Source organism: Dactylosporangium sp. NPDC051484 (assembly GCF_040689395.1).
Classification (GTDB): Bacteria; Actinomycetota; Actinomycetes; order Mycobacteriales; family Micromonosporaceae; genus Dactylosporangium.
The window spans coordinates 312,389-368,473 of record NZ_JBFAZX010000001.1; the positions used below are offsets into that span (position 1 = coordinate 312,389).

55 protein-coding genes (1 of these 55 running past the window's edge) are annotated in these 56,085 nt (G+C 71.0%); 31 read left to right on the plus strand and 24 right to left on the minus strand.

The genetic code is table 11. The features are described from left to right. Positions 1-419 precede the first annotated feature (419 nt). Positions 420-896, minus strand: coding sequence for an HNH endonuclease family protein (locus AB0367_RS01545; RefSeq protein ID WP_366224204.1), 477 nt, complete (start codon positions 894-896; stop codon positions 420-422). Between the two features lie 10 nt (positions 897-906). On the opposite strand from AB0367_RS01545, the gene AB0367_RS01550 reads away from it, so the two are divergent. Beyond that, positions 907-1,053 (plus strand): hypothetical protein, encoded by a 147-nt coding sequence (locus AB0367_RS01550; RefSeq protein WP_366224205.1) that lies wholly within the window; start codon positions 907-909, stop codon positions 1,051-1,053. Between the two features lie 169 nt (positions 1,054-1,222). Here the strand turns inward: AB0367_RS01550 and leuA are convergent, their stop codons facing one another. Together leuA and AB0367_RS01560 are read right to left on the minus strand one after the other, a co-directional pair. Next, positions 1,223-2,929, minus strand: a complete 1,707-nt coding sequence (leuA, locus tag AB0367_RS01555; protein ID WP_366224206.1) for a 2-isopropylmalate synthase — start codon at positions 2,927-2,929, stop codon at positions 1,223-1,225. Between the two features lie 197 nt (positions 2,930-3,126). Next, on the minus strand, positions 3,127-3,954 hold the full coding sequence (locus tag AB0367_RS01560; RefSeq protein WP_366224207.1) for a hypothetical protein: 828 nt from the start codon (positions 3,952-3,954) through the stop codon (positions 3,127-3,129). A gap of 166 nt (positions 3,955-4,120) precedes the next feature. On the opposite strand from AB0367_RS01560, the gene AB0367_RS01565 reads away from it, so the two are divergent. From AB0367_RS01565 to AB0367_RS01580, 4 genes are all read left to right on the plus strand, one after another. Next, a complete protein-coding gene (locus AB0367_RS01565; RefSeq protein ID WP_366224639.1) occupies positions 4,121-5,386 on the plus strand; it encodes an aspartate kinase in 1,266 nt (421 codons plus the stop codon). A gap of 11 nt (positions 5,387-5,397) precedes the next feature. Then, positions 5,398-6,459, plus strand: coding sequence for an aspartate-semialdehyde dehydrogenase (locus AB0367_RS01570; protein ID WP_366224208.1), 1,062 nt, complete (start codon positions 5,398-5,400; stop codon positions 6,457-6,459). Positions 6,460-6,610: 151 nt separating this feature from the next. Further along, complete coding sequence (locus AB0367_RS01575) at positions 6,611-8,125, plus strand: MFS transporter (protein ID WP_366224209.1); 1,515 nt, start codon at positions 6,611-6,613, stop codon at positions 8,123-8,125. Beyond that, positions 8,103-8,687, plus strand: a complete 585-nt coding sequence (locus tag AB0367_RS01580) for a TetR family transcriptional regulator (protein ID WP_366224210.1) — start codon at positions 8,103-8,105, stop codon at positions 8,685-8,687. Before AB0367_RS01575 ends, AB0367_RS01580 begins: the two co-directional genes overlap by 23 nt. Before the next feature lie 9 nt (positions 8,688-8,696). Here AB0367_RS01580 and AB0367_RS01585 read toward each other — a convergent pair whose 3' ends face one another. From AB0367_RS01585 to AB0367_RS01595, 3 genes are all read right to left on the minus strand, one after another. Further along, positions 8,697-10,337, minus strand: a complete 1,641-nt coding sequence (locus AB0367_RS01585; protein ID WP_366224211.1) for a DNA repair helicase XPB — start codon at positions 10,335-10,337, stop codon at positions 8,697-8,699. Between the two features lie 333 nt (positions 10,338-10,670). Then, positions 10,671-13,040, minus strand: a complete 2,370-nt coding sequence (locus AB0367_RS01590; RefSeq protein ID WP_366224212.1) for a helicase-associated domain-containing protein — start codon at positions 13,038-13,040, stop codon at positions 10,671-10,673. Between the two features lie 79 nt (positions 13,041-13,119). Next, complete coding sequence (locus AB0367_RS01595; RefSeq protein ID WP_366224213.1) at positions 13,120-14,769, minus strand: glycosyl hydrolase family 18 protein; 1,650 nt, start codon at positions 14,767-14,769, stop codon at positions 13,120-13,122. 135 nt (positions 14,770-14,904) lie between these two features. Between AB0367_RS01595 and AB0367_RS01600 the strand changes: the two genes are divergently transcribed. Further along, positions 14,905-15,543, plus strand: a complete 639-nt coding sequence (locus AB0367_RS01600) for an HAD family hydrolase (protein WP_366224640.1) — start codon at positions 14,905-14,907, stop codon at positions 15,541-15,543. 69 nt (positions 15,544-15,612) lie between these two features. Continuing rightward, positions 15,613-16,011, plus strand: a complete 399-nt coding sequence (locus tag AB0367_RS01605) for a cold-shock protein (protein WP_366224214.1) — start codon at positions 15,613-15,615, stop codon at positions 16,009-16,011. Between the two features lie 106 nt (positions 16,012-16,117). Here the strand turns inward: AB0367_RS01605 and AB0367_RS01610 are convergent, their stop codons facing one another. From AB0367_RS01610 to AB0367_RS01620, 3 genes are all read right to left on the minus strand, one after another. Next, entirely contained in the window at positions 16,118-16,936 is an 819-nt protein-coding gene (locus AB0367_RS01610; protein WP_366224215.1) for a 1,4-dihydroxy-6-naphthoate synthase, read from the minus strand. A 270-nt stretch (positions 16,937-17,206) separates the two neighbouring features. Next, complete coding sequence (locus AB0367_RS01615) at positions 17,207-17,899, minus strand: futalosine hydrolase (protein WP_366224216.1); 693 nt, start codon at positions 17,897-17,899, stop codon at positions 17,207-17,209. Further along, positions 17,896-19,623 carry an MFS transporter gene (locus AB0367_RS01620; RefSeq protein ID WP_366224641.1) on the minus strand — a complete coding sequence of 576 codons (1,728 nt, stop codon included), beginning with the start codon at positions 19,621-19,623 and terminating at the stop codon, positions 17,896-17,898. The genes AB0367_RS01615 and AB0367_RS01620 overlap by 4 nt, the downstream gene beginning before the upstream one ends. Positions 19,624-19,724: 101 nt before the next feature. On the opposite strand from AB0367_RS01620, the gene AB0367_RS01625 reads away from it, so the two are divergent. Both AB0367_RS01625 and AB0367_RS01630 read left to right on the plus strand, forming a co-directional pair. After that, positions 19,725-20,576 (plus strand): DUF3027 domain-containing protein, encoded by an 852-nt coding sequence (locus tag AB0367_RS01625; RefSeq protein WP_366224217.1) that lies wholly within the window; start codon positions 19,725-19,727, stop codon positions 20,574-20,576. Further along, positions 20,563-21,258 (plus strand): DUF6597 domain-containing transcriptional factor, encoded by a 696-nt coding sequence (locus AB0367_RS01630; RefSeq protein WP_366224218.1) that lies wholly within the window; start codon positions 20,563-20,565, stop codon positions 21,256-21,258. Before AB0367_RS01625 ends, AB0367_RS01630 begins: the two co-directional genes overlap by 14 nt. A gap of 49 nt (positions 21,259-21,307) precedes the next feature. Here the strand turns inward: AB0367_RS01630 and AB0367_RS01635 are convergent, their stop codons facing one another. Together AB0367_RS01635 and AB0367_RS01640 are read right to left on the minus strand one after the other, a co-directional pair. Further along, positions 21,308-21,700 carry a VOC family protein gene (locus AB0367_RS01635; RefSeq protein ID WP_366224219.1) on the minus strand — a complete coding sequence of 131 codons (393 nt, stop codon included), beginning with the start codon at positions 21,698-21,700 and terminating at the stop codon, positions 21,308-21,310. A gap of 10 nt (positions 21,701-21,710) precedes the next feature. After that, on the minus strand, positions 21,711-21,992 hold the full coding sequence (locus tag AB0367_RS01640) for a DUF2530 domain-containing protein (protein ID WP_366224220.1): 282 nt from the start codon (positions 21,990-21,992) through the stop codon (positions 21,711-21,713). Positions 21,993-22,082: 90 nt separating this feature from the next. On the opposite strand from AB0367_RS01640, the gene AB0367_RS01645 reads away from it, so the two are divergent. The 4 genes from AB0367_RS01645 to thpR all read left to right on the plus strand — a co-directional run bounded on the left by AB0367_RS01645 (position 22,083) and on the right by thpR (position 25,561). Beyond that, positions 22,083-22,523 carry a MarR family transcriptional regulator gene (locus tag AB0367_RS01645; RefSeq protein ID WP_366224642.1) on the plus strand — a complete coding sequence of 147 codons (441 nt, stop codon included), beginning with the start codon at positions 22,083-22,085 and terminating at the stop codon, positions 22,521-22,523. Beyond that, positions 22,520-23,827: an MFS transporter gene (locus AB0367_RS01650; protein ID WP_366224221.1), complete on the plus strand. Its 1,308-nt coding sequence runs from the start codon at positions 22,520-22,522 to the stop codon at positions 23,825-23,827. The genes AB0367_RS01645 and AB0367_RS01650 overlap by 4 nt, the downstream gene beginning before the upstream one ends. A 33-nt stretch (positions 23,828-23,860) precedes the next feature. Then, entirely contained in the window at positions 23,861-24,658 is a 798-nt protein-coding gene (locus tag AB0367_RS01655; protein ID WP_366224222.1) for a maleylpyruvate isomerase family mycothiol-dependent enzyme, read from the plus strand. 369 nt (positions 24,659-25,027) lie between these two features. Beyond that, positions 25,028-25,561, plus strand: coding sequence for an RNA 2',3'-cyclic phosphodiesterase (gene thpR / locus AB0367_RS01660; RefSeq protein ID WP_366224223.1), 534 nt, complete (start codon positions 25,028-25,030; stop codon positions 25,559-25,561). Between the two features lie 75 nt (positions 25,562-25,636). On the opposite strand, the gene AB0367_RS01665 is transcribed toward thpR, so the two are convergent. The 4 genes from AB0367_RS01665 to AB0367_RS01680 all read right to left on the minus strand — a co-directional run bounded on the left by AB0367_RS01665 (position 25,637) and on the right by AB0367_RS01680 (position 30,189). Beyond that, complete coding sequence (locus tag AB0367_RS01665) at positions 25,637-26,623, minus strand: aldo/keto reductase (protein WP_366224224.1); 987 nt, start codon at positions 26,621-26,623, stop codon at positions 25,637-25,639. 35 nt (positions 26,624-26,658) lie between these two features. Further along, the gene (gene sepH / locus AB0367_RS01670) at positions 26,659-27,738 is read right to left on the minus strand and encodes a septation protein SepH (protein WP_366224225.1); all 1,080 of its coding nucleotides are present in this window, start codon (positions 27,736-27,738) and stop codon (positions 26,659-26,661) included. Positions 27,739-27,855: 117 nt separating this feature from the next. Continuing rightward, positions 27,856-28,974, minus strand: coding sequence for a phosphoserine transaminase (serC, locus tag AB0367_RS01675; RefSeq protein WP_366224226.1), 1,119 nt, complete (start codon positions 28,972-28,974; stop codon positions 27,856-27,858). A gap of 108 nt (positions 28,975-29,082) precedes the next feature. Continuing rightward, positions 29,083-30,189 (minus strand): citrate synthase 2, encoded by a 1,107-nt coding sequence (locus AB0367_RS01680; RefSeq protein ID WP_366224227.1) that lies wholly within the window; start codon positions 30,187-30,189, stop codon positions 29,083-29,085. A gap of 181 nt (positions 30,190-30,370) precedes the next feature. Between AB0367_RS01680 and pdxH the strand changes: the two genes are divergently transcribed. The 13 genes from pdxH (at position 30,371) to AB0367_RS01745 (ending at position 43,552) form a co-directional block, all read left to right on the plus strand. Further along, positions 30,371-30,976, plus strand: a complete 606-nt coding sequence (gene pdxH, locus AB0367_RS01685; protein ID WP_366224643.1) for a pyridoxamine 5'-phosphate oxidase — start codon at positions 30,371-30,373, stop codon at positions 30,974-30,976. Then, complete coding sequence (locus AB0367_RS01690) at positions 30,973-32,229, plus strand: MFS transporter (protein ID WP_366224228.1); 1,257 nt, start codon at positions 30,973-30,975, stop codon at positions 32,227-32,229. The genes pdxH and AB0367_RS01690 overlap by 4 nt, the downstream gene beginning before the upstream one ends. Before the next feature lie 16 nt (positions 32,230-32,245). Then, entirely contained in the window at positions 32,246-33,175 is a 930-nt protein-coding gene (locus AB0367_RS01695; RefSeq protein WP_366224229.1) for an aldose 1-epimerase family protein, read from the plus strand. 9 nt (positions 33,176-33,184) lie between these two features. Beyond that, positions 33,185-33,802, plus strand: coding sequence for a nitroreductase family protein (locus AB0367_RS01700; RefSeq protein WP_366224230.1), 618 nt, complete (start codon positions 33,185-33,187; stop codon positions 33,800-33,802). Positions 33,803-33,858: 56 nt separating this feature from the next. Next, entirely contained in the window at positions 33,859-34,149 is a 291-nt protein-coding gene (locus AB0367_RS01705; RefSeq protein ID WP_190249067.1) for a type II toxin-antitoxin system VapB family antitoxin, read from the plus strand. A 16-nt stretch (positions 34,150-34,165) separates the two neighbouring features. Next, positions 34,166-35,335: an acyl-CoA dehydrogenase family protein gene (locus AB0367_RS01710; protein WP_366224231.1), complete on the plus strand. Its 1,170-nt coding sequence runs from the start codon at positions 34,166-34,168 to the stop codon at positions 35,333-35,335. Positions 35,336-35,418: 83 nt separating this feature from the next. After that, positions 35,419-36,219 (plus strand): DUF4230 domain-containing protein, encoded by an 801-nt coding sequence (locus AB0367_RS01715; RefSeq protein ID WP_366224232.1) that lies wholly within the window; start codon positions 35,419-35,421, stop codon positions 36,217-36,219. A 162-nt stretch (positions 36,220-36,381) separates the two neighbouring features. Next, positions 36,382-37,710 carry an ABC transporter ATP-binding protein gene (locus AB0367_RS01720; protein WP_366224233.1) on the plus strand — a complete coding sequence of 443 codons (1,329 nt, stop codon included), beginning with the start codon at positions 36,382-36,384 and terminating at the stop codon, positions 37,708-37,710. Between the two features lie 27 nt (positions 37,711-37,737). Beyond that, positions 37,738-38,928, plus strand: a complete 1,191-nt coding sequence (locus tag AB0367_RS01725) for a hypothetical protein (protein ID WP_366224234.1) — start codon at positions 37,738-37,740, stop codon at positions 38,926-38,928. Between the two features lie 63 nt (positions 38,929-38,991). Continuing rightward, positions 38,992-39,456, plus strand: coding sequence for a DUF4442 domain-containing protein (locus AB0367_RS01730; RefSeq protein ID WP_366224235.1), 465 nt, complete (start codon positions 38,992-38,994; stop codon positions 39,454-39,456). Positions 39,457-39,601: 145 nt separating this feature from the next. Beyond that, positions 39,602-41,077 carry a glycoside hydrolase family 3 N-terminal domain-containing protein gene (locus AB0367_RS01735; RefSeq protein WP_366224236.1) on the plus strand — a complete coding sequence of 492 codons (1,476 nt, stop codon included), beginning with the start codon at positions 39,602-39,604 and terminating at the stop codon, positions 41,075-41,077. A gap of 89 nt (positions 41,078-41,166) precedes the next feature. Continuing rightward, the gene (locus AB0367_RS01740) at positions 41,167-41,901 is read left to right on the plus strand and encodes an LppX_LprAFG lipoprotein (protein ID WP_366224237.1); all 735 of its coding nucleotides are present in this window, start codon (positions 41,167-41,169) and stop codon (positions 41,899-41,901) included. Positions 41,902-41,911: 10 nt separating this feature from the next. After that, entirely contained in the window at positions 41,912-43,552 is a 1,641-nt protein-coding gene (locus AB0367_RS01745) for an MFS transporter (RefSeq protein ID WP_366224238.1), read from the plus strand. Positions 43,553-43,755: 203 nt separating this feature from the next. Here AB0367_RS01745 and AB0367_RS01750 read toward each other — a convergent pair whose 3' ends face one another. Next, positions 43,756-43,956 carry a PspC domain-containing protein gene (locus tag AB0367_RS01750; RefSeq protein ID WP_366224239.1) on the minus strand — a complete coding sequence of 67 codons (201 nt, stop codon included), beginning with the start codon at positions 43,954-43,956 and terminating at the stop codon, positions 43,756-43,758. 226 nt (positions 43,957-44,182) lie between these two features. Between AB0367_RS01750 and AB0367_RS01755 the strand changes: the two genes are divergently transcribed. Continuing rightward, complete coding sequence (locus AB0367_RS01755; RefSeq protein ID WP_366224240.1) at positions 44,183-44,698, plus strand: hypothetical protein; 516 nt, start codon at positions 44,183-44,185, stop codon at positions 44,696-44,698. 46 nt (positions 44,699-44,744) lie between these two features. Further along, complete coding sequence (locus tag AB0367_RS01760) at positions 44,745-45,944, plus strand: esterase-like activity of phytase family protein (protein ID WP_366224241.1); 1,200 nt, start codon at positions 44,745-44,747, stop codon at positions 45,942-45,944. Positions 45,945-45,972: 28 nt separating this feature from the next. On the opposite strand, the gene AB0367_RS01765 is transcribed toward AB0367_RS01760, so the two are convergent. Then, a complete protein-coding gene (locus AB0367_RS01765; RefSeq protein WP_366224242.1) occupies positions 45,973-46,293 on the minus strand; it encodes a DUF6401 family natural product biosynthesis protein in 321 nt (106 codons plus the stop codon). 138 nt (positions 46,294-46,431) lie between these two features. Between AB0367_RS01765 and AB0367_RS01770 the strand changes: the two genes are divergently transcribed. Further along, positions 46,432-46,911: a DUF6328 family protein gene (locus AB0367_RS01770; RefSeq protein ID WP_366224243.1), complete on the plus strand. Its 480-nt coding sequence runs from the start codon at positions 46,432-46,434 to the stop codon at positions 46,909-46,911. Between the two features lie 85 nt (positions 46,912-46,996). Here AB0367_RS01770 and AB0367_RS01775 read toward each other — a convergent pair whose 3' ends face one another. From AB0367_RS01775 to AB0367_RS01805, 7 genes are read right to left on the minus strand one after another with little or no spacing between them, the layout of a single operon-like run. After that, positions 46,997-47,689, minus strand: coding sequence for an SRPBCC family protein (locus tag AB0367_RS01775; RefSeq protein ID WP_366224244.1), 693 nt, complete (start codon positions 47,687-47,689; stop codon positions 46,997-46,999). Beyond that, a complete protein-coding gene (locus AB0367_RS01780) occupies positions 47,646-48,866 on the minus strand; it encodes a VWA domain-containing protein (protein WP_366224245.1) in 1,221 nt (406 codons plus the stop codon). The genes AB0367_RS01775 and AB0367_RS01780 overlap by 44 nt, the downstream gene beginning before the upstream one ends. Then, positions 48,835-49,698: a MoxR family ATPase gene (locus AB0367_RS01785; protein WP_366224644.1), complete on the minus strand. Its 864-nt coding sequence runs from the start codon at positions 49,696-49,698 to the stop codon at positions 48,835-48,837. The genes AB0367_RS01780 and AB0367_RS01785 overlap by 32 nt, the downstream gene beginning before the upstream one ends. Beyond that, positions 49,698-50,645, minus strand: coding sequence for an XdhC family protein (locus AB0367_RS01790; protein WP_366224246.1), 948 nt, complete (start codon positions 50,643-50,645; stop codon positions 49,698-49,700). The genes AB0367_RS01785 and AB0367_RS01790 overlap by 1 nt, the downstream gene beginning before the upstream one ends. A gap of 21 nt (positions 50,646-50,666) precedes the next feature. After that, complete coding sequence (locus tag AB0367_RS01795) at positions 50,667-53,042, minus strand: aerobic carbon-monoxide dehydrogenase large subunit (RefSeq protein ID WP_366224247.1); 2,376 nt, start codon at positions 53,040-53,042, stop codon at positions 50,667-50,669. Beyond that, complete coding sequence (locus AB0367_RS01800; protein WP_366224248.1) at positions 53,039-53,518, minus strand: (2Fe-2S)-binding protein; 480 nt, start codon at positions 53,516-53,518, stop codon at positions 53,039-53,041. Before AB0367_RS01800 ends, AB0367_RS01795 begins: the two co-directional genes overlap by 4 nt. Positions 53,519-53,521: 3 nt before the next feature. After that, the gene (locus AB0367_RS01805; RefSeq protein WP_366224249.1) at positions 53,522-54,397 is read right to left on the minus strand and encodes a xanthine dehydrogenase family protein subunit M; all 876 of its coding nucleotides are present in this window, start codon (positions 54,395-54,397) and stop codon (positions 53,522-53,524) included. A gap of 189 nt (positions 54,398-54,586) precedes the next feature. Between AB0367_RS01805 and AB0367_RS01810 the strand changes: the two genes are divergently transcribed. Together AB0367_RS01810 and AB0367_RS01815 are read left to right on the plus strand one after the other, a co-directional pair. Beyond that, entirely contained in the window at positions 54,587-55,417 is an 831-nt protein-coding gene (locus AB0367_RS01810; protein WP_366224250.1) for a fused MFS/spermidine synthase, read from the plus strand. Between the two features lie 83 nt (positions 55,418-55,500). Beyond that, positions 55,501-56,085, plus strand: the 5' portion of a protein-coding gene (locus AB0367_RS01815) for a branched-chain amino acid aminotransferase (protein ID WP_366224251.1). Its footprint extends 501 nt past the window's final position; 585 of the gene's 1,086 nt are visible here — the first part of the coding sequence; it begins with the start codon at positions 55,501-55,503; the stop codon falls past the right edge of the window.

Sequence of the window (56,085 nt, forward strand, 5' to 3'; positions counted from 1 at the left end):
ACGCCTCAGGCTCCGGAACGGCGGGGGTCTCCGCGAGTTCCGGAACAGCGGAAGTCGCCTCAGGCTCCGGAACGGCGGGGGTCTCCGCGAGTTCCGGAACAGCGGAAGTCGCCTCAGGCTCCGGAACGGCGGGGGTCTCCGCGAGTTCCGGAGCAGCGGAAGTCGCCTCAGGCTCCGAAACGGCGGGAGTCTCCGCGAGTTCCGGAGCAGCGGGAGCGGCTGCGGGTTCCGGAACAGCGGGAGTCGCCGGGGGTTCCGGAACGGCGGGAGTCTCCGCAGGTTTCGAACCGGTGGGGGTCTCCGTCAGTTCCGGAACGGCGGGGGTCTCCGCGGGTTCCGGAACGGCGGGAGTGTCCGCAGGTTCCGTCGTCTCTGCCATTCCGGTCTCTCCGATGCGTAGAAGATGCGTAGAAGTTGGCTTATTTGCAGGTCGCGAGCATGTCGGTAAGTGCGGTCTTCTCGGCCTGCGTGACGCTCAGCTTGTAGTAGGCCTTCACGGTGACCCAGCTCTGCGCGTACGTGCACCAGTAGTCGTGGTTCGGCGGCTTCCACGTCGACGGGTCCTGGTCACCCTTTGCCCGGTTGGACCCCGCGCTAACGGCGAACAGTTGCGGCCGGGTCAGATCGTTCGCGAATTCCTTGCGCTGCTGGTCGGTCCACTGCGCCGCGCCCGTGCGCCAGGCCGCCGCGAGCGGCACCATGTGGTCGATGTCGAGGGCCTTCGGGTCGGTGAAGTCCTTGTCGTCGTACGCGCTGTGCCAGGAGCCCGCGGTGATCTTGCAGTCGGCGGTGGCCTGGACGTCCTTGCCGTCGCGCTTGAGGACGACGTCGCGCGTGTCGCAGCCGCTGCCCTGGCCGGTCCAGTGCGTGAACTTCTGGCGGCTGTAGCCGGTCATCGGTCCGGCCGTGGCGACGGTCAGCGCGTCCAGCGCAGCGGTGCTGTTGCCAGCGCTGTTGCCGGTACCGCTGCTGGCGCTGGGTGTGCTGCTGCTGCTGCTGCTACTGCTGCTGGCGGTCGGGCTCGACGTGGCCTCGGCACCGCTAGAGGTGTAGGAGACGTCGCAGCTGCTGGCACCGGTGAGAACCGTGGCGACCGTGAGGGCGATGAGGACGGCTTTGCCGTTGGAGAGGGGGCGCACGCCCCCTACTCTGCGGCATCAATGCCCAAGACGCTGGGAAGACGCGCCCGTGTTGATCGTCACGGGCGGGTCTCAATGTCCGGCTATCCGCGGTTCACGGCGCTCAGCACGGCGCGCAGGGACGCGGTGACGATGTTCGCGTCGACGCCGACGCCCCAGTGCGTGGTGCCGTTGACGGAGCACTCGACGTATGCCGCAGCCTGGGCACCCTCGCCGGAGGTCAGCGCGTGCTCGGCGTAGTCCAGCACCCGCACGTCGACGCCGACGTCGCCCAGGGCGCGCACGAACGCGTCGATGGGGCCGTTGCCGGTGGCGGCCACGGTCCGGGTGGCACCGTCGGCCGTGATGTCCGCGGTCAGTGTGACCTTGCCGTCAACGGTCGCGGCCTCGTATCCGACGAGCGTGAATCGCCGGTCGCTGAAGAACTCGCCGGAGAAGATGTCCCACATCTGCTGCGGGCTGACCTCGCCGCCCTCGTCGTCGGTGTGCCGCTGCACGACGCCGGAGAACTCGATCTGCAGCCGGCGGGGCAGGTCGAGGTGGTGCTCGGACTTCATGATGTACGCGACGCCGCCCTTGCCGGACTGCGAGTTGACCCGGATGACGGCCTCGTAGGAACGGCCCAGGTCCTTCGGGTCGATCGGCAGGTATGGCACGCCCCACGTGAACTGGTCGACGTCCACGCCGGCCGCCGCCGCGTCGCGGTTGAGGGCCTCGAAACCCTTCTTGATCGCGTCCTGGTGCGAGCCGGAGAAGGCGGTGTACACCAGGTCGCCCGCGTAGGGGTGGCGCTCGTGGACGGGCAGCTGGTTGCAGTACTCGACGGTGCGCTTGATCTCGTCGATGTCGGAGAAGTCGATCTGCGGGTCGATGCCCTGCGAGAACAGGTTCAGTCCCAGGGTGACCAGGTCGACGTTGCCGGTGCGCTCACCGTTGCCGAACAGGCAGCCCTCGACGCGGTCGGCGCCGGCCATCAGGCCCAGTTCGGCCGCGGCGACCGCGGTGCCGCGGTCGTTGTGCGGGTGCAGCGACAGTACGACCGACTCGCGGCGCGGCAGGTTGCGCGACATCCACTCGATCGAGTCCGCGTAGACGTTGGGGGTGGCCATCTCCACCGTCGCGGGCAGGTTGACGATCAGCGGGCGGTCCGGCGTGGGCTGCAGCACCTCGATGACCGCGGTGCACACCTCCAGCGCGTAGTCCAGCTCGGTGCCGGTGTAGGACTCGGGGGAGTACTCGTAGAAGATCTCGGTGTCGGGCGTGATCGCCTCGGCGTACTTCTGGCACAGCCGCGCGCCGGTCGTGGCGATGTCGGTGATCCCGGCCCGGTCCAGTCCGAACACCACGCGGCGCTGCAGCGTCGAGGTCGAGTTGTAGAAGTGCACGATGGCCCTGCGGGCGCCGATCAGCGACTGGAACGTGCGCTCGATCAGGTTGTCCCGGCACTGCGTCAGCACCTGGATCGTGACGTCCTCGGGGATCAGGTCCTGCTCGATCAGCGTGCGCACGAAGTCGAAGTCGGTTTGCGAAGCGGCCGGGAAGCCGACCTCGATCTCCTTGTAGCCCATGCGTACCAGCAGGTTGAACATCCGCCGCTTGCGCTCGACCGACATCGGGTCGATGAGCGCCTGGTTGCCGTCGCGCAGGTCCACCGCGCACCACCGGGGTGCGACCGTGATCTCCTTACCGGGCCATTGCCGGTCGGTCAGCGGGACTGCGAACTGTTCAGAGAAGGGCCGGTACCGGTGAATGGGCATGCGACTGGCGGACTGGTGGGCGATCTCGGACATGCTCTTCCTGCTCCTGGGTTGTCGCGCTGTGCGCGGAAGGTCTGGTCTGGGACAGACCGGCAGGAGCGCAGACGCGCATCATCCCCGCGACGAGGTGCCGGCCTGAGGGGCCCCGTCGCGGCGACGAAGAAGAAGCGTCTGCCACATGTCAAGAAAGACCATACGCCCCCCATCCGGTACCGCGAAACCAGTCTCGTTCAGTGAGAGGTCTTCACCGACGGCCCGGTCGAGGGCGAACGCGACCCTGACGGGCTCGCCGACCCCGACGGGCTCGACGACACTGGCGGGCTCGACGGGCTCGACTGCGCGGGTGACGGCGGGGCCGCCGTGCCCATCGGTGCGCCGTCCACGACCGGGCCGGGCAGCGAGATCGTCGGCGGTGCCGCGACCACCTCGCCGGTGAGCATGAGCTGCCCGAACGGCAGCTTGGCCGCGGCGAGGATGCCGCTGTCGTTGTAGCAGAACGTGCCCGGATCGATCGGCGGCTGGATCGCGGTCACGCCCGGCTCCACCGAGAAGCAGGGCGCGGACGCGTCGGCCAGCGGGTCGGCGGGCGCGACCGACAGCGGGATCTGCCGGTCCAGCAGCACGTCGAGCCAGCTCACGAAGACGTATTGGACCCGTGGGTCGATCGCGGCCGGCGGCTTCTTGCCGCTCGCGGCCACCTTGACGCAGTTGCCGGACGGGTTGATCCGGCACTGGTACTGCCCGTCGGGCAGGTTCGCGATCGCCACGTCGGCGGTGCCGCCCAGCGCGCCGCCCTGGATGTCGACCCGCCAGGTGCGGTCGGTGGCGATGGTGACCAGGATCGAGCGGGGCGCCTTGCCCTGCACGGTCAGCGTGTACGCGGCGATGTAGCGCTGGTCCTTCGCGACCGCCACCCGCGCGGCGAGCGTCCCGCGCGGGTCGGGCTGAGCCGGTGCTGGCGTGCCGGCCAGGCTGACCCCCGGATCCGGGGCGACGGACGAGCCGCAGGCGGTGACCAGCACACCGGTGAGCACGGCCAGCGCCGTGCCGGTGGTCACAGTGATCGCACGATTCCCGACCCGACGCTCCCGCACCCGCGTATTCTCGCCCGGCGGGGCGGCCGGATCGTGGAACGCCACTCCCGAGGGACACCTCACACCGGTACGCTCGGCTGCGTTGACCTCGCCCAAACGGGCGGATGAGGGCTGGAAGGAGCTCGACGGCGTGGCGCTGATCGTGCAGAAGTATGGCGGTTCGTCCGTCGCCAACGCCGAGCGCATCAAGCGCGTCGCCGAGCGGATCGTCGACACGCGAAAGGCCGGCCATGAGGTCGTCGTGGTGGTGTCCGCCATGGGCGACACGACCGACGAGCTGCTCGACCTCGCCTCACAGGTGAGCCCGGTCCCGGCCGGTCGCGAGCTGGACATGTTGCTCACCGCCGGCGAGCGGATCTCCATGGCGCTGCTCGCGATGGCGATCAACAACCTGGGATTCGAGGCCCGCTCCTACACCGGCAGCCAGGCCGGAGTGATCACCACGTCGACGCACGGCCGCGCCCGGATCATCGACGTGACCCCGGGCCGCCTGCGCAGCGCGCTCGACGAGGGTGCGATCGCGATCGTCGCCGGCTTCCAGGGCGTCTCCCAGGACACCAAGGACATCACCACCCTCGGCCGCGGCGGCTCCGACACCACCGCCGTCGCGCTCGCCGCGGCGCTGAACTCCGACGTCTGCGAGATTTACACCGACGTCGACGGCATCTTCACCGCCGACCCCCGGGTGGCCAAGAACGCCCGGCACATCAAGCAGATCACGTACGAGGAGATGCTCGAGCTGGCCGCCTGCGGCGCGAAGGTGCTGCACCTGCGCAGCGTCGAATACGCGCGGCGGTTCTCGCTGCCGATCCACGTCCGTTCCTCGTACTCAACCGAAAACGGCACCATGGTCACCGGATCGATGGAGGACCTTCCCGTGGAGCAAGCGCTCATCACCGGCGTCGCACACGACCGCAGTGAGGCGAAGATCACAATCGTCGGCGTGCCCGACCAGCCCGGCGTCGCCGCGCGGATCTTCCAGACGGTCGCGGCCGCGGAGACCAACATCGACATGATCGTGCAGAACGTGTCGACGGAGAGCACGGGACGCACGGACATCTCCTTCACGCTGCCGAAGACCGACGGCGCGACCGCCAAGGCGGCCCTGGAGCGGATCAAGTCCTCGATCGACTTCAAGTCGATCCTGTTTGACGACCACATCGGCAAGGTCTCGCTCATCGGCGCCGGCATGCGCTCCAACCCGGGCGTCGCGGCCAAGCTCTTCGCCGCTCTCGCCGAGGCCGGCGTCAACATCGAGATGATCTCCACGTCGGAGATCCGGGTCTCGGTCGTGTGCCGCGACACCGACCTCGACGTCGCCGTCCGGGCCATCCACGACGCGTTCGAGCTGGGCGGCGACGAGGAAGCCGTGGTCTACGCGGGGACCGGAAGGTAGGTTCGTCCTCCATGGGCGGTCTGCCGAGCCTGGCCGTGGTCGGTGCGACCGGCGCCGTCGGCTCCGTGATGTGTGAGCTGCTCTCGTCCCGCAAGAACGTGTGGGGCGAGATCCGGCTCGTCGCCTCCAAGCGCTCGGCGGGCCGCAAACTCACCGTGCGCGGGGAGGAGACGCTCGTCCACGAGCTCACCCCCGAGGTCTTTGACGGCATCGACGTGGCCATGTTCGACGTGCCCGACGAGGTCTCCGTGGAGTGGGCGCCGATCGCCGTCTCGCACGGCGCGATCGCCGTGGACAACTCGGGTGCCTTCCGCATGGACCCCGACGTGCCCCTCGTCGTGCCGGAGATCAACCCGGAGCAGGTGCGCAACCGCCCCAAGGGCATCATCGCCAACGCCAACTGCACCACCCTCACGATGATCGTGGCGCTGGCGCCGCTGCACCGTGAGTATGGCCTGAAGGAGCTCGTCCTGGCCTCCTACCAGGCGGTCTCCGGCGCCGGCAAGGACGGCGTCGACACGCTGCTCGACCAGCTCAGCCGGGTCAGCGGCGACCGCACGCTGGGCTCGCGCTCCGGCAACGTGCGCCAGGCCGTCGGCGACGACCTCGGCCCGTTCCCGGCGCCGCTGGCGCTCAACGTGGTGCCGTGGGCCGGCTCCCTGCGCGACGCCGGATGGTCCTCGGAGGAGCTCAAGCTCCGCAACGAGTCGCGCAAGATCCTCGGCCTGCCCGACCTCAAGGTCTCCGCCACCTGCGTGCGGGTCCCCGTGGTCACCGGTCACTCCGTCGCCGTGCACGCGGTCTTCGGCGCCGAGGTCGATGCCGAAGGCGCCCGCGAGGTCCTGCGGCACGCGCCGGGCGTGATCCTGGTCGACGACCCAGCGGCGGGCGAGTTCCCGATGCCGATCGACGCCGTGGGCACCGACCCGTCGTGGGTCGGCCGCATCAGGCGCGCGGTCGACGACCCTCGGGCACTGGACTTCTTCGTGACCGGCGACAACCTGCGCAAGGGGGCGGCGTTGAACACCGCCCAGATCGCCGAACTGCTGTCCAGGGAGCTGCGCGCGGCCTAGCCGCCTTGCTTCGTGCGGCCCGCGCTGAGCGAAGTCCCCTGCTGCCATCCAGGATGGCCCTCCACACGGCTTCACGCGCCGTGGCATGCCGCTGGACTGTGAAGCCCATCTCGATTGACAGTAACCAGCAAGTGGGAGTTACTGTCAAAATATGTCTGCTGTCACTTTCAGCCCGCGCCGGTGGTGGGCGCTGATCGCGATCGTGCTCAGCGTGCTCACGGTCGGATTCGACACCACGATTCTCAACGTCGCGCTGCCCACGCTCGCGACCGCGCTCAACGCCGGGAACGACGACCTGCAGTGGATCGTCAACGCGTACGTGCTGGTGTTCGCCGGGCTGCTCCTGCCGATGGGCGCGCTCGGCGACCGCTACGGCCGCAAGCGCCTGCTCATGACCGGCCTCCTGCTGTTCGCCGGCGCTTCGCTGATCGCCGTGTTCGCGAGCGGCGCCGGCCAGGTCATCGCCGCCCGCGCGCTCATGGGCGTTGGCGGCGCGATCCTCACCCCGATCACGATGGCCGTGCTGCCCGTGATGTTCGAGCCGCACGAGCGCGGAAAGGCGATCTCCCTGGTCACCATGGGCATGGGCATCGGGCTGCCGCTCGGGCCGATCATCGGCGGGTATCTGTTGGAGCACTTCTGGTGGGGCTCGATCTTCGTGATCAACGTCCCGGTCGCATTGGTCGCGCTCGTGGCCGTCGCGCTGCTCGTGCCGGAGTCGAGGTCCTCCACGCCGAAGCGCGTCGACCTGATCGGCGCCGGGCTGTCCACGCTGGGCCTGGTTTCCCTGGTGTACGGCGTGATCGAGGCACCCGCCCGCGGCTGGACTGACGCCCGCGTGCTCGTCGGCCTCGCCCTCGGCGCGGCCCTGCTCGCGATCTTCGCGCTCGTCGAGCGGCGCGCCGAGTCCCCGATGATCGACCTCCGGCTCTTCCGGAAGGCGCGCTTCGCCTGGGGTACCGCCGCGGGAACCCTGGCGTCCTTCGCGCTCTTCGGCGTGCTGTTCATCCTGCCGCAGTACCTGCAGGCGGTCCGCGGCAACGACGCGCTCGGCGTCGGCCTGCGGCTGCTCCCGCTGATCGGCGGCCTCTTCGTCGGCGCGCCACTCGGCGAGCGCATCGCGCACCTGACGGCGACCCGGGTGCCGGTGGCGGCCGGGCTGCTGATCGGCGCGGTCGGCCTGGGCCTGGGCGCCCGCACCGGCGTCGAGTCCGGCTATGGCTTCGTGGCCACCTGGCTGGCGGTCGGCGGCTTCGGCATCGGCCTGGCGCTGACCCCGGCGATGGACGCGGTGCTCGGCTCGCTGCCGCGTGACGAGGCCGGCTCGGGCACCGCGATCACGATGACCCTGCGCCAGGTCGGCGGCGCCCTGGGGGTGGCGCTGCTGGGCAGCCTGACCGCCGCTGTGTACCGCGACCGCCTGGACGCCGCCCCCGAGACCGCGAAGCAGTCGATCTCGGCCGCGGTCGCGATCGCCGCGCGCACCGGCGACCAGGCGCTCGCGCTGTCGGCGCGCTCGGCGTTCCTAACCGCGATGAGCGCGGTACTGCTGGCCTGCGCGGCCATCGCCGTGGTGGGTGCGGTGCTGGTGGCGCTGTTCCTGCCGAGTGCACGACCCGCCGCCGGTGCGGAAGAATCGGTGGATGAGCTCACCAGGGTTGCGTGAACGAAAGAAGCAGAAGACCCGCTGGGCGATTCAGGAGCACGCCGTGCGCCTGTTCGTCCAGCAGGGCTACGACGCGACCACGGTGGAGCAGATCGCGGAGGCCGCCGAGATCTCGCCGAGCACGTTCTTCCGATACTTCAAGACCAAGGAAGACGTGATCATCCAGGACCGCTACGACGAGCTCATGGCGGAGGCGATCCGCACCGCGCCGCCGGACCTGCCCCCGCTCGAGGTGATGCGCCGCTGCTTCATCGACGGGTTCGCCTCGATCGGCCCGGAGGAGGTCGAGCAGGTCATGCAGCGCGCGAGGCTGCAGTTCGCCGTGCCGGCCCTGCGGATGCGGGCTCTGGACAGCATGCAGGAATCGATCCGCTACCTGGCGGCCCCGCTGGCCGAGCGCCTGGGCCGCCCGAAGGACGACTTCCGCTGTCAGGCGTTCGTAGGTGCCTGCGTGGGCGCAATGATCAACGCCCTGATCGCCTGGGTTCAGGACGGCCAGAACACGGACGACGTGCTGGCCATGATCGACCAGGCGCTGTCGGTGATCGCCGAGGGCCCATGAATCCTTCCGTCAGGCCAACACGTCGTCAGCATCGGTGATCGTGTAGGCATACCCCTGCTCAGCGAGGAACCGCTGCCGATGCGCCGCATACTCCGTGTCGATCGTGTCCCGGGCGACCACCGTGTAGAAGTGCGCCTGCCGGCCGTCCGCCTTCGGCCGCAGCACCCGCCCCAGCCGCTGCGCCTCCTCCTGCCGTGACCCGAACGTCCCGGACACCTGGATCGCCACGGCGGCCTCGGGCAGGTCGATCGAGAAGTTGCCGACCTTGGAGATCACCAGCGTCTTGAGCTCCCCGTTTCGGAACGCGTCGAACAGCCGCTCCCGTTCCCTGTTCGTGGTCGCACCCTGCACGATCGGCGCATCGAGGAACTCCCCGAGCTGGTGCAGCTGGTCGATATAGCCCCCGATGACCAGGATCTGGTCGTCCTTGTGCCGGTCGATCAGCGCCCGCACGACCGGCAGCTTGGTCCGCGCGGTGGCGGCCACCCGGTAGCGCTCCTCCGGCTCCGCGACGGCATACGCCATCCGCTCGGCGTCGGTGAGGGTCACCCGCACCTCGACGCACTCGGCCGGCGCGATCCAGCCCTGTGCCTCGATGTCCTTCCATGGGGCGTCATACCGCTTCGGGCCGATGAGCGAGAACACGTCGCCCTCGCGGCCGTCCTCGCGCACGAGCGTCGCTGTCAGCCCGAGCCGGCGGCGGGCCTGCAGGTCGGCGGTGAACCGGAAGATCGGGGCCGGCAGCAGGTGGACCTCGTCGTAGACGACCAGGCCCCAGTCGCGGGCGTTGAACAGGTCCAGGTGCGCGAACGTGCCGCCGCGGCGGGTCGTCAGCACCTGGTAGGTGGCGATCGTGACCGGCCGGATCTCCTTGCGCTCCCCGGAATACTCGCCGATCTCCGCGTCTGTGAGGCTGGTGCGCGCCATCAGCTCGCGCTTCCACTGCCGCCCGGCGACCGTGTTGGTGACCAGGATCAGCGTCGTCGCCTTTGCCTCAGCCATTGCCGCCGCGCCGACCAGCGTCTTGCCGGCGCCGCAGGGGAGCACGACCACGCCCGATCCGCCGGCCCAGAACGACTCGACCGCCTCGCGCTGATAGGAGCGCAGAACCCAGCCGTCCTCCGCCAGGCTGATCGGGTGCGCCTCGCCGTCGACGTAGCCGGCGAGGTCTTCCGCCGGCCAGCCCAGCTTCAACAGCGCCTGCTTGAGCCGGCCCCGCTCGGAGGAGTGCACGATGACCGTGTCGGCGTCGAGCTGAGAGCCGAGCATCCCGGCGAGCTTCTTGCTCTTCGACACCTCGATCAGCACCGCCCGGTCGGAGGCGTGCAGGACCAGGCCGTGGACCGGGTCGTTGAGCAGCCGAAGCCGCCCATACCGATCCATGGTCTCGGCGATGTCGACGAGCAACGCGTGGGGGACCGGGTAGCGCGAGAAGCGCAGCAGCGAGTCGACCACGCCCTCGGCGTCGTGCCCCGCGGCGCGCGCGTTCCACAGCCCGAGCGGGGTCAGCCGGTAGGTGTGCACATGCTCGGGCGAGCGCTCGAGCTCGGCGAACGGCGCGATGGCCATGCGGCAGGCCTGGGCGTCGGGGTGGTCGACTTCGAGCAGGAGGGTCTTGTCGGACTGGACGATCAGCGGACCTTCAGGCACCGGACCAGTGTCGCATGCGGGTATGACACTTCCCGGATAATGAGAAGGATGCACGCCGATGCAACCACGGTAGGGCCGCGCGCGTTTGAGCATTGACGGTCTGGCGGCCGTCGCCGCGGAGCCGGGCGTGCGCGTTCGGCGATCGTCAGTAGCCGGCACGCCCGCGGGCGCGCCGGGAACGGACGGTCGAATCAGTTCGGGGGCGGGCGCGTCGTCCGATCCGGGCTCCGCGCTGGGCCGGGGATCTCCCCTGATCCGCGGTCCGGCACAGCCCGCTCACCGACGTGATCGCAGAGACCGCCGCAAGCCTCGGCCCGCGCCCACGACTGACCCTCAGGCGTCGGCCTCCGCGATGGCCCCCGTGATTCGGTGCAGCGCGAACGTGTGCAGCATCTCTGTGCGCTCGTCCTCGGCGCGCAGGTAGCCCGAGCCCATCGAGACCGGTCTGACCAGCCGCGACGCCGTGGCCCCGTGCGCGTCGACGTAGCCGACCCAGACCCGCGTCTTGTCCCGCAGCGCCTGCTGCAGCACCTCGAGGGCCTCGGTGTGCGACGCGCTCGACGCCTCGTTGGAGCGCACGGTCACCGGCGCTCGCCGGGCGACCCGGGCCGCGGCGTCGCCCCGGCGGATCTGCTCGACCACCCCGGCCAGCCGCGGCGCCGACAGCCGCACGCTCGTGGCCGGGTCCTCCACCCCGCGGGCTGCCCACGTCGGCCGCGGCGCCCCCCGCCGGACCTTCGGCCTGGTCAGTACCGCGGCGCCGGTGGCATCCTCCTGTACGGGCGGATAGCCCGCCTCGCGCAGCGCCTCCAGCAGGCGGGCTGGGGTGTGGCGGCAGGCCAGCACCGTGGGCGCCAGGCGGCGCAGGCCCAGCGCCTGCAGGCGCCGGTCGGCGAGCACCTCGGCGATGACCGACTCGTCGTCGCCGCGCACGTAGGAGTTGGCCGAGCCGATCCGAATGCCGCCGTGTCGGCGCGCGACGTCGTCGATGAGATACGTCAGCGTCTGCGGCATCGGAGTGCGGGACCGCCGCGCGAGCAGCGCATGCAGGTCGGCGGCCGAGTAGCCGGCGTCCAGGCTGCGGCGCACCGTGTCCGTGGTGATCCGGTAGACGCTGGCCGACTCCTGCCGGCCCAGCAGCTCAAGCTCGCCGGCGAGGGTCGGCTCCGGCGGGCCCGGGACGATCACGGAGAGGTCGGCCTGCAGTAGCACGTGGTCGACCGGCGAGGGCAGCAGCGTGTCGAGCAGCGCCGCCGAGCCGGCCATCGCGTATCCCTCCGGCGCCGCGATCCCGAGCGGATCGTCCGGGTCGAGGCCGTCGGACAGCAGCTCCTCCAGCAGCAGCCGGCCGTAGCTGGTCAGCCCGTTGAAGCCGGTCAGGCCCAGGAACGCGGCCTCGGCCAGGCTCGCCTCGATGGCAGCCGAGGCACCCCGGCTGATGCGCCGCGGCGCGCGCCACGCCAGCGTCTCCACCACGGCGGACGGCGCCGCGCTCCGGCCCGGCGCCAGGCCGGCGAGCACCTGCAGCGCGGCCCGGCGCTGCGCCGGCGCGCCCGGCCGGGCCAGCTCGGGTGCGAGGGCGTTGATCGGCCGGTCGCGATCGTCGCGCTGCCCCACCAGCGCCGGGGCGCGAGTCATGGTCAGCCAGGAGACCGCGAGCCGGTGCCAGCGGGCCGCGATGCCACCCGCCCGCCAGGCGTCATACGCCACCGTGGGCAGGAACACGCTCTCGATCCGCTTGTTGTCGATGATCTCCTCGCCGACGAGGCCGGCCGCGGTGACGACCTCCGCCAGCAGCGCCGCCTGCGGCTCGTCCACGCCGACGGACTTCGCGTAGCGACGCAGCTCCCGGACGCCGAGGCCGCCGGAGCGCAGTACGGACGGCGGCTCCTGACCGATGGTCTCGATCAGCGCCTCGGCGTTGCGCACCAGCTCCAGGACCTGCCCCGCCCCCGCGCGGTCGAGCTGGGCGGGATCGCGCTGCGGGGTGTCCATCGGGGGCGGGTCGGGGTGCAGGTGGCCCAGCGGCCCCGCGTCGCGGCGCAGCACGAGCGACACCTCGACCGGCAGCTCCACGGCGTCACGCCCGACCGGGACCAGCAGGTGGCGATCGAGGAGCCAGCGGATCGGCGAGTCGGAGCCGGGCTGCAGGCTGGCGGCGGCGACCGTGCCGACCGGTGGCCCGGCGGCGAGCCGGTCGAGCACCGCCCGGGCGCCCGGCGGGGCGGCCAGCAGCGTGCGGCGCAGCCCGGCGGCGTCAGCGGCCAGCGCGCCCGCCATTGGGTCGAGCTCCTCGGCGGGGCGGCCGAGCCCGGCCGGATACGGCGAGCAGACCTCCTCCACGGCGCCGACGATGCGCAGGGCCGGGTCCGGCCCGAACACCACGGCGTAGGCGCGCAGCTGGTCGACCGCCGCGCGCACCCGTGCCGCCTCCACCCCGGACTGCGCGGTCAGCGCCAGCACCGCCTCGGTCGAGGAGGTGTGCCCCACCCGCGTGTACCGCAGGGCGTCGAGGATCTCCAGCGTGAACTGGTCGAGCGCGTCCAGCGCCCGGGCGACGGCCACCCGGGACTGCGCCCGGTGCGCCAGCGCCGAGAAGTCGGACGGCGGCGGTATGACCAGGTCAGGGCGTAACCGGATGAGCGCCAGCAGCTCCTCGTCGGGCAGGGCGCGTAAATGGTCGGCCAGCGAAGTCGTCGTCATCTCGCCTCATACGCTAACCGCATTGTCTGACAAAAGAGGGCGGGCCCGCCGGGCCCGCCCTCGATGTGCTTACAGCGTGTTACTTGAGACCGTTGCTGACCGCGGTGAGCAGCTCGCCGTTGGCGGTGTCGCCGTTGAGCTCCCAGGCGAACGCGCCGCCGAGGCCCTGGGCCTTCGCGTAGGCCATCTTGCCGCTGAGGGTGGCCGGGGTGTCGTAGCTCCACCAGTTGTTGCCGCACTTCGCGTACGCCGTGCCGGCGATCGTGCCGGTGCTCGGGCACGTGTTCTTGAGGACCCTGTAGTCCTCGTTGCCCGCCTCGTACGTGCCGGTCGCCGCGCCGGTCGCCGCGCCGCCGGGCGCGTCCTGGGTGACGCCGGTCCAGCCGCGGCCGTAGAAGCCGACGCCCAGCAGGATCTTGTTGGACGGGATGCCCTTGCCCTTGAGCTTCTGGATGGCCGCGTCGGCGCAGAAGCCGGCGGTCGGGATGCCCGGGTAGCAGGTCAGCGGCGAGTGCGGGGCGGTCGGGCCCTGCGCGTTGAAGGAACCGAAGTAGTCGTACGTCATCGGCTGGATCCAGTCGAGGTACGAGATCGCACCCGCGTAGTCGGTGGCGTCGATCTTGCCACCGTTGGAGCCGTCGGCCGTGATGGCCGCGGTCACCAGCGCGTTGGAGCCGAACCTGGAGCGCAGCGCCGAGACGACGTTCTTGAACGCGTTCGGGCCGCTGGTGTCACACGACAGGCCACAGGCGTTCGGGTACTCCCAGTCGATGTCGATGCCGTCGAACACTCCGGCCCAGCGCGGGTCGTTGACCAGGTTGTAGCAGGAGTTCGCGAACGCGGTCGGGTTCTGCGCGGCCTGCGTGAAGCCGCTCGACCAGGTCCAGCCACCGAACGACCAGATGACCTTCAGGCCCGGGTGCCGCGCCTTGAGCTTCTTCAGCTGGTTGAAGTTGCCCCGCAGCGGCTGGTCCCAGGTGTCGGCGACGCCGTCGACCGAATCGGCCGTGGTGTACGCCTTGTCGTAGTCCGCGTAGCTGTCACCGATCGCGCACTGCCCGTTGGTGATGTTGCCGAACGCGTACTGGATGTGGGTCAGCTTCGACGCAGCGCCGCTCGTCTCGATGTTCTTCACGTGGTAGTTGCGGGCGTAGACGCCCCACTCGGTGAAGTACGCGACGACCTTCTTGTTCCCCGTGGGCGGGTTCGAGGTCGGGGGGTTGGAGGTCGGCGGCTTCGACGAAGGCGGGTTGGAGCTCGGCGGGTTGGAGCTCGGCGGGTTGGACGTCGGCGGCTTGCTGGTGCTCGGCGACGTCGTCGGCGTGCCGCCGCTACAGCTCACGCCGTTGATCTTGCAGTTGATCGGCGGCTTGGCGCCGGCGCCGTTCATGCCCCAGCTGAACGTGGCACCCGCGGCGAGCGTCGGGGACCAGGACTTGTTCGTGGCGACGTAGTGCTGACCCGTGCGGGTCACCTCAGCGTCCCAGAAGCTGGTGATCGAGCCGCCTGCGGGCAGGTCGAACTCGAGCGTCCACCCGTTGATCGTGCTCGCGGTGCCGTTGGTGATCTTGTAGCTGGCGCCCCAGCCCGAGCCCCAGTCCTGGTCGACCGTGAAGGTGGCGCTGAGGTTGCCGGCGGCGTTGGCGTTGGTGGTGACGACAGGGACGACGGCCGTGGCCGCCGCCAGCGCGGCGGCGACGATGAGGCCGTTGCGGACGGATCGTTTCATCGCGTCTCCTGGATGATCCCTTAGGAAACTTTCCTAAAAGTATCCGTGACGGTAGTGGTCGAGGTCTCACTTCGTCAATAGGTGATCAGCGCATCTCTCGATGGCGTACCCACTGTGACCTGGGCATCCTTAAAGGTGTCTCAACAACCGGTTGTCATTGGCTTTGATCTTGACATGACGCTCCTCGACACCAGGCGGGGAATCGCCGCGACCTGGCGGGCGCTTACGGAGCGTACCGGCGTCCACGTCGACGCCGACCTCGCGGCCAGTCGCCTGGGCCCGCCGCTGCGCCAGGAGATGTCCGAATGGTTCCCCTCCGAGCGGATCGAGGAGGCGGTCGGCATCTACCGCTCGCTCTATCCCGACCACGCGATCGCGCCCTCGAACGCTCTGCCAGGAGCGGAACAAGCTCTGGATGCGGTACGCCGGGTGCCCGCGCGAATCGCCGTCATCACCTCGAAGCTCGGGCGACTCGCCGAGCTGCATCTCGCCCATCTGGGCATTTCGGTCGACAAGGTGTACGGCGACGTATTCCACGCCGGAAAGGCCCAGGTCCTGCAGGACATTGGCGCTGCCCTCTACGTCGGCGATCACGTGGCCGACATGCAGGCCGCGGCCCTGGCCGGCATCCCGGCCTTCGGCGTCACCTCGGGCCCGTGCTCCGCGGAGGACCTCCGTGCCGCGGGCGCGACCGTCGTTTTCGAGGACCTGCGCCCGTTTCCGGCGTTTCTCAATGGCGTGATCTCGGTTGGCCGGGCCGTTTCCGGTGACTAGCCTTGGTGTGCAATCCCGGCGTGCCATTTACGGCCCCGGGACGGGTCCGACACTGGGGAGCAGGGCAGCGTGCCGACGGGTCGAGTGAAGTGGTACGACCAGGAGAAGGGTTTCGGGTTCCTCACCAGCGATGACGGGGGCGACGTCTTCGTGCACAAGGCGGCCCTGCCGTCCGGCGTGGGTGAGCTGAAGACCGGTCAGCGGGTCGAGTTCGGGGTGGTCGAGAGCCGCAAGGGCAGCCAGGCGCTGCAGGTGAAGCTGCTCGACGCGCCGCCGTCGGTGACCGAGGCCCGGGCGGTGGCGAGCCGGCGCGCGCCGGAGGAACTGCACGGCCTGATCGAGGACATGATCAAGGTGCTGGAGGCGAAGATCCAGCCCGACCTGCAACGCGGCCGCTTCCCGGACCGCAAGACGTCCCGCACGGTCGCCGAGGCCGTGCACCTGGTGGCCCGGGAGCTCGAGGTCTGACCTCGGCCCTGGTCGCCGCTCGCCTCATGCAGAAGGGCCCGCGCCGCCGGGCCCTTCTGTCGCGTGCGTGAAGACGCCGGCAGGTAACGGATCTCACACCCCCGATTTATGCCCCGACGAGCGGCGTAGCGGGAACCAGCCCTTCCGCCGCAGCCCGGTTCAGCAGCGCGTCGACCGCCGCGTGGCCGTCGGGCCCGAGCGAGGCCGTGAACTCGTTGACGTACAGCGCGATGTGCTGATCGACGACCGCCTGCTCCATCTCCTGCGCGTGCTCGAGCACGAACTCCCGGCTTGCGCGCGGGTTTTCCCAGGCCAGCCGCACCGACTCCTTGATCCAGGCGGTCGCCTGCTCGGGGTTGACCCGGTCCCGGTGCGCGAGGATCGCCCCCAGCGGGATCGGCAGCCCGGTGTCGTTCTCCCACCACTCCCCGAGATCGGCGAGCGCGTGCAGCCCATACCGCTGGTATGTGAACCGCGCCTCGTGAATCACCAGCCCGGCATCGTAGCGCCCGGCCGCGACCGCGGGCATGATCTCGGCGAAGGGCAGGATCTCGACGCTCGCCGGCGGGTCCCCGGCCGACCAGAGCCGCATCAGCAGATATGCGGTGGTCCGATCTCCCGGCACCGCCACGCTCTTGCCCCCGAGCGACTTGATCGACTGATCCTTGACCAGCACCAGCGGCCCGCACCCACGCCCGAGGGCTCCGCCGCACGGCAGCAGCGTGTATTTGTCCAGCAGCCATGGCAACGCCGCATAACTGACCTTGACGAGGTCGAATTCCCCGTTCAACGCCGCGGTGTTGGTGACGTCGACATCGGCGAAGGTCACGTCGAAGTCGGGCGCCCCGGACACCAGCCCGTGTGTGAGCGCGTGGAAGACGAAGGTGTCGTTCGGACACGGCGAGAAAGCGAGGGAAAGCGTCACAATCCGAATCTAGACCTTGCGGCCTGGCCCGCACTGCGAGTATGGAATCCCCCGGTGTGACCCTCGCGACTCTCCTGCCCATCGCCGCACGGACGCACGAACGCGGATCCAGCCGATAGTGAATCATCGTTGTCGCGCAGCTCACGAAACCCCGTTGGCGACCACGGAGCGCGACAAACCGGCCGTCACCACCGATGTCGGCCACGCTCGTTCCGGCTCGACCCGGACCCGCGTCGGCCTGCCCCAGCCCGTGGGGCCGACGCGCGGAGTTCAGTGGGCGCCGAGGGTGGCGAAGGCGTCCCGGAGCGTCGACAGGGCCTGCGGGATGCGCCACGCGGCGCGATCCCGGGGCCCCACGGCGTTGGAGATGGTGCGGATCTCGCCGAACGCGGTGGTCGGCCACAGGCGGGCCGCGGTGGCGACGCCGAAGCCCTCCATGGCCTCGGCCACCGCGTCCGGGTGGCGCGTCTCGACGAGCTCCTTCGCGCGGCCGGTCCCGGTCACCGTCGAGACCGTCAGCACCGGGCCGCCGACGGCCTCGGGGAGCGCCTGGCGCAGCATCCGCAGCAGCGCCGGGTCGGCATCGTGCCGCGACGCCCCGAAGCCGAGCTCGTCGACGCTCTGGAACCCGTCCGGGCCGTCGGCCCCCAGGTCGGCCGCGACCGACTCGGTGCCGACGACCAGGCCACCGATCTCCACCCGGCCCGCGAACCCGCCCGCGATCCCGGCGGACAGGACGACGTCGAACGGCGCTCCCCGCTGCACCGCGACGGTCAGCAACTGTGACGTCACCGCCGCCGCGGACGCCGGCCCGACGCCGCACGCGGCCACCACCACCGGCGCGCCGGCCTCAAGCGCGTCGGGCGCCTGCCCGTCGATGCCGAGCCCCGCGAGGACCGTGTTCTGTTCGATCTCGACCGCCGTCACGATCAACACCCGCCCGTATCCCAGCAACCGGCTCATCCCTCGTCCTCCAGCCGGGCCGTCGGGTCGGTGCCCGACGGCCGATACAGCGTGTATCCGGGCGGTGCCAGTGGCGACGTGCCGTCCTCCACGTCGACCGCGGGCATCTTGCGGGTCGCCGTCGGGGCGGCCGCCGGCGGCTCGTCCGTGTCCCGCCGGCGCCGCCACCCGAAGCGCTGCCGCCCGCTGTCCTCGCCCGGCGCGCCCTGGCCGGTCGCCGTCGTGGCCTCGGCGGGCCGGGGAACGGTGGTGGCCTCCGCGGCGGGCATCCGCGCGGTCGGCACCGCCCGTTCGCCGGAGCCGGCCCCGGGGCTCACGGTGGCCCCGGAGGTCGAGGCGTCCGCCGCGCCGGACCCGGCGGCGGGCATCGCGGCCGTCGTCGCGTCGGAAGCGGCCATGTTCGGCGGCGCCCCGCTCAGGCGCTCCTTGCGCAGGACCACGGCCGAATACAGCGCCCGGACCGCGCCCAGCGTCACGAACCCGGCGGCCACCAGCAGCCCCCACGATCCGCCGAACGGTATGAGCCCGACCGAGCCGCCCAACACCCACGCGATCATGAGCAGCGTCTCGGAGTGGGCGAACGCGCTCGCCCGCACCTGCTCGTCGATCCGCTCCTGGATCGAGGCGTCCACGGCGAGCTTGGCCAGACCGCTGGCGATGGCGGTGAGCAGGCAGAGCAGCGCCACGGCCCCGAGTGAGCCACGGTTGGCGGCGATGATGGCGACGAACGCGGCGAGCGCGATGCCGATCGCCTGGAGCAGCGCCGGGCGACGGATGCGCAGCCGGGTGCCGATCGCGGTGGCCAGGAACGAGCCGACCCCGAGCGCGGACGCCACCACCACGACCGCCGCCTGCTGGGAGAGCTGCCAGGCGGCGAGGCGGACCGGGAGCGTGCCCTCCTTGATGGCGAACGCGAGATACAACATCAGGAATCCATAGAGGCCCCGCAGCGTGGCGCTGCCGATCAGGGCGGCCACGACCACGCGCCCGCTGAGGACCTTCACGCCACGCCCGCCCAGCGGTCGCAGGATGCGCGGCATCGTCTCGGGCGGGTCGGAGTCGGCGCGCGGGGGCAGCCGCAGCGCGGTGACCATGCCGTAGAGGAAGACGAGGATCGACACGCGCAGCGGCCACTGCGGTCCGAACTGCCCGGTGAGCAGGCCGATGGGCAGCACGATGGCGCCCGCGAACGTGCCGAACACCGAGGCCCGGGCCCCGGCCTCGGACAGGCCCAGGCCGGGCGGCAGCACACGAGGCACGGCGGCGCTGCGGGCCACACCATAGGCGCGGGACAGCACGAGCATGCCGAACGCGGACGGATACAGCGCCCAGCCGGTGAGGTGCTCGGAGAGCATGAAGGCCAGGAACGCGCGCCCCAGCATCGTGACCGCCAGCGCGTATCGCCGGCCGTGACGGAATCGGTCGAGGACCGGCCCGACCACCGGCGCGAGCAGCACGAACGGCAGCATCGTCACGATCAGGTAGAGCGCCACGCGCCCGCGGGCCTCTCCGGCGGGCACCGAGAAGAAAATGGTCCCGGCGAGACCCAGCGCGACCAGGGTGTCTCCCGCGCAGGACGCGGCGTGCAGGTCGAGCAGGCGCAGCATGCCCGTCTCGCCGCCGGCTCCGCGCTCGCGCACACGCAGCAGGTTGCGCCCGAGGAACCGGCCCGCCCTGGTCGTGCCGGCGGCGGCGACCCGGGCCGCGCGCGCGGTGGTGACCATGGTCTGTGCCACTCCTCGAATCACCGACATGCCACCATCCTGAACCATCGGTACGACAGTTTTGAGGCACGCCGGGGCCACCGTGCTCGACGGGCGTGGCGATGAGGAAGAATGGTGGTGTGACTGCCTCGACTGCACCCGCGCGCGGAAGCGGCCGCGCCGCCAAGCTCGACCAGGTCCTGGCGGACGCCGTCGAGACGGCGCTGCGGGGGCTCGACGTGGTCGATCCCGATCACATCGGCGCGCATCTGGGCGTTGTTGCCGAGGGTGACCGGCTCGTCACGCACTTCTTCGAGTGCGGCCTGCCCGGCTATCGCGGCTGGCGTTGGGCCGTCACCGTCACGCGCATCCCGCGCAGCAGGCAGGTCACGATCTGCGAGTCGACGCTGCTGCCCGGCCCCGAAGCGCTGCGCGCACCCGAGTGGGTGCCCTGGCAGGAGCGTCTCCAGCCCGGCGACCTCGGCGTCGGCGACCTGCTGCCGACCCCGCCCGACGACCCGCGGCTCACGCCTGGGTATGTCCAGTCCGACGACCCCGCGGTCGAAGAGGCCAACTGGGAGCTCGGCCTCGGCCGCGCCCGCGTGATGTCGCGCGAGGGGCGCTCGGACGCGGCCCAGCGGTGGTATGACGGCGAACGTGGCCCCAACGCCGCGATCTCCGTCGCCGCCCCGTCGTCGGCGCGCTGCGGCTCGTGCGGGTTCTACCTGCAGCTCGCCGGATCGCTGCGGCAGTCGTTCGGCGTGTGCGGCAACGAGTATGCGCCCGACGACGCCCAGGTCGTCTCGGTCGACCACGGCTGCGGCGCGCACTCCGAGGTCCTGGTCGAGCAGGTTCAGGCGGTCGACGAGCTACCGACGGTCTTCGACGACAGTGAGGTCGAGAAGGTCGCCGTGAGCCACGCGCCGGGCTCGGTCGACGGCGATGAGCCGGCCGAACCCTATGGGCACGGCTGAGCCCGACTACACGGAGCGACCGTCCCGCATACCGGGCGCGGTCGTCTGGCGGAGGGGCGTGCGGGAGGCCGGCACGAGCCGTATCCTTCCCGATGGCTGCATGGACGTCATCCACTGCGATGGCGAGCTGTTCGTCGCGGGCCCGGACACGACCGCGCACCTCTCGTGGAGCCCTGCCGGCACGCGCTTCACAGCGGTCCGCTTTTCGCCAGGAACGGGCCCGGCCGTCCTCGGTGTGGCCGCCAGCGAGTTACGGGATCAGCGGGTCGCGCTTCAAGACCTCTGGCCCCGGCGGCGAGTCCGCCGGCTGACCGAGGCTCTCGACGACGCGCCCGACCGTGCGGCTTTGCTTGAGTCGGCCATGCTCTCGACGGACTTCGCCCCAGACCCGCTGGCGCCACACGTGCTCGCCCGCCTGCGCGCCGGAGAGTCTGTGGCGGGCATCGCCTCCGAGGTCGGCCTCAGCGAGCGTCAGCTGCACAGGAGGGGTCTGTTCCTGTATGGGTACGGCCTGAAGACCCTCTCCCGCATCCTGCGGCTGAACGGTGCGCTGGACCTGGCACGCCGCGGGATGGCGTTCGCGACGGTGGCCGCGACGGCGGGCTACGCCGACCAGGCCCACCTCGCCCGCGAGGTGAAGGCTCTGGCCGGCGTCCCGATGGGCGAGTTGTTGATCGCCTGATGCGACCGTCCGGCCCCGCGCCGTGATCGCGAAGGGGTGAGCGGCCGGGCTACGACAGCACCGCGTACAGGTCGACGCCGTTGCCGTCCGGGTCGTGCACGACGGCGTACCGCATCCCCCAGAACGCGTCCCACGGGGCCTTGTGGCTGGCATAGCCGGCCGCGACCAGCTCGGCATGCACGCGGTCCACATCGGCCGGCGAGTCGCACTCGAAGGACAGCGCCACCCGCGCACCCCCGCTCGGCGGCGCCCAGCCGGGATCGAACGAGTGGATCGTCTCGACGGTGTCCCAGGCGATCTTCATGCCGCCGGGCAGCGCGTGCTCGACGTGGGGGTTCTTGTCCTCGGCCTCGGGCACGTCCAGGCCGAGCCGGCGGTAGAAGGCGAGCGAGCGCGGCATGTCGGCGACGACGATGCCGATGACGTTGAGTCGAAGTGCCATGTGCCCCACGTTAGGGGGCGGCGGGGCTGTCCGTCTTGAACGAATCGGACGCCGCCCCGGCCCGGCGCCGCCGCCGGTTTCGGTCGTGCACGACCATCGTGAGCAGGCCGGGGATGCCCCACAGGGCGCCCGCGATCGCGATGTCGAGCCAGTTGCCGTGGCCGGCCTTCGCGAGCTCGTCGCGGAACGGCAGCATGATCAGCGCGGCGACGATCCACAGCGCGATGCCCACGACGGCGAACGGCACCATTGGCGGGTCGAGCGGCTTGGGCGGCGTGGGCACGCCGATCACGGTACCTGGCCCGCGCCGCCCGCCGCAGGCCCCCGGGTGATCGACAGCACAGGTCGTTAGCCATGCTCATTAGGTAGGCTAACTAATGTGATGGTTCGCGTACCGAAAATCGCGGCCGCCCAGCTCGCGGCGGCGCTGCGGGACAGCATCACCCGCCTGAACCGGCGCCTGCGCCAGGCTAGGCCCGTGGGTGATCTCACAATCACCCAGCTGTCCGCGCTGACGAGCCTCGAGCTCGGCGGCGCGCTGACGCCGCGCGAGCTCGCCGAGATCGAACGCGTGCAACCGCCGACCCTCACCAAGATCGTCGCGAAGCTGGAGGACCGCGGTCTCGTCCAGCGCTCGCCGCATCCGACCGACGGCCGGCAGGTCCTCCTCGCCGCCAGCGAGTCGGGTCGCGCGGTCCTCGCGGAGCACCGCCGCACCCGCGACGAGTGGCTCGCCAAGCAGCTCATGGCCCTCACACCGGAGGAGCGTGAGGTGCTCACCAAGGCCGCCGAGATTCTGGGGAGGATCGGACGCAGCGCATGAGCGGTACCACGTTCGGCTCATTGAAGGTTTACAACTATCGACTGTTCACCATCGGCCAGCTCGTCAAGCTCCTCGGCACGTGGATGCTGTTCACCGGGCAGGACTGGCTGGTCCTGCAATTGTCGGGCAACTCGGCGTCCGCACTGGGCATCGTGACAGCCCTGCAGTTCACACCGGTGCTGTTCCTTTCGCTGTACGGCGGGCAGCTGGCCGACCGATTCGACAAGCGGCACCTCCTGTTGCTGGCGAACGTGGCCTCGGCGCTGGTGGCGATCCTGCTGGGCGCCCTGGTGCTCACCGGAGTGGTCACCCTCTGGTGGGTCTTCGTCACCGCCGCCCTCTTCGGCATGATCAGTGCCATCGAGACCCCGGTGCGCCAGTCGTTCGTCTCCGAACTGGTCGCCAAGGAGCTGCTGCCCAACGCGCTGTCGCTCTCGTCCGCGACGTTCAACGCCGCCCGCATCGTCGGCCCCGCGGTCGCCGGCCTCGTGATCGCCGCCCTGCACGACAAGACGGGTCCCATCTTCCTGCTCACCGCGCTGCTGTGCGTCGCGCCGCTGATCTGCCTGGCCCGCATGCGCACCGCTGAGCTGTTCCGCGCCGAGCGCGTCGCGGTCGCGGCGAGCGAGGCCCGCACGATCGACGGCCTGCGGTATGTCTGGCGCCGTCCCGACCTGAGCCTGACCATCCTGCTGGTGCTGATCGTCGGCCTGTTCGGGTTCAACTTCCAGCTGACCCTGGCCGTGCTGGCCAAGGTCGAGTTCCGGGTCGACGCGAAGTACTTCGGCATGCTCTCCACCGCCATCGCGCTCGGCGCCCTGGCCGGCGCGCTGGCCAGCTCGCGCCGCCGCAGCCGCCCGTCGGTGTACCTGGTGCTCGCCACGGCCATCCTGTTCGCCGGCTTCGAGACGCTGGTCGGCTTCGCCCCGTCGTTCGCGATCGCGCTGATCCTGCTCGTGCCGACCGGCTTCTTCATGATCTACTTCGCCCAGGCGGCGAACCAGCGCGTCCAGCTCGGCGTCGACGCAGCGTTCCGGGGCCGCGTGATGGCTCTGTACATCCTGGTGTTCCTCGGCAGCACCCCAATCGGTGCGCTGATCATCGGCTGGTGCGCCGAGCGATACGGACCCCGTTCGGGCCTTTGGGCCGGCGGACTGGTGTCGCTGATCGCCACCGTCGCCCTGGGCGTGCTCCAGCTGCGCCGGGCCGGCGGCCGCATTCACGTCGGCCTCCGCCCCCGCCCACACGTGCGGGTGCACGAGCGCACCGGGGGTGTTCCGGCGGTACGTCCGGCGGTGCGCTGATTTTTGTCGTACCCGTGTGATTGAGTCACGGGCATGGAGCGATCGCGTCTGCTGCAGTGCCTGGCCGCCGACTACATGCGCCTGCGTGATGTCGCCGGCACGGGCCTCACCACCCCGGTGCCCAGCTGCCCTGGCTGGACCGTGACCGACCTCGTCAGGCACGTCGGTCAGGTCTATCTGCACAAGGCCATGGTCATGCGAACGGGCTCGTGGCCCGCTGCCTGGCCCCCGCCGGAAACGGAGACGGAGCACCCGATCGCCCTGCTCGACCGGGCCTACGGCGCGCTCACCCACGAGTTCTCCCGTCGCGGCGACACGGACCCGGCCCTCACCTGGCATGCCCCGGACCAGACGGTCAAGTTCTGGATCCGCCGCATGGCCCAGGAGTCGGTCATCCACCGCCTCGACGCCGAGCTGGCCCTGCACACCGAGTCCGACCCCATCCCCGACGACCTGGCGGTGGATGGCATTGACGAGGTGCTGCGCCTCTTCGTGGGCTACGGCTCCCACGCCTGGCACGAGGGTTTCACCGAGGCTCTGGCGTCGGCGAAGGGCCGCATGGTCCGAGTGCAGATCTCCCCGGGCGGCCCCGCCTGGCTGATCCGCACCGACCCCGACGGCGCCACGATCACCTCCGGAGCCACCCCGGCCGCCGCCGACCAGCCCGCCACTCCCGACGCATCGGTAACGGGCGATCCAGCCTCCCTGCTGCGGTGGCTATGGGCACGCGAATCTACCCCATTGACCGATGCGCACACATCGATCAATGTGGAGGGTGACGGGGAAGCCATCAAGGAACTTCGGGCCATGCTGGTCGCCTCGACGCAATAGCCGCCGCGACCCGGCCGGCCCCAGGACGGGTCGCGGCGACGATCGAGCCGCGTTCCGGCCCTGCCCCGGCCGCCGCGGTCACGGACGGCGGTGAGGCCGGGCAGGCGGCGGCGAGGGGGCGAAGCCTGCCCGGCCTCATCGCACCGCACTCGGCGCGATAGCCGCCGCACTCGTGTGAGCTTAGTCTCAGATGGTGGGCGTGCTGCACGGCCTGCTGGTGGTCGGCGTCATCGGGCTCATTGCCGTGGCGCCGTGCTTGATCTGTGCGTTGCTCCGTCCGCCGACGAGATGATCTCGCGGTCGGGGGAGGGACGCGGCGACAGGAACCGCCACACGAGGTATGGGGGCACGACGAGGTTGAGGGTGTTCATGGCGGCGTATCCGCCGCAGGACGTGCGGGAGCACTTCAAGAGCATGGTCGACGGGCTCGCCGTGGCGCGGCCGCGGGAGCGGTCCGTCCGGCTCGCGCCGCCCGAGCGGTGGCACCTCACCGTCGCGTTCATCGGAGACGTCGAGGACGAGACCGCGGCGGTCGAGGCGTTGGGTGAACTGGCCGGGACGGCAGCGCCGACCGTGCGGATCGCGGGCGGCAAGACGCTCGGGCGTGGGCAGTTCAGGCACCTCGTGGCGGAGCTGGAGAGCGACGACCTGACGCCGCTGGGCCTGGCCGTGCGGCAGGCGCTCAAACGGTGCCGGCTGCCGTTCGACCGGCGGCCTTGGCAGCCTCACCTGACGATCGCCCGGCCGGGGGTGATGCTGAGCAGGGAGGAGCTGGCCGGCGATCTGGCGATGCTGGCCGCATACCGTGGGCCGCGATGGCGCGTCGACGAGGTGCGGCTGATGCGCAGCCACCTCGGCCCCAAGCCCGAATACGACACGCTGGCGACGGTGACCCTGGCCTGACCGCCGAGGCATCGAGACCATCACGCGCTGGTGGGCGGCGCTGGCCGGGGCACGGCCAGCGCCGAACCCAACCGCCTACCAGGCCCAGGCCTCCGGGCCGGGGCCGCCCTTGCCGACCGGCGGGAAAAGCTCGTCGAGCCGGTCGAGGGTCTCCTTGTCGAGGGTGAGGCCGAGCGTGTCCAACGTGCTGTCCAGCTGCTCGATCGTGCGCGGGCCGATGATCGGGGCGGTCACGCCTTCCTGCGCCAGCAGCCAGGCCAGGGCCAGGTTTGCCGGGTCGGTGCCGAGCTCGGCGGCGAGCTTCTCGAACGCCTCCAGCGACGTGTGGTGCTTCTCCAGGTCCTCGGCGGCGCGGCCCTCGGCCGTGCGGCCCGCGCTGCCGGCGGCGAGCTTGGCCAGCGCGCCGCTGAGCAGGCCGCCGTGCAGCGGCGACCAGGGGATGACGCCCAGGCCGTACTGCCTCGCCGCGGGCAGCACCTCGAGCTCGACGGTGCGCGCCATGAGGTTGTAGATGCACTGCTCGGCGACGAGACCGAGGAAGTGGCGGGACTTCGCCGACTCCTGAGCGGCGGCGATGTGCCATCCGGCGAAGTTGGACGACCCGACGTACAACACCTTGCCCTGCGCGACGAGCACCTCCATCGCCTGCCAGATCTCCTCCCACGGCGTGGTGCGGGAGATGTGGTGCATCTGGTACAGGTCGATGTAGTCGGTCTGGAGGCGCTTCAGCGAGGCGTTGGCCTCGGCGATGATGTGCCGTGCGGAGAGACCCTGGCCGTTGGGCCACTCGTCCATCTTGCCGTAGACCTTGGTGGCGAGTACGACCTTGTCGCGGCGGCCGCCGCCCTGGGCGAACCAGCGGCCGATGATCTGCTCGGTGACACCCTCGCCCAGCTTCCAGCCGTAGACGTTGGCGGTGTCGAAGAAGTTGATGCCGTGCTCCAGTGCGCGGTCCATGATCGCGTAGCTGTCCGGCTCGGTGGTCTTCGGGCCGAAGTTCATGGTGCCCAGGCACAGCCGGCTGACGAGGAGGCCGGTCCGGCCGAGGTTGGTGTACTCCATGTACACCAACCTATCGCCGGGCGGAAATATCCCAGTTACGAGGTCTCACGGGCCGGTGCGCCGCCGAAGAGCACGTCATCCCAGCTCGGCAGGCGCTTGCGCGGCTTCTCCGTGGTGGCCGATGGCTGCTCGACCGTGGCGGCGGCCGACGCGGTGTTGCGCCGCGGCCGCAGCACCGCCAGCGACGGCACCGCCGGGATCTCCTTGCTCTGGTCGCTGTCCTCGTCGAACGGGGAGCGGCCGATCAGGGCGGCGGCGCCACGGGCCCGGTTGTCGTTCTTGACCGGTGGCGGGGTGACGACCGGCTCGTCGGACGAGTTGGCGCCGAGCGGGCGGTCCAGTGAGGCGAGCAGCGCGTCGCGGCCGGCCCGGATCGGGTCGTTGCCCAGCGTGCGGCCGCCGGGCCGGCGCTCCGGCGTCGCCGGGCGGATCGGCTCGTGGCCGCCGCTGCGCACCGCGTCGGGACGCAGGCCCAGGTCGCCGCGGCTGGTCTCACCGCGAGCCGGCAGCGGCCGCTCCGTCGCGGGCGGCTCCTGGCCGAGGATGCCGGGGCCGCGCTCGGTGCACAGATACTGCGCCATGTCGTCGTGCGGCGAGACCAGCTGGCGGGCCTTGTCCAGCTCCCAGACGGCCTGCGCGGTCGCCTTGCCGCTCGGCCAGGTCGCGGTGATCCGCCACGTGCCGTCCTCGCGCCGATACGCGTCCCAGGAGATCTTCTCGGTGTCGATGCCGTGCTGGCTGAGCCGGGTGTCGACGACCTCGGCCAGGGACGAGCCCTTCTCCGAGGTCCTCAGCCGGGTGCGCCGGGCGTGCTGGGCGAGCATCGCGCGCTCCTGCAGCACCGGGCCCGCATAGCGCAGGACCCGGTCGATGGGCACGCCAGCGACCCGCGCGACCTCCTCGGCCGACTCGCCGGAGCGGATGCGGGCCTGGATGTCGCGCGGCGCGAGCTGTGAGGAGCCGGTCTCGACGATGCTGGCCGGGTGGCTGTGGTCGGGGCGCAGCGCGCTATGGACGCGTTCGTCGATCGGCAGCGCCAGCAGCCGCCCGACCTCATCGGCAAGGACGAACGCCTGGCCGTCCTCCGAGAGGGCGACGAATCGCACAGGACGCATCGCGTGCCTCCGTCCCACCCACTTCAGGCGCCATCGGCCGACGCCTTGCGGTCACAGTACGGCAACCGTAGCTGGAAAGACGCACGCCGCGCCGACAGAAAACGGAAAAGGGCCAGATCAGAGCCGTTCGATGACGTAGTCGATGCAGACGGTCAGCGCCTCCACATCGGCCGGGTCGACGCCCGGGAACATGGCGATCCGCAGCTGGTTGCGGCCGAGCTTGCGATACGGCTCGGTGTCCACGATCCCGTTCGCGCGCAGCGCCTTCGCCAGAGCGGTCGCGTCGATCGAGGCGTCGAAGTCGATCGTGCCGACGACGTTGGAGCGCACCGCGAGGTCGGTGACGAAGGGCGTGGCCACGGCGGAGCGCTCGGCCCAGCCGTACAGGACGGATGCCGACTCCTCGCTGCGCTTGGCCGCGAACGACAGGCCGCCGCCGGCGAGCATCCAGTCCACCTGCTCGGCGGCCAGGAAGATCGTGGCCAGGGCCGGGGTGTTGTACGTCTGCTCCAGCCGCGAGTTGTCGATCGCCGTCTGCAGGTCGAAGAAGTCCGGGATGTAGCGCCCCGACTCCTTGATCTCCGCGACGCGCGCGATCGCGGCGGGCGACATGAGCGCGATCCACAGGCCGCCGTCGGAGCCGAAGCCCTTCTGGGGCGCGAAGTAGTACACGTCGGTCTGGCTGACGTCCACGGCGAGCCCGCCGGCCCCCGAGGTCGCGTCGGTCAGGTGCAGGGCGCCCTCGTCGGTACCGGCGAGCCGCTGGACCGGCACCGCTACGCCGGTCGAGGTCTCGTTGTGCGGCGAGCAGTACGCGTCGATGCCCTCCTCGGCGCGCAGGAACGCGCCGGTGCCGGGCTCGGCCTTGATCACGGTCGGCTCGCCGAGGAACGGCGCCTTCTTGGTGGCCGAGGCGAACTTGGCGCCGAACTCGCCGAAGCTGGCGAACTGCGCCCGGTCGCGGATCAGGCCGAAGACCGCGATTTCCCAGAACGCGGTGCTGCCGCCGTTGCCGAGCACGACCTCGTAGCCCTCGGGCAGGCTGAACAGCTCCGCCAGGCCGCGGCGCAGGCGGGCCACCTGGTCACGGACGGGCTTCTGCCGGTGGCTGGTGCCCAGCCACGTCTTCGCCAACCCGGCGAGCGCGTGCACCGATTCGGGCCGCACCTTGCTGGGGCCGGCACCGAAGCGCCCATCGGCGGGCTTGATCTCGTCGGGAATGCGGATTTCGGCCATGTGAGTACTCCGGGGTGCGGCGGGCGGGCGGGTACCCCGCGGATCCTGCCACCATCCGCGCCGCAACCCGATGAAAATTCGTCGGTGACGCGACGAGCGTCACACCGTCTACACGCCGTGCGGGATCCGGTCCCAGCCATCGACGTCCTGCGGCTTGCGCGGCCCCGGGCCGACGTACTTCGCGGACGGGCGGACCAGCCGGCCCAGCTGCTTCTGCTCCAGAATGTGCGCGCTCCACCCGGCCACGCGGGCGCAGGTGAACATTGAGGTGAACATGTGGGCTGGCACCTCGGCGAAGTCGAGGACCACGGCGGACCAGAACTCGACGTTGGTCGCCAGCACCCGGTCGGGCCGGCGGGCGTGCAGCTCCTCCAGGGCGGCCTTCTCCAGCGCCTCGGCGACCTCGAAGCGCGGCGCGTGGAGCTCCTTCGCGGTGCGCCGCAGCACGCGGGCCCGGGGGTCCTCCGCGCGATACACCCGGTGCCCGAAGCCCATCAGGCGCTCCCCGCGGTCGAGGACGTTCTTGACGTATCCCTCGGCGTCACCGCTGCGCTCGACGGCCTCGATCATGCCGAGCACGCGCGACGGTGCGCCGCCGTGCAGCGGGCCGGACAGGGCGCCGATGCCGGAGGAGATGCAGGCGGCCGCGTCGGCGCCGGTCGAGGCGACCACGCGGGTGGTGAACGTCGAGGCGTTCATGCCGTGCTCGGCGGCGGAGATGAAGTAGGCGTCGACGGCCTTGACGTGCCGGGGATCCGGCTCGCCCCGCCAGCGGCGCATGAACCGCTCGACGATGGTCTCGGCCTTGTCGATCTCCTTCTGCGGCACCGCGGGCAGCCCGAGGCCGCGAGCGGCCTGCGCGACGAAGGACAGTGCGGTGACGCTGACCCGGGCCAGGTCCTCGCGGGCCTGCGGGGTCTGAATGTCGAGCAGCTGGCCCAGGCCCCAGTACGGCGCGAGCATCGCCACGGCGGACTGGACGTCGACCCGGATGTCCCCGGAATGCACCGGCACCGGAAACGGCTCGGCCGGCGGCAGGCCCGGGCCGAACTTGCCGTCCACCAGGAGCGCCCATACGTTTCCGAACGACACCTGGCCGATGAGATCCTCGATGTCGACGCCGCGATAGCGCAGGGCGCCGCCTTCTTTGTCGGGCTCCGCGATTTCGGATTCGAAGGCGATGACGCCCTCGAGTCCCGGCTTGAAATCGGACATGACGCACTCCTGCTGAATCGGGGTGTCAACTCCCTTTTGACATCTTCACCCCTGGGCGTGGCGACTGCCGACTGAACGGAGGCTCAGATGTGTCCTGCATGACACATCTTCACGCATACGTGATCGTCGGAGGAAGGATGTGAGCGTGACACCCAGCACATCACCGCAAGATTTGTCGCGCATGCGCAAGGAGTACTCGGGCGAACTGACCGAGGACTCGATCGCCGACAACTGGCTCGATCAGTTCGCCGCCTGGTTCGCCGACGCCGTGGACGCCGGCCTGCCGGAGCCCAACGCGATGCTGCTGGCCACCGCCTCCGGTGACGGGCGGCCATCGGCCCGCACGGTGCTGCTCAAGGGGTACGACCGGCGGGGCTTCACCTTCTTCACCAACTACGAGTCGCGCAAGGGCAACGAACTCGCCGGCAATCCGCGCGCGACGCTCGTCTTCCCGTGGTACCACCTCCATCGCCAGGTCATCGTGAGCGGCGCGGTGGAGAAGGTCTCGCGCGCCGAGACGGAGGAGTACTTCGCCGTCCGGCCGCGCGGCGCCCAACTCGGCGCGTGGGCGAGCAGGCAGTCCACCGTGATCGGCTCGCGGGCGGACCTCGAGGGGTCGTGGGCGGAGGCGGAGCGGCGCTTCGGCGATGGGCCCATCGAGGCGCCGCCGCACTGGGGTGGGTTCCGGGTCGCGCCCGACGAGGTCGAGTTCTGGCAGGGCCGGGCGAGCCGGCTGCACGACCGGCTCCGCTTCAGCGGCGGCAAGCTCGAGCGGCTCGCACCATGACGGCCCTCGCGGATCAGGAGGGGGAGCAACGCGGCTGGCTGCGGCGGCACGCGATCGACATCCGGCCGCTGCGGCACGCGGCGTACCGCCGAGTCTTCGTCGGCAACGCCGTGTCGTTCTTCGGTGTGCAGTTCACGGCGGTCGCGGTGCCCGTGCAGGTCTACGCCATCACGAAGTCCGCGCTGTGGGTCGGGCTGTCCAGCTTCGTCGGCCTGGTGCCGCTGATCGTGTTCTCGATCTGGGGCGGCGCGATCGCCGACGCCTACGATCGGCGCCGGGTCCTGCTGGTCAGTTCCGCCCTGATGTGGCTGACGACGCTCGGGCTGCTGGTGCAGGCGGTGCTGCACCTGAACAACGCGTGGCTGATGCTGGTGCTCATCGCCGCCCAGTCGGCGGCCTTCGGCATCAACAGCCCGGTCCGCCAGGCGATCATCCCCGCGCTCGTGGGTGGCGAGGAGGTCGCGGCGGCCAACACGCTCGGCTTCACGGTGTCCAACGTGGCGGCGATCGGCGGGCCGGTCGGCGCCGGCGTCATCATCGCCGCGTTCGACTTCTCCGCCGCCTACGCCGTCGACGCCGTGCTGTTCACCGTCGTGCTCTGGGCCGCACTACGCCTGCCCGCCCTGCCGCCGACCGGCACCCGGGCCAGGGCGGGCCTGCGCGACATCCGCGACGGGCTGCGGTTTCTGGCCGGGCACAAGCTCATCCTGCTCACCTTCGCCATCGACATCGCGGCCATGGTGCTGGCGATGCCGAAGGCGTTGTTCCCCGTCGTCGCCGACGAGCGCTTCGGGCAGTCGTCGCTGGGCTGGCTGTACTCCTCCATCGCGATCGGCGCGGTGCTGGCCGGGGTGACCTCCGGGTGGATCGGGCGCGTGCACCGGCAGGGCATCGCGCTCGTGCTCGCGGTGGTCGGCTGGGGTCTCGCCGTCGCGCTGGCCGGCGCGGTGCCGTGGCTGTGGGCGTGCGTGGCTTTCATGGCGCTGGCCGGCGCCGCCGACATGATCAGTGGGGTGTACCGCCAGACGGTGCTCCTCAGCGCGCCTGACGAGATGCGCGGCCGTCTGCAGGGCGTCTTTTTCGCCGTGGTCGCCGGAGGTCCACGTCTGGGTGACCTTCGGGCCGGTTCCATGGCCGACGCGACGAGCGCGAGCTTCTCCTGGGTCAGCGGTGGGATCGCCGCGGCCGCCGTGGCAGTGCTCCTGGCGCTGGCATTTCCCGTACTCCTCCGCTACACCGACTCGACACACTGAGGATATTGTCGCGCCCATGGACACCGCCGCGCAGCTCTCACACACGCCCTCTGGTACACAGTGGACGATCCGCTCGGGCGGCCAGGAGGCCGTCATCGTCGAGGTGGGCGGGGGGGTGCGCGCCTTCACCTCCGACGGGCGAGACGTCGTCGCCGGATTCGCCGAGCACGAGCGCGCGGTCGGCTCCGGCGGGCAGGTGCTGGCGCCCTGGCCCAACCGCATCCGCGACGGGCGGTACGCGTTCGGTGGCGAGCACCTGCAGCTGCCGCTGACCGAGCCCGACCGGCACAACGCGATCCACGGCCTGGTGAACTGGGTGCGCTGGCACGTGGTCGACGCGACGCCCGACAGCGTGACCGTTGCCCACGATCTGGTATCGCGGCCGGGGTACCCGTGGCCGCTGCGACTGCAGACCACATGGTCGGTCAGCGCCGCCGGACTGCGCGCCGAGCACGTGGTCACCAACACGGGCGACAGCGCGGCGCCCTTCGGCCTCGGCACCCACCCGTATGTGCTGGTGCCCGGGGTGCCGGTGGACGAACTGACCCTGCGCGTGCCGGCCCGCAGCCGGCTGCTCGTCGACGCCCGCATGCTGCCGATCGGCGCGGCCCGGGTCGCCGGCAGCGAGTACGACTTCACCGAGGGGCGGCGCCTCGGTGCCACCGTCCTTGACACGGCCTTCGGCGAGGTGGACCCCGACGCCGAGGGCGGCTCGCAGGTCGACGTCACCGCGCCCGACGGCCGCGGCGTCACCGTCTGGGCCGACTCCTCCTTCACCTGGTGGCAGGTGTTCTCCTCCGACGCCCTGCCCGCCGACCGGCTGCGCAAGGCGCTCGCGATCGAGCCGATGACCTGTCCGCCCGACGCGTTCCGCTCCGGGCGCGACGTGGTGACCCTGGAGCCGGGTTCGAGCTGGCGGGGCGCGTGGGGGATCCGCGCGTTCTAGGCTTCACCTGTGGAACTCTCCGAGGTGATCCGCCGGCGGCGGATGGTGCGCAACTACGACCCCGACCGTCCGGTGCCGGCGGACACCGTCGAGCGGCTGCTCGGCTACGCCACACACGCCCCGTCGGCCGGCTTCTCCCAGGGCTGGGAGTTCCTGCTGCTGGACACCCGCAAGGATGTCGAGCGCTTCTGGGCGGCCACCACGCCCGAGGACAACCTGCCCTCGGGCTGGCTGGATGGGATGAGCCGGGCGCCGGTCGTCGTCGTGGCGCTCAGCCACCGCGACGCCTACCTCGACCGCTACGCCCAGCCGGACAAGGGCTGGACCGATCGTGACGAGGCCCGCTGGCCGGTGCCCTACTGGCACATCGACACCGGGATGGCGAGCCTGCTGGTCCTGCTGGGCGCGGTGGACGAAGGCCTCGGCGCGTGCTTCTTCGGCGTCACCCCGGACCGGATCCCGCACTTCCGCGCGGAGTTCGGCGTCCCAGAGGCGTACACGCCGATCGGCGCCATGACCATCGGCTACCGGGCCGCGGACAAGCGCTCACCGTCGCTCAAACGGGGCCGGCGGGAGTCGCCGAGCGTGACGCATCGGGGCAACTGGGGTAACCGAGCCGACTCGTGACACCTTTTCTGTCGCACCCAGTCGGTACCCTGGCACGGTCAGGGGGGTGAACGTTCATGATCTTCAAGGCGGTCCGCGATGGTCGGCCGTATCCGGAGCATGGGCTGACGTTGAAGCAATGGTCCGAGATCCCGCCGCGCCCGGTGCGGCTCGACCAGCTCATCACCACCAAACGCGAGTTGGCGCTCGACAAGCTGCTCGCCGAGGACTCGACCTTCTACGGCGACCTGTTCCCGCACGTCGTGCAGTGGGAGGGCGGCCTCTATCTCGAGGACGGCCTGCATCGCGCGCTGCGGGCCGCGCTGCAGCAGCGCACATCCATTCACGCTCGGGTCCTGCAGGCCTGATGCATATTGTGGGGGTGTGACGACACAGCGCCCCCTCGACCTGCTCGACCTCGACGGCCTGCACTCGCAGGAGGAACTGGCGATCCGCGCGGTGGTGCGCCGGGTCGTCGACGACCACGTCCGGCCCAACGTCGCCGAGTGGTATGAGCGCGGTGAGGTGCCGGTGCGCGAGCTGGCGAAGGAGCTCGCCGGCGTCGGCCTGCTCGGCATGCACCTGACCGGCTACGGGTGCGCCGGGGCGAGCGCCGTCGCCTACGGGCTGGCCTGCCTGGAGCTCGAGGCCGGCGACTCCGGGGTGCGCAGCCTCGTCTCGGTGCAGGGGTCGCTGGCGATGTACGCCATCTGGAAGTACGGATCCGACGAGCAGAAGGACGAGTGGCTGCCGCGGATGGCCGCGGGCGACGCGATCGGCTGCTTCGGGCTGACCGAGCCCGACCACGGCTCCGACCCCGCCTCCATGACCACCCGGGCGCGCCGCGACGGCGACGACTGGATCCTCAGCGGCGGCAAGATGTGGATCACCAATGCGCCGGTGGCCGACGTGGCCGTCGTGTGGGCGCGCACCGACGACGGGGTCTGTGGTTTCGCCGTACCGATGCGGACCCCCGGCGTGTCCGCGCGCGAGGTGCATCACAAGCTCTCGCTGCGGGCCTCCCGCACCGGGCAGATCTTCCTCGACGACGTGCGCCTGCCCGCCTCGGCGCGGCTGCCCCTCGCCCGGGGGCTGAAGGCGCCGCTGTCCTGTCTCACCGAGGCGCGGTACGGCATCGTCTGGGGCGCCCTCGGCGCGGCCCGCGACAGCCTGCACACCGCGCTGGACTACGCCGGCGCGCGGGAGCAGTTCGGCCGGCCGATCGCGGGCTTCCAGCTGACCCAGGCCAAGCTCGCCGACGCCGCGGTCGAACTGCAGAAGGGCTACCTGCTGGCGCTGCACCTCGGCAGGCTCGCCGACGCCGGGAAGCTGCGCCCCGAGCAGGTCAGCGTGGGCAAGCTCAACAACGTGCGGGAGGCCCTCGCGATCGCCCGGCAGTGCCGCACGATCCTCGGCGCCAACGGCATCAGCGCGCAGTATCCGGTCATGCGTCACTCCGCCAATCTTGAGACGGTGCTCACGTACGAGGGAACCTCGGAGATCCATCAGCTGGTCATCGGGCAGTGCCTCACGGGCATCGCCGCGTTTGCTTGAGATCGACTCGCGACTCTTTACTCGGCCCCTTACCGTGTGGGGGAGAAGATCCTCCCAGAGGAGTCGAAGCCCAGGAGTCGAACATGGCCGACAAGGAAGAGTCGACGACCTCCGAGTACCCCGAGGTCACGTCGAGTGCCGGCGCCTGGAACCCGCAGATAGGGGACCCCGTCGATCCGCGAGCGCAGCAGCGCAAGGCGCTGGAGCCGCGCGAGCCGATCGTCGTGCCGGTCAAGCCCGGTGGCGGCGCGATGCGCGGCCTCTTCTGGCTGGTCGCCACGATCGGGCTGGTCGTCGCGCTGGTGCTCGGCGCCAGGACGATCGGCCTCTTCCCCGGCCTGAAGAGCCCGTTCGCCGAGCAGCAGACCGACCGCAGCGGCCCGGCGCTGCTCAAGTCCGTGCAGGACCTCAGCCAGTTCGTCGCGGCCGAGGGCAACTTCCAGGTCATCGTCGATGTGCAGAAGGACCGCAAGTACATCCCGGACTTCCTGCTCAACGAGCGCATCCTGTTCGTCGCGGCCGGCTCCGTCGAGGTGTACGTCGACTTCGCGAGCATCGGCCAGGGCGCGGTGAAGGAGTCCGAGGACCGGCGTACCGCGGAGATCAGCCTGCCGTCGCCCCAGCTGCGGCCGGTCCGGATCGACAACGACCACAGCTACGTCTACTCGCAAGAGCGCGGAATCTTCAACCGTATCGGTGACGCGTTGAGTTCGGACCCGAATCGGATGCAGGAGGTCTACAAGCTCGCCGAGCAGAAGATCGGCGACGCCGCCAAGGATGCTGGCCTGCAGAAACGCGCCGAGGACAACACTCGCAAGATGCTCCAGCAGTTCCTCGCGGCCCTCGGCTACACATCGGTGACGGTGAACTTCCCGGCGCCCTGATCGTCAGTCTGAACTGCAGGTTCCCACAACAGTAGTTGCGCGGTAACGCCCCGAACACTGGTCATTTACCCGATGGACCAACTTGCGTGTGCCTCATCACAGTATTTGACTCGGGGTAACTGGCCGATCCGCGAATTGCTGACCTGGGGCGGAGGTGTGACGGTGGCTACCGTCGCGCTCAAAGATGTGATGAAGGTGTTTGCCGACGGCACCATCGCCGTCGACCGCATCAACCTGGACGTTGGACAGGGCGAGTTCATGGTGTTGCTCGGTCCGAGCGGCTGCGGCAAGTCGACGCTGCTGCGCATGGTGGCCGGCCTGGAGGACCCCACCTCCGGCGCCATCATCATGGACGGCGAGCTCGCCAACGACCTCCCGCCGCGCGAGCGCGGGGTCGCCATGGTCTTCCAGGACTTCGCCCTCTACCCGCACATGACGGTCGGCGAGAACATCGCCTTCCCACTGCGGCTGTCCGGGGTGGAGGCCGAGCCGCGCGCCGAGCAGGTCGCCGAGGTGGCCAGCGCGCTCGGCATCGGCGACGTGCTGGCCCGCAAGCCGGCGCAGCTGTCCGGTGGTCAGCGCCAGCGCGTCGCGATGGGGCGGGCCATCGTGCGCCGGCCGAAGCTCTTCCTCATGGACGAGCCACTGTCCAACCTGGACAGTGGCCTGCGCGCCGAGCTGCGCGCGGAGATCTCCGGGCTGGTCCGCGAGCTGGGCGTCACCACGATCTACGTCACCCACGACCAGGCCGAGGCGCTGACCATGGCCGACCGGGTCGCGATCATGCGCAAGGGCATCCTGCAGGACGTGGGAACGCCGACGCAGGTGTACGGCAGGCCGGCGACCCTCTACGTCGCGGCCTTCCTCGGCAGCCCGCGGATGAACCTGCTCGAGGCCGAGGTCTACGTCCACCTCGACCGCCACATCGCCCTGCACATGGGCGACCAGGTGCTGCACCTGCCGTGGAACGACCTGCGCTCGCGGCAGGTCGCCCACTTCCACGGCGAGCGCATCGTCATCGGGGTGCGTGCGGAGGCGTTGACCCCGGTGCCCGACTCCGCGACCGGCGACGTGCTGCGGGGTCGCATCCGATACCTCGAGCACCACGGCCATGAGTCGCTCGCGTTCCTCGACATCGGCGCGACCGCGGTGATCGTGGACGAGATCGGCAAGCCCCCGTCGGACGCGCCGATCAACGGCGGCGGCCTGCGTAAGTTCGTCAGCAAGCTCACCGGCCGCAGCGACGGTGCCGACGACATGGAGCTCGTCGGCGCCGGTGTCGCCGGCCGCGGCGGCCCGCGCCGCGCGTCCAACCGTGAGAGCGTCCTGAGCGACCCGGGCCGGCACCACCGCCGCCCGGCCGAGCTGGCGGTCCGGCTCGCGCCGTATCCGAATGTGACGCACGGTCACCCATTGACCGTCGCTGTGCGCATGGAAGCTCTGCACTTTTTCGACGAAAGGGGACAACGTATCGACGTGGGGTGGCGCTGAGTGACGCATGTCGCTTAGCCTGCGCCGATGGCAGCCTATGGCGAATCCGGATCCGGACTGCTCATCATCGAGCGCATCCTGCGTGATCGTGAGTCGATCTGGCGGCAGATCGGCGAGGAACGCGACCTCGGCAAGCTGACCAAGCAGATGCTCTACAGCTCCGTAGTAGCGCTGGCCTGCTATGGAGCTGTGCTTGGCGCGTCCCACAGCATCGCGCAGGCGGCCCTGTCGGCGGCGAAACTGCCGCTGCTGTTCCTCATGACGCTGGCGATCTGCCTGCCCACGCTGTATCTGTTCAACCTGGTCTTCGGTGCCCGCCTCCAGGTGAAGCAGGCATTGTCGCTGGTGATGGTCACGATCACGGTGACGTCGGTGCTGTCGCTGGCCTTCGCGCCGATCAGCCTGTTCTTCCTCATCACCGCGTTCAGCTACGACTTCTACAAGGTCCTCAACGTCGCGATCCTCACGATGACCGCCTTCGTCGGCCTGCGGTTCCTGACCAGTGGCATGCGCGCGCTGAACGAGCACACGGCCGCGCTGGCCGAGACGCGGCGACAGCAGCACGAGCGTGAGGAGCGCGCGGCCGCGGCCGCCGAGGCCGCGGCGCTGGCCGCGCTGTCCGCCCCGGCCGCCACTACCGCCACCGCCCCAGCCGCCACGGCCTCGGCCGCGGGCTCCACCGCCGCCGGCCCGGCTGCCGGCGATGGGGAGGCCGCCGAGGTCGAGCAGGCGTCGGGTGGCGATCCGGGGGCGGCGGTGCCCACGTCGCCCGCTCCGGCGCCGGGCGGTGCGCCCGTTGCCGCACCGGTCTCCGCGGTCCCCGTTTCCACCGTCCCGATCTCCGCGGTGCCGGCGACTGCCGGCGCGCCGAACGGGGTGGTCGCCACCCTCGTGGCGCCGCCGCACCCGCCCGCGATGCAGGGCCAGCCGCTGTTGATGCCCGACGGCCGGACCGTCTACCCGGTGGCGTATCCGCAGCCGGTGCCCATGATGCGGCCCCCGGCCCGGCCCGAGCCGCAGCCGGCGCCGGGGCAGCGGCCGGCGAGCATGACGCTGCTGAACGTGTGGATCCTGCTGTTCGGCTTCGTCGGCACCCAGCTGGCATGGACACTGCGCCCGTTCGTGGGCTCCCCGGGCGAGCCGTTCGAGATCTTCCGCAAGATCGAGGGAAACTTCTACGTCGAGGTGGTTCGCGCGATCGGCCGCCTGTTCACCTGACCGCCGTGCGCGCCGGGGAATCGGCGCTCCGGCCAGCGGCTACTGGTCGGTAACATATCTGGCATGAACATTGATTCAAAGGCGCTGGCCCGGGGCCTGACGTCGGTCGTGCCGTTCGCCCGCACCGTGGGCATCGAGATCGTCGAGGTGGTGGTGGACGGCGACGACGTGCGCGCCGTCGCCACCCTTCCCGATGAGGAGCGCCTGCACAACCACGTGGCCGGCCCCCACGCGGGTGCGCTGTTCGCGCTGGGTGAGACCGCCTCGGGCGCGGTCGTGATGGCCGCGTTCGGCCCGCACCTGTCGCTGGGCACGCCGCTGGCGGTGCGCGCGGACATCGCATACGCGAAGCTGGCGAGGGGTCCGGTCCGCGCCACCGCCACCCTCGGCCGCGCGGTGGACGAGGTCGTCGATGAGCTGGCGGCGGGCGGCCGTCCCGAGTTCCCGGTGGCCATCGAGATCACCCGCGAGGACGGCGCGGTCACCACGGCCATGACCGTGGTCTGGACGATCCGCCCGAATCGCTGAACCATTCCGCACTCAGGTGCCGTGCTGCGTGTATGTGTCCGACCTGTGCATGAAAGCGGAACTAACCTGTTAACTACTGGAAGGTTTCTTGACTATTACTGAGATGTGATGTGACCATCATCGCCAGGCGAAGGGTGGTTCACGCATGGATGCACGCACGGGGGTCGACCTGCGCAGCATGGCGGATGCCGTGCTACAGCCAGGATTCGTCGGCAAGGAGCCGCCACCATGGCTACGCCGCCGCCTCGCCGAAGGGCTTGGCGGCGTCGCTCTCTTCGCGCGCAACGTGGTGGACCGGGACCAGGTCGCTGAGCTGACCGCCGCGATGCGCGCCGAGAAGCCGGACGTCATCGTCGCTATCGACGAGGAGGCCGGCGACGTCACGCGGATGCATGCGCACACCGGCAGCCCGTGGCCGGGCAGCCTGGCGCTCGGCGCGATCGACGACCCGGCGCTGACCCGCGAGGTCGCCGGGCACATCGGGCGCGACCTGGCCGCGGCCGGCATCACGTTCGACTACGCGCCCGACGCCGACGTCAACAACGACCCGAACAACCCGGTGATCGGCTCGCGTGCGTTCGGTGCCGAGCCCGAGCGGGTCGCCCGGCACACCGCGGCCTGGATCGCCGGGCTGCAGGAGGCCGGCGTGGCCGCGTGCGCCAAGCACTTTCCCGGGCACGGGAACACGAGCGTGGACTCTCATCTTGACGTACCGCTGATCAAGGCCGGCCGGGCCGATCTCGACGCGGTGGAACTGGTGCCGTTCCGGGCGGCCATCGCGGCGGGCGTGCAGGCCGTGATGAGTGCGCACCTGCGGGTGCCGGCCCTCGACGCCGAACTGCCCGCGACCCTGAGCCGAAAGATCATGACCGGGCTGCTGCGCGGTGAGCTCGGGTTCGAGGGTCTGATCGTCACCGACGGTATCGAGATGCGTGCGATCTCCGCCCGGCACGGTCTCGCCCACGCCACCGTCATGGCGCTCGCCGCGGGCGCGGACGCGATCTGCGTCGGCGGCGACCACGCCGACGAGGAGACCGCGGTCATGTTGCGCGACGCAATCGTCGCCGCGGTGCGCTCGGGCGAGCTGTCCGAGGAGCGGCTCGCCGACGCTGCCGCGCGGGTCGCCCGCATGGCCGCGTGGTCGGCCGCGGCGCCCAAGCTCGCGCCCGACCCGCGCGCGAGCGAGATCGGGCTGTCAGCGGCCCGCCGGGCGCTGCGGATCACCGCGCCGGACGCGGCTTTCCCGCTGGCCGGCGCGCCGTATGTGATCGAGTTTCAGCCCGAGCTCAACTTCGCGATCGCGCCCGAGACGCCTTGGGGGCTCCTGGCGCCGCTCGCGGAACTCGACCCGGCGACCTCCGGCGTGCGGCTGACCTCGGAGGACGGCCTGACCGACGCGCTGCGAGCCGCGCTTGGCCGGCCGCTGGTGCTGGTCGTGCGCGATCCGCATCGCTATCCGTGGATGGCGGACTCTGTGAAAGCCTCCTTGGCCGCACGTCAGGAAGCCGTCGTCGTCGAAATGGGTGTCCCGGTGGACCCGCAGGGCGACGTGCACATCGCGACGTTCGGCGCGACGGCCGCGGCCGGCCGCGCGGTCGCCGAGTTGCTGGCGGGTCGCTGAATACGCCAACGGGTGAGGATCCCGTGACGCTGAGATCGCGCTCAGCTTCAACACCCGCGCCGTTTTCCATGCCGGTCTAGCATGCCGGTATGTCCCCGACCCAGTCCCGCCCCCGCCTCCTCGTTGCCGGCGTCGCCGCGCTGACGGCGGTGCTCGTCGCCCTCACCGGCTGCTCCGGCAAGTCCGACAAGAAGGCCGGCGCGCCGTCGGCCGACCCCAACCTGCCGGCCGCCGAAGGGCTGCTCAGGGACTCCGCGACGGCGATGGGCGGCATCAAGACCGCCAAGTTCCTGATCACAGCCGACGGCACGATCGCCGGGGTGGCCATCAAGCGCGCCGACGGCGTGCTCACGAAGGAGGGCAACGCCCAGGGCACGGCGCAGGTCGAGCAGATGGGCACGGTCGCCGACCTGGCGTTCACGATCGTGGGCCAGACGATGTGGCTCAAGGGTCCCACCGGCGGCTATCAGCAGATCCCGCTCGCGCTCGCCGCGTCGGTCTACGACCCGTCGGCGATCCTCGATCCCGAGCGCGGCATCGCGAAGGTGGTCTCCACCGCGACCGACGGCAAGACCGAGGCCGCCGAGACCGTTGACAACCAGGCCACGTATCGGGTCGGCGCCAAGTTCCCGGCCGAGAACCTGTCGAAGGTCGTGCCCGGCGTGACCGGCAGCGTGCCGGGCCGCCTGTGGATCGCGAAGGACAACAAGCGTGTGCTGAAGGCTGCGTTCGACCTGCCCGCCGTCGGCGACGCCAAGGGCGGCACGGTCACCGTGACGTTCACCGAGTTCGACGCCGCCGTCACCATCACGCCGCCGAAGTAGAGCCGAGCCGATGCTGGACAGCGATCCGTCCGCCGACCCGCCACCGACGCCCGCAGGGCGCCGCGTTGGCGCTGAGGCCGTCCCCACCGCGACCGCCCCAGCGGCTTCCAGCCCCTCCGCAGGCTCCGGCGGCGGGGATGGCGGACATTCGCGGCGGCGGCTGGCCATCGGCGTCGGCGGGGCCACGGTGCTGCTGGCGGCGCTGGACGCGTATGTGGTCGTGGGCGTCCTCACCGACATCCTCGACGCGTTGCACATCGCGGCCAACCGGCTCGAGCGGGTGACGCCGGTCGTGACCGGGTTCCTGCTTGGGTATATCGCCGGCATGCCGCTGCTCGGCTCGCTCTCCGACCGGCTCGGGCGGCGGGCGGTGCTGATCGGCTGCCTCGTCGGCTTCGCGGCCGGCTCCGCGCTCACGGCGGGCTCGGGCGACTCGATCTGGTTGCTCACCACCGGCCGGGCGGTGCAGGGCCTGGCCGGCGGCGCCCTGCTGCCGGTGACCCTGGCGCTGGCCGGCGACCTGTGGGCGGAGCGGCGCCGCGCGACGGTGCTCGGCGTGGTCGGCGCGGCGCAGGAGCTCGGCAGCGTGCTCGGCCCGCTGTACGGGGTGGGCATCGCGGCCCTGCTCGGCTCGTGGCGGGGCATCTTCTGGCTCAACCTTCCGTTGGTCGCCGTCGCCATCGCGCTCGTGTGGGTGGCGCTGCCCGGCCGGGCACCCGCGGCGGTGCGGCCGAAGACCGACGTCGTCGGCGGGCTCCTGCTGGCGCTGACGCTCGGCGCGGCGGTGGTGGCGCTCTACAACCCCGACCCGGAGCGCGCGGTCCTGCCTCCGTGGGGCGGCTGGACGCTCGCCGGCGCGGCCGCCGGGGCCGTCCTGTTCGTGGCGTGGGAGCTGCGGGCGCGCACCCGCCTGATCGACCTGCGCGGCGTGCTGCGGCGCCCGTTCTTCGCCGCGCTCGGCGCGAGCTTCTGCGCCGGCGCCGCCCTGATGGTGACGCTGGTCGACGTGGAGCTGGTCGCGCAGACGCTGCTCGGCCGGCACGGCGTGCAGGGCACGCTCGTGCTGACCCGCTTCCTGGTCGCGCTGCCGATCGGCGCGGTGCTCGGCGGCTGGCTGGTGTCGCCGCTCGGCGAGCGCCTGGTCGCGGCGGGCGGGCTGGCGGTGGCCGCGGGTGGATACGTGCTGGTCGCGGGCTGGCCGGCCGACGTGCTCGCGGTGCGTTATCTCGGCTTCCTGCCACGGCTGGACACCGACCTCGTCGTCGCCGGCTTCGGGCTGGGCCTGGTGATCGGCCCGCTCTCCGCCGCGATCCTACGAGCCACCCCGATCGCGCAGCACGGCGTGGCATCCTCGGCGGTGGTCGTGGCCCGGATGATGGGCATGCTGATCGGCGTGGCCGCGCTGACCGCGTGGGGCCTGCACCGCTTCCACGAGCTGACCGCCCAGCTGAACTTCCCGCTGGTCTTCGGCAAGTCCGCCGACGAGCAGCGGCGCCTGATGGACGAGTACAAGGACGCGCTGCAGTCCGCGCTGCGCACCGAGTATCGCGAGATCTTCCTGGCCACCGCCGCCATCTGCGCACTGGGCGCGGCATGCGCGTTGCTGCTGCAGGGCCGCACCGCCCGCCCCGGCCCCGAGCCGGACCACTGACCGAGCCCGGGACCGAGCGCCGGGCGTGCGCCGTGCGTCAGCACCGCGCGATGAACCGACGGACGTGTGTTGAGGCCTACGCGTGGCCGCTCGCGCGGGTCAGGGCGCGGATGGCGATCAGCCGGACGGCGGCAAGGGGTGGCCCGGGCCGCACCCCGGGCCACCCGCCCCGCCGCTGGAGTCCCGCTGTGGAGAGGGCGGGCTCAGCCGTAGTTGCGGGCCTTGGACTCGTCCGGCATGAGGACCCACAGGATCAGGTAGATCACGAACTGCGGGCCCGGCAGCAGGCACGAGAGGACGAAGATCAGCCGCACCATGTTGGGGGGCATGCCGAAGCGGCGGGCGAGACCCGAGCAGACGCCGGCGATCCAACGGTTGTCACGGGGCCTGACGAGACTGGACATCCCTAGCTCCTCGTTTCGATGTGTACCTCAACCGTAGAAATGCCCGGGGCGTCCGCCCTCCAACCTTTGACGGAAATCCGGAGGGCCGACCACTAGGGATTCCTCCGCACGGGTAGCCGGTCGGTTGCCGTGCGTTGCGGGGCGGCTGGGTCGCTCACGAGGTTTGCGGCACGCCGTGCTGGACCCAGGACTTCGGCCGAGTCTGAAAACCGTGTAGAAAGCACGGGTGATCACCCCTCGTAGAGCACTGCTGCTGACGGGCGCCGTCTTGGCGCTCGCCGGCTGCGGTGACGACAAGGCGACCCCGCCGCCCGACGCGAAGCGCAACGCCGCCGTCTACGACACCGTGGACGTGTGCGCCCTCGCCTCTGACGATCAGCTCAAGGCGGCGCTGGGCGAGAACACCGGCCACAAGGAGCGCCGCAATACCGACAGCTTGAAGGCGTGCGCGATCGATGGCTCCTCTGGCGACTTTTACATCTTCCTGACCGTGGTGCGCCCGTCCATGGCGGCGGCCGAGCAGATCAAGTACGACAAGGCCGCCGCGCAGGGCGCGAAGGATCTCGACGCCAGCACGTTCTCGTACTTCGACGACGGCCACGCCTACGTCGAGACGGCCGACGGCGACCTGGTGCTGCGCGCGTCCCTGGTGTACTACGTCGACAGCGGCAAGATCACGGATGGGCCAGGCGTGGTGGGGCGCCTACATACGCTGCTCGGGCAGATGACACAGAAAGTCTAGAAAGGCACCAACCGGGGTTCACGGCATCTGCCTAGCGTCCCGACCCATGAGGAATCTTCGACGTGTCGGCCTCGGCGTGGGCATCGGCGTGCTGTCGCTCGCGATCAGTGCGCCGAGCGCCTCGGCCAATGGCTCGTTCGGCAAGGCTTGGGGCCAGGCTCAGCTCACCGGCTGGGCCGCGCTTCCGGCGGCGACCTTCGTCTCGGCGAGCGACCCGTCCGGCGCCCTGCTCGGCGGTACCCCGTCCAACGGCATCACCCCGCCCTTCGACGACCAGCCGGTCCAAGGCTTCAGCGGCATCCTGAAGAACGGCGACGGCACTTTCGACGTCATCTCCGACAACGGCTACGGCAACAAGGCCAACAGCGGCGACTTCGTGCTGCGCATCCACCGGGTCGCCCCCGACTACGCCAAGAAGACGGTCGACGTCGTCGGCGGCATCAACCTGACCGACCCCAACGGCTACGTGCCGTGGGCCCTGACCCGCAAGGACCGGGTCCTCACCGGCGCCGACTTCGACATCGAGTCGATCCAGCGGGTCAACGACGGCTCGTACTGGATCGGCGACGAGTTCGGCCCGTACCTGCTGCACTTCGACCGCGCCGGCCGCCTGCTGCAGGCGCCGATCTCGCTGCCCGGCGTGCGCGCTCCGGAGAACCCGGAGGGCAACCCGAACCTCAACAGCAGCAAGGGCTTCGAGGGCATGGCGCTGTCGCCCGACGGCCGCACGCTCTACCCGATGCTCGAGGGCACCGTCGCCGGCGATCCGGCCGGCAGCCTGCGGTTCAACGAGTTCGACCTGGCGACGCAGCGGTACACCGGGAAGATCTACACCTACCAGATGGAGGACCCGGGCTACTCGATCGGCGACGCGATCGCCGTCGACGCCGACCGGTTCCTCATCATCGAGCGCGACCAGGGCCAGGGCGCGACCGCCAAGTTCAAGCGGATCTACCTCGCCGACAAGCGCGACCGCAACCGCGACGGCAAGATGGACAAGACCCTCGTCGCGGACCTCATGAACATCGCCGACCCGCGCCACCTCGGCGGCACCTCGGGCGTGTTCACGTTCCCGTTCCAGACCATCGAGGACGTCGTGATCCTGGACGACCGGACGCTGGGCGTGGTGAACGACAACAACTTCCCGTTCTCCAGCGGCCGCACCCCGGGTAAGCCGGACGACGACGAGTTCATCACGATCCGCTTGGCCGAGAACCTGCACGCGGACAAGCGCTTCCTGCGCTGAGCCGGCGGCGGTGTGCGGCCCAGGGCTCCTACGGGACCAGGCTGCACACCGCCAGCAGGCGCAGCATCGCCCAGGACGGGCGCGACCAGTCCTCCAGCGGGTCGCCGGCGTCGCGTGCCGCGTCACGGATGGCCGCCGAATAGCCGGCCAGGGCGACCGGGTCGGGCAGCGCCCCACCGAGCGAGTCGCGGATCGCGGCGGCGTGCTGGTCGACGCGGGCGAGCAGTTCCGGACGCGCCGCCACCGCCGCCCGGCCCGGGCGCCCGATCGCGGCGGCGAGCTCGGCCAGGCCGGCGCGGGCGAGCCAGGCGCGCCGCCCGGCGGTCAGCTCATCGAAGGGGGCACTCACGCCCGCGACCATAAGCCGAGCATGCGGGCTCGCGCAGCCCCGACATGCGCGGCGAGGGCCGGGCATGGGCCGGGTGCCGGTCGAGATCGCCCGAACCGTCACGTTCGCCGGGTTGATCCGGTGGGTAACTGATCCCACATGGCCGATCGCGACGAGACTCCGCACGCGCGTCCCGACCGCCATGAAACGCCGGATCAGCGTTTCGACCGCAACTGGACCGAGCTGCTCCAGGAACTGCGGGTCGCGCAGACCGGTGTGCAGATTCTGTTCGCATTCTTGCTGACGCTGCCGTTCGACCAGCGATTCGCCGCGGTGTCCCAGGGGCAGGAAGCCGCCTATATCGCCACCCTGCTGTGCACCGCCGTGGCCACCCTGTGCCTCATCGCGCCGGTCAGCCACCATCGCATTCTGTTTCGGCGCGGGCGGAAGAAGGAGCTGGTCGCGATCAGCAGCAATCTCGCCGGAGTCGGGCTGGTGTTCCTGTGGCTGTCGATCGTGGGCGCGCTATTCCTGGTCTTCGAGGTGGTCCTGGGGCTGTCGTGGGCGGTCGCCGTCGGCAGCACGTTCACTGTCGCCTTCATCGGGATCTGGTACCTGTTGCCGGGACTCAAGCGCTGAGCCTCCACGGCCACGGCGCGGGAGCGCTCCCATTCATGAGGGACTTCAGCCAGGCGGGCCCACCGGGCCCGCCTGGCGTAGCGGGTCAGGCGAGCCAGACCACCAGGGCGACGATCGCGGCGATCACCACGACGATCGGGACGGCCAGCTTGACCAGCGTCGCCGTGCCGGCCACCTTGGTGAGGTCCACCGCCTCGGCCTCGGGGGAATCGATCACCCGCGTCTCGGGCTGGGCCTCCACAGCGACCGGAGCCGCGGGCTCCGCAACGACCGGAGCCGCGGGCTCCGCAACGACCGGAGCCGCGGGCTCCGCAACGGCCGGGGCCGTAGCCTCCTCGGCCGTCAGTTGGTTCTCGAGGTTGTCGACGAACTGGGTCAGCAGCCGGGTGCTGATGTCCGCGATCGTGCTGCGACCCATCTGCGCCAGCGGTCCGGCGATGTTCAGGTCCGTTTCGACCCGCACCTTCGTCGCCCCGTCGGCGGCCGAGAGGACCGCGGTCACCAGGGCGGACGCGCGGCCCTTCCCGCTGGCGTCGCGCCCCTTCGCCTCGATGACGGCGCGGTGCGCGGCGGCGTCCTGTTCCTTGAAGACTGCGGTACCGGAGAACTGAGCGGTCATCGGCCCGACTTTGACCTTGACCTTCCCCTGGTACTCGTCGCCGCTGACGCCGGTCAGCTGCGCGCCGGGCATGCAGGGAGCGATGCGCTCGATGTCGGTGAGCACCGCCCAGGTCTCATCGATCGGCCTGGCCACGACGAATTCGTTGGTGAGCAACATGGTGAGGGGCACCTCCGTTGAGGGCGTCGAGGAGCGGTTCGACGGCGGCCAGCGAGTGGGCGCTGACCACGGCGTCGCAGTACGGCCACGCCGCCGCCATGCCGCCGACCAGCGGCTGGTAGCGCGGGCTTTGGGTCCGGGGATTGACCCAGACGATGCGGTACGCCAGGCGCGACAGCCGGGCCATCTCGGCGCCCACCTGCGCGGGGTCGCCGGTCTCCCAGCCGTCGGAGACGACGAGCACGACGGCGCCGCGGGCCATGCCCCGCCGGCCGTACTCGTCGTTGAAGTGCTTGAGCGCGGCACCGATGCGGGTGCCGCCCGACCAGTCCGGCGCGGCCCGGCCGGCCCGTTCGAGGGCCACCGCCGGCCGGGTGCGGGCCAGCACCCGGGTGAGCCGCGTCAGCCTCGTGGCGAACGTGAACACCTCAGCGCGGGTGGCGCCAGCCGCGCAGTACAACAGCTGGAGCATCGCCCTGGCGTAGGGCTCCATCGAGCCGGAGATGTCGCACAGCACCACCAGCCGGCGGGGCTTCTGCTTGCGGGTGCGGCGCGGCAGCCGCAGCGGTTCGCCGCCGCTGCGCCGGGCCTGGCGCAGCGCCGCGCGCAGGTCGACCGAGCGGCCGTCCGGCGCGGCGCGGAACCGGCGGCTGCGCCGGGGCGGGGTCGCGAGCCGCAGCCGCCGCATGAGGGCGGCGAGCTGCGCCAGCTCGTCATCGGTCAGGGTGGCGAAGTCGCGCCCGGCGAGCCGCTCGGCCGCGCTCCCGGCGGTCGCCAGCTCGACCTCCACCATTGGTGACTTTCCAGACTTTTCCGAAATGTCGGAGGTATCGGAGGAGGAAGCGGTCGCGGGGCCGGATCGGGTCGTCGTGGAGGTGCCCTGCGCGTTCGGATCGCCGCGGAAGTCGGCGACGTCCGCGAAGCCCCGGAAGATGGCGTCGAAGACCCGGTCCAGGATCGGGAACTGCGCCGGATCCCAGGTCAGCGTGGCCCGCGCGCAGCGGTGCAGCTCGTCCACCGTCCGCGGCGCGAGCAGCTCGACCGCGAGCGCGAAGCGGGCGCAGCGGTCCGGTCCGACCGGAAGCCCGGCGTCGTGCAACACCGCGCCGAAGCCCGCGACGAGCCCCGCGAGGTCCCCGCGCAGGTCACCCGGCGATGACGCCGGCGAGTCCGGCACGGCGGGCCACCTCCTCGTCCTCGCGGTACTTCAGCACCGCGCCGAGGGTGGCACCAGCCGACACCTCGTCCAGCGGCAGGCCGAGCAGCCGCAGCGCGTTGGCCCAGCTGATCGCCTCGGCGACGCCCGGCGGCTTGGCCAGGTCGAGCGCCCGCAGCCGGGACACCGCGCCGGCCACGCCGGTGGTGAGCGACTCGGCGGCGCCGGGCACGCGGCGGCGGATGATCGCCGCGACACGTGCGGCGCCGGGGTAGCCGATCCAGTGGTACAGGCAGCGGCGCAGCAGCGCGTCGTGCAGGTCGCGGGTCCGGTTGGAGGTCAGCACCACGACCGGCGGCACGACCGCGGTGCGGGTGCCCAGCTCGGGGATGGTGACCGAGCCCTCGGCGAGCAGCTCGAACAGGAACGCCTCGAACTCGTCGTCGGCCCGGTCGACCTCGTCGATGAGCAGCACCGCCGGGCGCGGGCCGGGGTGCTCGATCGCGGCGAGCAGGGGCCGGCGCAGCAGGTACTCGGGCGCGAAGAGGTCCGCCTCGCGCGGGGTCTCGCCGCGGGCCTCGGCGAGCCGGATGCCGAGCAGCTGGCGCGGGTAGTTCCACTCGTAGAGCGCCTCGGCGGCGCTGAGCCCCTCGTAGCACTGCAGCCGGATGAGCGGCGTGTCCAGCGCCGCGGCGAGCGCGCCGGCCGCGGCCGTCTTGCCCACGCCGGGCTCGCCCTCCAGCAGGATCGGCTGGCCCATCTTCAGCGCCAGGAACAGCGAGGTGCCCAGGGTCGGCTCGGCGAGGTACCCCTGCCGGTCGAGCCCCTCGACCAGCGCGTCGACCGTGTCGATCACAGGTACCGCGCCGGGGCGTCGGCGAAGGCGCGGCGGCAGCCGGTGCCGCAGAAGTAGTACACGACGCCCTCGTGCTGGTAATGCAGCGCGTCCGGGACGATCGCGACGTCCATGTCGCAGACCGGGTCCTTGGCGATCCGCATCGCGGAGGGCTTCTCCAGCAGCGGCAGCATGATGCGCTTGGGCGCCTCTGGCGCGTCGGCCGGCGGCGCGGTCTGCCGCGGCCGTGTCGAGATGATCTCGGCCAGCACCGACAGCGCGATCTCGGGCGCGGTGCGGGCGCCGACGTCCAGCCCGGCCGGGGCGTGGATGAGGCCCTTCTCGGCGTCGCTGAGCGAGAGCTCGGCGAGGACCGCGGCGGCGCGTTTGCGGCTGGCGACGAGGGCGACGTACGGGATGCGGGCCTTCACGGCGGCGGTGAGGATCTCGGCCTCGTCGCGCCCGTGCGAGGCGACGATGACCGCGCTCGCGTCCAGCGGGATCGGGGTCTGCGCGTCGGGCACCCAGCCGCTCGCCCGGAAGCTCTCCCAGCCGACGGCCCGGGCGACGTCGGACAGGGCGCGGGCGACGGGGGCCTCGCCGTAGACGAAGACCAGCGGCGCCGGGATCATCGCCTCCAGGAAGATTTCGAGGGTACCGCCGGAAAGACAGGGATTGGCGACCGTGAGCAGGCCCTGTGAGCCGGGCCGGTCGTCGGGGCCTTCGTCGTCGGGCGTGATGCGCAGCAGCGTCGACTCGCCCGTCTCCAGCAGCCGAAGCCCCTGGAGACGGACGGTCGACTCGGCACAGGTGCCGCCGACGAACCCCTCGATCGTGCCGTCCGGCAGCACCAGGGCGCGGTCGCCGGCCTTGGCGCTGGTCGGGCGCTCGGCGCGCACCACGGTCGCGAGCACGAACGGGGTGCGGCCCTCGCGCAGCTTGTCGGCGCGGATGAGGAGGTTCATCGGGGTTCCTTCGCTGCTGGACTAGCTGATGGCCAGGTCGGTGCGGATCGGGCGGCCCTGCGCGGCCCGCCAGACGTTCGACGGGGTCAGCGGCATGTCGGCGTGGCGCACCCCGAAGGGCTTGAGCGCGTCGAGCACGGCGTTGACCACCGCGGCCGGGGAGCCGACCGTGGCCGACTCGCCGACGCCCTTGGCACCGATCGGGTGGTGCGGCGACGGGGTGACGGTCTCGCCGAGCTCCCACGAGGGGCACTCCAGCGCCGTCGGCAGCAGGTAGTCCATGAGCGAGGCGCCGAGGTGGTTGCCGTCCTCGTCAAACGCCATGAGCTGCATGAGCGCCATGCCGATGCCGTCGGCGAGGCCGCCGTGCACCTGGCCCTCGACGATCATCGGGTTGATCCGCACACCGCAGTCGTCGACCGCGATGAACCGCCGCACCTTGACCTGGCCGGTGGCCGGGTCGACGTCGACGACGCAGATGTACGCGCCGAAGGGGTAGGTGAGGTTCGGCGGGTTGTAGACGGTCGTCGCGTCCAGGTGGCCCTCGACGCCCTCGGGCAGCTCGAGGCTGGAGTGCGCGGCCATCGCGATCTCCTGGATGGTCTTGCCCTGGTCCGGGTCGCCCTTGACGAAGAAGCGGCCCTTCTCCCAGTCGAGGTCGTCCGGGGAGACCTCCAGCATCGCCGAGGCCACGATCCGGGCCCGGTCGCGCACCTTGCGGGCGACGATCGCGGTGGCCGCGCCGGACACCGGGGTCGAGCGCGACCCGTAGGTGCCCAGGCCGAACGGGGTCTGGTCGGTGTCGCCGTGCACGACATCGATGTCGTCGGGGGAGATGCCGAGCTCCTCCGCGACGATCTGCGCGAACGTCGTCTCGTGCCCCTGGCCCTGGGTCTGCACCGACAGCCGCAGCACGGCCTTGCCGGTCGGGTGCACGCGCAGCTCGGCGCCGTCGGCCATGCCCAGCCCGAGGATGTCCATGTGCTTGCGCGGGCCGGCGCCCACGCCCTCGGTGAAGAAGCTGATGCCGATGCCCATGTGCTCGCCGCGCTCGCGCTTCTCGGCCTGCTCCTGGCGCAGCTTCTCGTACTCGACCATGTCCATGGCCAGGCGTAGCGCCTTCGGGTAGTCGCCCGAGTCGTACTCCCAGCCGGTTGGGGTCGTGTACGGGAACTGCTCCGGCTTGAGCAGGTTCTTCATGCGCAGCTCGGCCGGGTCCATCTTCAGCTCGTAGGCCAGCACGTCGATCATGCGCTCGACGAGGTACACGGCCTCGGTGATGCGGAACGAGCAGGCGTACGCCACGCCGCCCGGCGCCTTGTTGGTGTACACGCCGGTGACGTCACAGGACGCCGCCTCCAGGTCGTAGGACCCGGTGAAGATGTGGAAGAAGCCGGCCGGGAACTTCGTCGGCTGCGCGGTGCCGTTGAAGGCGCCGTGGTCGGCGAGCACGTTGACCCGCAGGGCGCGGATCTTGCCGTCCTTCGTCGCCGCGATCTCGCCGCGCATGTGGTAGTCGCGGGCGAACGCGGTGGCGGTCAGGTGCTCGTTGCGGTCCTCCATCCACTTGACCGGCTTGCCGGTGACGATCGAGCCGACGATCGCCAGCACGTAGCCGGGGTAGATACCGACCTTGCCGCCGAAGCCGCCGCCGATGTCCGGCGAGACGACCCGGATCTTGTGTTCGGGCAGCCCGGCGACGAGCGCGTACACCGTGCGGTGCGCGTGCGGCGCCTGCGTGGTGGAGTAGATGGTCAGCTTGCCGCTGACCTTGTCGAAGTCGGCGACGGCGCCGCACGTCTCCAGCGGGGACGGGTGCACCCGGGGGTACAGGATGTCCTCGGCGACCACGACCTCGGACTCGGCGAAGACCCGGTCGGTCTGCTCCTTGTCCCCGGCCGACCAGTCGAAGATGTGGTTGTCGGTCTTGCCTTCCTTATCGTCCCGGATGACCGGGGCGCCTTCGGCGAGCGCCTGCTTGGCGTCGGCGACGACCGGCAGCGGCTCGTAGTCGACCTCGATCAGCTCCAGGGCGTCGCGGGCGATGTAGTGGTTCTCCGCCACCACGAACGCGACCTCCTGGTTCTGGAAGCGCACCTTGTCGGTCGCGAGCACCGCCTGGGTGTCGTACGACAGGGTGGGCATCCAGGCCAGCTTGAGCGTCTCCAGCGTCGCGCCGGTGATGACCGCCTTGACGCCGGGCAGTGCCTCGGCGGCGCTGGTGTCGATCGAGACGATCTTCGCGTGGGCGTAGGGGCTGCGCAGGAACGAGCCGTGCAGCATGCCGGGCAGCTGGATGTCGTCGACGTAGTTGCCCTTGCCCCGGACGAACCGCGCGTCCTCCTTGCGGTGCATCCGCCCGAAGCCCATCGGCGTGGGGTTCTCGGTCACGGTCATGGCTGCGCACCCTCCTTCGCCTGGTGCTCGGCCGCCCAGCGGACCGACCGGACGATGTTCTCGTAGCCCGTGCACCGGCAGAGCTGGCCGGAGATGGCCTCCCGGATCTCCTGCTCGGACGGGTCGGGGTTCTTGTCGAGCAGGACGCGGGCGGTGATCATCATGCCCGGCGTGCAGAAGCCGCACTGCAGGCCGTGGCACTGCACGAAGCCCTGCTGCACCGGGTCGAGCCCGTCGGGGCCCTCCAGCCCCTCCACCGTGCCGACCTGCTTGCCGTCGGCCATGACCGCCAGCACGGTGCAGGACTTCACGGGCACGCCGTCCAGCGTCACGGTGCACACGCCACAGTTGGAAGTGTCGCAGCCCCAGTGCGTACCAGTGAGGCCAAGCTCGTTGCGCAAGAAGTGCACCAGCAGGAGCCGTGGCTCCACGTCGCGGGTGTGCCGCTCGCCGTTCACCGTCACGGTGATCTGCATGTCCTAGGCCTCCTGCCCTCGCGCGCGGGCGGTCGCGGCACGCAGCACGCGCACGGTGAGCTCGCCGGCGAGGTGCCGCTTGTAGTCGACCGGTCCGCGCTGGTCCGCGATCGGGTTGGTGTTCTCGGCGGCGATGCGCCCCGCCTCGGCGAACGTCTCCTCGGTGGCCGGCTTGCCGGCGAGGAACGCCTCGGCCTCGGCCGCGCGGAAGTGCTCGGCGCCGACGGCGGTGAGGCCGATCCCGGCGGTCCGGATCGTGTCCTGCTCCAGCCAGACGGCGGCACCGGCGGCCGCGACCGCCCAGTCGCCGACGCGGCGCTCCACCTTGTGGTACGCCGAGCCGCCGCCGGGCCGGATCGGGACCCGGATCTCGGTGAGCAGCTCGCCGGGCTCGACGACGGTCTCATACGGGCCCACGTGGAACTCGGTGAGCGGCACGGTGCGCGACCCCCGCGCACCCTGGATCACCACCGAGGCGTCGACCGCGGCGAACGCGGCGGAGAGGTCCTCGGCCGGGTCCGCCTGGCACAGGGAGCCGCCGACGGTACCGCGGTTGCGCACGAGCGGGTCGGCGATCACGCGCTCGGCGTCGGCGAAGATGCGGTAGTGCTCCTCGACGAGCGGCGAGGCGAGCAGGTCCGCGTGCCGCGTGAGCGCGCCGATGCGCAGCTCGGCGCCCTCGACCCGGATGTATGACAGCTCGGCCACGTCGTTGATGTCGATGAGCGCTGTCGGGCGGGCCAGGCGCAGCTTCATCATCGGGATGAGGCTGTGGCCGCCGGCGATCACACGGGCATCCTCACCCCAGTGAGCCAGCAGCTCCAGGGTCTGCCCGACGCTTGTGGCTTTCGCGTATTCGAATGCGGCGGGTACTTGCATCGCGCCTCCGGTCTTTTTCGGGTCCGGACAATGAGTCGAAGGTCGACAGAATCGTCGTCCTAAAGCCGAGATCGGACAACTCCTCCTGCGTAGCCGAGCTGTATACGCAACGTAGTTTCCGTTGCCCAGGCTCACATGCGTGCCAGTGCAAATTGCAAAATTGCATACGTGGGCGGGCGTAAACGAGGTATGGGTGTCGTCGAGCAGATCGACGGGGGTGTTGCGCAGCTGTGCCCGGACGACGGGCGGCCGGGCCGGTGGACGCTGCTGGTCGACGGATATCCGCAGTCGGCGCTCGACCTTTCGGATCCGCGGCTGCTGGACTTCGAATACATGCGCCGCATCGCCTCGGTCATCGACGCGATGGCCCCGGCCGGCGTGCCGCTCTCGGCGCTGCACCTGGGCGGGGGTGCGCTGACCATCCCGCGGTATGTGGTCGCCACCCGCCCCGGCTCCTCCCAGCGCGTGGTCGAGCTCGACGCGGCGCTCATCGCGTTCGTGCGGCGCGAGCTGCCGCTGCCGCGCGGCGCCGACATCCGGGTCCGGGCGGCCGATGCCCGGGCCGCGGTCGAGTCGCTCGCCCCGGGCCGCTTCGATCTGGTCGTCGCCGACGTCTACCGCGGCGCCCGGGTCCCGGCGCACCTGGCGTCGCTGGAGTTCCTGACCGCGGCCGCGCGGCTGCTGCGCCCCGGCGGCCTTTACGTGGCCAACCTGGCCGACGGTTCCGGCCTGGCCTTCGCCCGCGGCCAGGCGGCGACCCTGCGCCGTGTGTACGGCGAGATCGTGCTCCTCGCGGAGCCGTCCGTGCTGCGCGGCCGGCGCTTCGGCAACGTGGTCCTGGTGGCCGCCGCCGAGCCCGGCCGCATCCCGCAGGCCTCGCTGGCCCGCGCCGCCGCCGCGGACCCGTTTCCGGCCAGGCTGGTCTCCGGCGACGATCTGACGAAGCTCATCGGCGGCGCGCGCGTGGTGACCGACGCCACCGCCACGTCCTCTCCCGCGCCGCCCGCCGGCTTGTTTTAGGCGTTCTGCAGGCTGGCCGTTGTTACCGACCAGTGGCCGGGAAGCTACTTAGGGATCGTTCAGGATTCGCTTACAGTTCGTGGATGCTCGAATTCGACATCGCTCCCGCCACCCGCCGCCCGGCCGAGGAGCGCGCCGCCCTGCTCGCCGATCCGGGGTTCGGCCGGTTCTTCACCGATCACATGGTCACCATCCGGTATGCCGAGAATAAAGGGTGGTACGACGCCCGACTAGTGCCCTTCGGTCCGCTCTCGCTCTCGCCCGCCACCGCCGCGTTGCACTACGGCCAGGAGATCTTCGAGGGACTCAAGGCGTATGCGATGCCCGACGGCGGCGTGGGGCTCTTTCGCCCCGAGGCCAACGCCCGCCGCCTGAACGCGACCGCCGAGCGGCTCGCCATGCCGCAGCTGCCCGAGGAGCTGTTCCTGCGTGCGGTGTGGACGCTGGTCGAGGCCGACCGAGACTGGGTGCCGGCGGGCGAGGGGCAGAGCCTCTACATCCGCCCGTTCATGATCGCCACTGACCCCTTCCTCGGCGTGCGGCCGTCCTCGGAGTACCTCTTCGCGGTCATCGCCTCGCCGTCGGGCTCCTACTTCGCCGGTGGCGCCAAGCCGGTCACGGTCTGGGTCTCGCAGGACTACTCGCGCGCGGCCCCCGGCGGCACCGGC

Bases quoted from the DNA above. Each gene is read 5' to 3' on its own strand.
- AB0367_RS01545 (WP_366224204.1), bottom strand. From the start codon at position 896: ATGACCGGCTACAGCCGCCAGAAGTTCACGCACTGGACCGGCCAGGGC.
- leuA (WP_366224206.1), bottom strand. From the start codon at position 2,929: ATGTCCGAGATCGCCCACCAGTCCGCCAGTCGCATGCCCATTCACCGG.
- AB0367_RS01570 (WP_366224208.1), top strand. From the start codon at position 5,398: ATGGGCGGTCTGCCGAGCCTGGCCGTGGTCGGTGCGACCGGCGCCGTC.
- AB0367_RS01575 (WP_366224209.1), top strand. From the start codon at position 6,611: ATGTCTGCTGTCACTTTCAGCCCGCGCCGGTGGTGGGCGCTGATCGCG.
- AB0367_RS01580 (WP_366224210.1), top strand. From the start codon at position 8,103: ATGAGCTCACCAGGGTTGCGTGAACGAAAGAAGCAGAAGACCCGCTGG.
- AB0367_RS01590 (WP_366224212.1), bottom strand. From the start codon at position 13,040: ATGACGACGACTTCGCTGGCCGACCATTTACGCGCCCTGCCCGACGAG.
- AB0367_RS01595 (WP_366224213.1), bottom strand. From the start codon at position 14,769: ATGAAACGATCCGTCCGCAACGGCCTCATCGTCGCCGCCGCGCTGGCG.
- AB0367_RS01615 (WP_366224216.1), bottom strand. From the start codon at position 17,899: ATGAGCCGGTTGCTGGGATACGGGCGGGTGTTGATCGTGACGGCGGTC.
- AB0367_RS01620 (WP_366224641.1), bottom strand. From the start codon at position 19,623: ATGGTCACCACCGCGCGCGCGGCCCGGGTCGCCGCCGCCGGCACGACC.
- AB0367_RS01625 (WP_366224217.1), top strand. From the start codon at position 19,725: ATGAGGAAGAATGGTGGTGTGACTGCCTCGACTGCACCCGCGCGCGGA.
- AB0367_RS01630 (WP_366224218.1), top strand. From the start codon at position 20,563: ATGGGCACGGCTGAGCCCGACTACACGGAGCGACCGTCCCGCATACCG.
- AB0367_RS01635 (WP_366224219.1), bottom strand. From the start codon at position 21,700: ATGGCACTTCGACTCAACGTCATCGGCATCGTCGTCGCCGACATGCCG.
- AB0367_RS01645 (WP_366224642.1), top strand. From the start codon at position 22,083: ATGGTTCGCGTACCGAAAATCGCGGCCGCCCAGCTCGCGGCGGCGCTG.
- AB0367_RS01650 (WP_366224221.1), top strand. From the start codon at position 22,520: ATGAGCGGTACCACGTTCGGCTCATTGAAGGTTTACAACTATCGACTG.
- AB0367_RS01655 (WP_366224222.1), top strand. From the start codon at position 23,861: ATGGAGCGATCGCGTCTGCTGCAGTGCCTGGCCGCCGACTACATGCGC.
- thpR (WP_366224223.1), top strand. From the start codon at position 25,028: ATGGCGGCGTATCCGCCGCAGGACGTGCGGGAGCACTTCAAGAGCATG.
- AB0367_RS01665 (WP_366224224.1), bottom strand. From the start codon at position 26,623: ATGGAGTACACCAACCTCGGCCGGACCGGCCTCCTCGTCAGCCGGCTG.
- sepH (WP_366224225.1), bottom strand. From the start codon at position 27,738: ATGCGTCCTGTGCGATTCGTCGCCCTCTCGGAGGACGGCCAGGCGTTC.
- serC (WP_366224226.1), bottom strand. From the start codon at position 28,974: ATGGCCGAAATCCGCATTCCCGACGAGATCAAGCCCGCCGATGGGCGC.
- AB0367_RS01680 (WP_366224227.1), bottom strand. From the start codon at position 30,189: ATGTCCGATTTCAAGCCGGGACTCGAGGGCGTCATCGCCTTCGAATCC.
- pdxH (WP_366224643.1), top strand. From the start codon at position 30,371: ATGCGCAAGGAGTACTCGGGCGAACTGACCGAGGACTCGATCGCCGAC.
- AB0367_RS01690 (WP_366224228.1), top strand. From the start codon at position 30,973: ATGACGGCCCTCGCGGATCAGGAGGGGGAGCAACGCGGCTGGCTGCGG.
- AB0367_RS01695 (WP_366224229.1), top strand. From the start codon at position 32,246: ATGGACACCGCCGCGCAGCTCTCACACACGCCCTCTGGTACACAGTGG.
- AB0367_RS01705 (WP_190249067.1), top strand. From the start codon at position 33,859: ATGATCTTCAAGGCGGTCCGCGATGGTCGGCCGTATCCGGAGCATGGG.
- AB0367_RS01715 (WP_366224232.1), top strand. From the start codon at position 35,419: ATGGCCGACAAGGAAGAGTCGACGACCTCCGAGTACCCCGAGGTCACG.
- AB0367_RS01725 (WP_366224234.1), top strand. From the start codon at position 37,738: ATGGCAGCCTATGGCGAATCCGGATCCGGACTGCTCATCATCGAGCGC.
- AB0367_RS01730 (WP_366224235.1), top strand. From the start codon at position 38,992: ATGAACATTGATTCAAAGGCGCTGGCCCGGGGCCTGACGTCGGTCGTG.
- AB0367_RS01735 (WP_366224236.1), top strand. From the start codon at position 39,602: ATGGATGCACGCACGGGGGTCGACCTGCGCAGCATGGCGGATGCCGTG.
- AB0367_RS01740 (WP_366224237.1), top strand. From the start codon at position 41,167: ATGTCCCCGACCCAGTCCCGCCCCCGCCTCCTCGTTGCCGGCGTCGCC.
- AB0367_RS01745 (WP_366224238.1), top strand. From the start codon at position 41,912: ATGCTGGACAGCGATCCGTCCGCCGACCCGCCACCGACGCCCGCAGGG.
- AB0367_RS01750 (WP_366224239.1), bottom strand. From the start codon at position 43,956: ATGTCCAGTCTCGTCAGGCCCCGTGACAACCGTTGGATCGCCGGCGTC.
- AB0367_RS01760 (WP_366224241.1), top strand. From the start codon at position 44,745: ATGAGGAATCTTCGACGTGTCGGCCTCGGCGTGGGCATCGGCGTGCTG.
- AB0367_RS01770 (WP_366224243.1), top strand. From the start codon at position 46,432: ATGGCCGATCGCGACGAGACTCCGCACGCGCGTCCCGACCGCCATGAA.
- AB0367_RS01775 (WP_366224244.1), bottom strand. From the start codon at position 47,689: ATGTTGCTCACCAACGAATTCGTCGTGGCCAGGCCGATCGATGAGACC.
- AB0367_RS01790 (WP_366224246.1), bottom strand. From the start codon at position 50,645: ATGAACCTCCTCATCCGCGCCGACAAGCTGCGCGAGGGCCGCACCCCG.
- AB0367_RS01795 (WP_366224247.1), bottom strand. From the start codon at position 53,042: ATGACCGTGACCGAGAACCCCACGCCGATGGGCTTCGGGCGGATGCAC.
- AB0367_RS01800 (WP_366224248.1), bottom strand. From the start codon at position 53,518: ATGCAGATCACCGTGACGGTGAACGGCGAGCGGCACACCCGCGACGTG.
- AB0367_RS01805 (WP_366224249.1), bottom strand. From the start codon at position 54,397: ATGCAAGTACCCGCCGCATTCGAATACGCGAAAGCCACAAGCGTCGGG.
- AB0367_RS01810 (WP_366224250.1), top strand. From the start codon at position 54,587: ATGGGTGTCGTCGAGCAGATCGACGGGGGTGTTGCGCAGCTGTGCCCG.